The sequence below is a fragment of the Pseudooceanicola spongiae genome (assembly GCF_014899185.1).
GTDB lineage: Bacteria > Pseudomonadota > Alphaproteobacteria > Rhodobacterales > Rhodobacteraceae > Pseudooceanicola > Pseudooceanicola spongiae.
On sequence record NZ_CP045201.1, the window covers coordinates 3,336,903 to 3,393,421 of the forward strand.

At 63.6% G+C, this 56,519-nt stretch carries 52 protein-coding genes and 1 riboswitch (1 of these 53 only partly in view); of the genes, 31 read left to right on the plus strand and 21 right to left on the minus strand.

What is annotated here, in order from left to right; translation table 11 throughout:
• The 6 genes from F3W81_RS15685 to queG form a co-directional block, all read left to right on the plus strand.
• Positions 1 to 1,139, plus strand: the 3' portion of a protein-coding gene (locus tag F3W81_RS15685) for an NAD(P)-dependent oxidoreductase (protein ID WP_193080101.1). The gene continues 331 nt to the left of window position 1, outside the view; only the last 1,139 of its 1,470 coding nucleotides appear in the window; the start codon falls outside the window, past its left edge; the stop codon is at positions 1,137 to 1,139.
• Positions 1,140 to 1,311: 172 nt separating this feature from the next.
• Positions 1,312 to 1,767 carry a GFA family protein gene (locus F3W81_RS15690; RefSeq protein WP_193080103.1) on the plus strand — a complete coding sequence of 152 codons (456 nt, stop codon included), beginning with the start codon at positions 1,312 to 1,314 and terminating at the stop codon, positions 1,765 to 1,767.
• Between the two features lie 15 nt (positions 1,768 to 1,782).
• Positions 1,783 to 6,321: a glutamate synthase large subunit gene (gltB, locus tag F3W81_RS15695; RefSeq protein WP_193080104.1), complete on the plus strand. Its 4,539-nt coding sequence runs from the start codon at positions 1,783 to 1,785 to the stop codon at positions 6,319 to 6,321.
• A gap of 338 nt (positions 6,322 to 6,659) precedes the next feature.
• On the plus strand, positions 6,660 to 7,385 hold the full coding sequence (gene mtgA / locus F3W81_RS15700) for a monofunctional biosynthetic peptidoglycan transglycosylase (protein WP_193080106.1): 726 nt from the start codon (positions 6,660 to 6,662) through the stop codon (positions 7,383 to 7,385).
• A gap of 49 nt (positions 7,386 to 7,434) precedes the next feature.
• Positions 7,435 to 8,106, plus strand: a complete 672-nt coding sequence (gene fzlA, locus F3W81_RS15705; RefSeq protein WP_193080107.1) for an FtsZ-binding protein FzlA — start codon at positions 7,435 to 7,437, stop codon at positions 8,104 to 8,106.
• Between the two features lie 90 nt (positions 8,107 to 8,196).
• Positions 8,197 to 9,237 (plus strand): tRNA epoxyqueuosine(34) reductase QueG, encoded by a 1,041-nt coding sequence (gene queG, locus F3W81_RS15710; protein WP_193080109.1) that lies wholly within the window; start codon positions 8,197 to 8,199, stop codon positions 9,235 to 9,237.
• A gap of 62 nt (positions 9,238 to 9,299) precedes the next feature.
• Here the strand turns inward: queG and F3W81_RS15715 are convergent, their stop codons facing one another.
• Positions 9,300 to 10,133 carry a hypothetical protein gene (locus F3W81_RS15715; protein WP_193080110.1) on the minus strand — a complete coding sequence of 278 codons (834 nt, stop codon included), beginning with the start codon at positions 10,131 to 10,133 and terminating at the stop codon, positions 9,300 to 9,302.
• 419 nt (positions 10,134 to 10,552) lie between these two features.
• Here F3W81_RS15715 and msrB point away from each other — a divergent pair, with 419 nt between their 5' ends.
• Together msrB and msrA are read left to right on the plus strand one after the other, a co-directional pair.
• Positions 10,553 to 11,002: a peptide-methionine (R)-S-oxide reductase MsrB gene (gene msrB, locus F3W81_RS15720; protein WP_193080112.1), complete on the plus strand. Its 450-nt coding sequence runs from the start codon at positions 10,553 to 10,555 to the stop codon at positions 11,000 to 11,002.
• On the plus strand, positions 10,999 to 11,523 hold the full coding sequence (gene msrA, locus F3W81_RS15725) for a peptide-methionine (S)-S-oxide reductase MsrA (RefSeq protein ID WP_193080114.1): 525 nt from the start codon (positions 10,999 to 11,001) through the stop codon (positions 11,521 to 11,523). Before msrB ends, msrA begins: the two co-directional genes overlap by 4 nt.
• A 31-nt stretch (positions 11,524 to 11,554) precedes the next feature.
• On the opposite strand, the gene F3W81_RS15730 is transcribed toward msrA, so the two are convergent.
• From F3W81_RS15730 to F3W81_RS15740, 3 genes are all read right to left on the minus strand, one after another.
• Entirely contained in the window at positions 11,555 to 12,109 is a 555-nt protein-coding gene (locus F3W81_RS15730) for a hypothetical protein (protein ID WP_193080115.1), read from the minus strand.
• Positions 12,110 to 12,150: 41 nt separating this feature from the next.
• Entirely contained in the window at positions 12,151 to 12,741 is a 591-nt protein-coding gene (locus F3W81_RS15735; RefSeq protein ID WP_193080117.1) for a HupE/UreJ family protein, read from the minus strand.
• Between the two features lie 94 nt (positions 12,742 to 12,835).
• A complete protein-coding gene (locus F3W81_RS15740) occupies positions 12,836 to 14,347 on the minus strand; it encodes a malonate--CoA ligase (RefSeq protein WP_193080119.1) in 1,512 nt (503 codons plus the stop codon).
• Between the two features lie 192 nt (positions 14,348 to 14,539).
• Between F3W81_RS15740 and F3W81_RS15745 the strand changes: the two genes are divergently transcribed.
• Positions 14,540 to 15,463: a DMT family transporter gene (locus F3W81_RS15745; protein WP_193080120.1), complete on the plus strand. Its 924-nt coding sequence runs from the start codon at positions 14,540 to 14,542 to the stop codon at positions 15,461 to 15,463.
• Between the two features lie 117 nt (positions 15,464 to 15,580).
• On the opposite strand, the gene F3W81_RS15750 is transcribed toward F3W81_RS15745, so the two are convergent.
• The 5 genes from F3W81_RS15750 to F3W81_RS15770 form a co-directional block, all read right to left on the minus strand.
• On the minus strand, positions 15,581 to 16,930 hold the full coding sequence (locus F3W81_RS15750) for an NAD(P)/FAD-dependent oxidoreductase (protein WP_193080122.1): 1,350 nt from the start codon (positions 16,928 to 16,930) through the stop codon (positions 15,581 to 15,583).
• Positions 16,931 to 17,005: 75 nt separating this feature from the next.
• Entirely contained in the window at positions 17,006 to 17,827 is an 822-nt protein-coding gene (locus F3W81_RS15755) for an ABC transporter permease subunit (protein WP_193080124.1), read from the minus strand.
• Positions 17,824 to 18,714, minus strand: coding sequence for an ABC transporter permease subunit (locus tag F3W81_RS15760; protein WP_193080126.1), 891 nt, complete (start codon positions 18,712 to 18,714; stop codon positions 17,824 to 17,826). Before F3W81_RS15760 ends, F3W81_RS15755 begins: the two co-directional genes overlap by 4 nt.
• Before the next feature lie 166 nt (positions 18,715 to 18,880).
• Complete coding sequence (locus F3W81_RS15765; RefSeq protein ID WP_193080128.1) at positions 18,881 to 20,002, minus strand: ABC transporter ATP-binding protein; 1,122 nt, start codon at positions 20,000 to 20,002, stop codon at positions 18,881 to 18,883.
• Positions 20,003 to 20,104: 102 nt separating this feature from the next.
• Positions 20,105 to 21,190, minus strand: a complete 1,086-nt coding sequence (locus tag F3W81_RS15770) for a polyamine ABC transporter substrate-binding protein (RefSeq protein ID WP_193080129.1) — start codon at positions 21,188 to 21,190, stop codon at positions 20,105 to 20,107.
• Between the two features lie 153 nt (positions 21,191 to 21,343).
• On the opposite strand from F3W81_RS15770, the gene F3W81_RS15775 reads away from it, so the two are divergent.
• Both F3W81_RS15775 and F3W81_RS15780 read left to right on the plus strand, forming a co-directional pair.
• On the plus strand, positions 21,344 to 22,051 hold the full coding sequence (locus F3W81_RS15775) for a GntR family transcriptional regulator (protein WP_407692485.1): 708 nt from the start codon (positions 21,344 to 21,346) through the stop codon (positions 22,049 to 22,051).
• A gap of 110 nt (positions 22,052 to 22,161) precedes the next feature.
• On the plus strand, positions 22,162 to 23,547 hold the full coding sequence (locus tag F3W81_RS15780; RefSeq protein ID WP_193080131.1) for an aspartate aminotransferase family protein: 1,386 nt from the start codon (positions 22,162 to 22,164) through the stop codon (positions 23,545 to 23,547).
• A 147-nt stretch (positions 23,548 to 23,694) separates the two neighbouring features.
• Here the strand turns inward: F3W81_RS15780 and F3W81_RS15785 are convergent, their stop codons facing one another.
• The gene (locus F3W81_RS15785; protein ID WP_193080133.1) at positions 23,695 to 24,495 is read right to left on the minus strand and encodes a LytTR family DNA-binding domain-containing protein; all 801 of its coding nucleotides are present in this window, start codon (positions 24,493 to 24,495) and stop codon (positions 23,695 to 23,697) included.
• A gap of 117 nt (positions 24,496 to 24,612) precedes the next feature.
• Between F3W81_RS15785 and F3W81_RS15790 the strand changes: the two genes are divergently transcribed.
• Positions 24,613 to 25,134 (plus strand): DUF6622 family protein, encoded by a 522-nt coding sequence (locus F3W81_RS15790; RefSeq protein ID WP_193080134.1) that lies wholly within the window; start codon positions 24,613 to 24,615, stop codon positions 25,132 to 25,134.
• Positions 25,135 to 25,313: 179 nt separating this feature from the next.
• Here the strand turns inward: F3W81_RS15790 and F3W81_RS15795 are convergent, their stop codons facing one another.
• Entirely contained in the window at positions 25,314 to 26,873 is a 1,560-nt protein-coding gene (locus F3W81_RS15795; protein ID WP_193080135.1) for an alkaline phosphatase D family protein, read from the minus strand.
• 188 nt (positions 26,874 to 27,061) lie between these two features.
• The gene (locus tag F3W81_RS15800) at positions 27,062 to 27,928 is read right to left on the minus strand and encodes a branched-chain amino acid aminotransferase (RefSeq protein ID WP_193080136.1); all 867 of its coding nucleotides are present in this window, start codon (positions 27,926 to 27,928) and stop codon (positions 27,062 to 27,064) included.
• A 207-nt stretch (positions 27,929 to 28,135) separates the two neighbouring features.
• Between F3W81_RS15800 and F3W81_RS15805 the strand changes: the two genes are divergently transcribed.
• From F3W81_RS15805 to dxs, 5 genes are all read left to right on the plus strand, one after another.
• Positions 28,136 to 28,633: a MarR family winged helix-turn-helix transcriptional regulator gene (locus F3W81_RS15805; protein ID WP_193080137.1), complete on the plus strand. Its 498-nt coding sequence runs from the start codon at positions 28,136 to 28,138 to the stop codon at positions 28,631 to 28,633.
• On the plus strand, positions 28,630 to 29,343 hold the full coding sequence (locus F3W81_RS15810; protein WP_193080138.1) for a response regulator: 714 nt from the start codon (positions 28,630 to 28,632) through the stop codon (positions 29,341 to 29,343). Before F3W81_RS15805 ends, F3W81_RS15810 begins: the two co-directional genes overlap by 4 nt.
• A 212-nt stretch (positions 29,344 to 29,555) precedes the next feature.
• The gene (locus F3W81_RS15815) at positions 29,556 to 29,798 is read left to right on the plus strand and encodes an exodeoxyribonuclease VII small subunit (RefSeq protein WP_193080139.1); all 243 of its coding nucleotides are present in this window, start codon (positions 29,556 to 29,558) and stop codon (positions 29,796 to 29,798) included.
• A gap of 44 nt (positions 29,799 to 29,842) precedes the next feature.
• The gene (locus F3W81_RS15820) at positions 29,843 to 30,661 is read left to right on the plus strand and encodes a polyprenyl synthetase family protein (RefSeq protein WP_193083936.1); all 819 of its coding nucleotides are present in this window, start codon (positions 29,843 to 29,845) and stop codon (positions 30,659 to 30,661) included.
• A 51-nt stretch (positions 30,662 to 30,712) separates the two neighbouring features.
• Positions 30,713 to 32,638, plus strand: coding sequence for a 1-deoxy-D-xylulose-5-phosphate synthase (dxs, locus tag F3W81_RS15825; RefSeq protein WP_193080140.1), 1,926 nt, complete (start codon positions 30,713 to 30,715; stop codon positions 32,636 to 32,638).
• Here dxs and F3W81_RS15830 read toward each other — a convergent pair whose 3' ends face one another.
• On the minus strand, positions 32,639 to 33,274 hold the full coding sequence (locus F3W81_RS15830; RefSeq protein WP_193080141.1) for an exopolysaccharide biosynthesis protein: 636 nt from the start codon (positions 33,272 to 33,274) through the stop codon (positions 32,639 to 32,641).
• 30 nt (positions 33,275 to 33,304) lie between these two features.
• A complete protein-coding gene (locus tag F3W81_RS15835; protein ID WP_193080142.1) occupies positions 33,305 to 34,183 on the minus strand; it encodes an SDR family oxidoreductase in 879 nt (292 codons plus the stop codon).
• Between the two features lie 153 nt (positions 34,184 to 34,336).
• Here F3W81_RS15835 and F3W81_RS15840 point away from each other — a divergent pair, with 153 nt between their 5' ends.
• From F3W81_RS15840 to F3W81_RS15860, 5 genes are all read left to right on the plus strand, one after another.
• Positions 34,337 to 35,806, plus strand: coding sequence for an AMP nucleosidase (locus tag F3W81_RS15840; RefSeq protein ID WP_193080143.1), 1,470 nt, complete (start codon positions 34,337 to 34,339; stop codon positions 35,804 to 35,806).
• Between the two features lie 143 nt (positions 35,807 to 35,949).
• Positions 35,950 to 36,237, plus strand: a complete 288-nt coding sequence (locus F3W81_RS15845; protein ID WP_119399459.1) for an HU family DNA-binding protein — start codon at positions 35,950 to 35,952, stop codon at positions 36,235 to 36,237.
• 237 nt (positions 36,238 to 36,474) lie between these two features.
• A complete protein-coding gene (locus tag F3W81_RS15850; RefSeq protein WP_193080144.1) occupies positions 36,475 to 37,347 on the plus strand; it encodes a DMT family transporter in 873 nt (290 codons plus the stop codon).
• Positions 37,348 to 37,410: 63 nt separating this feature from the next.
• Positions 37,411 to 38,112 carry a cytochrome c biogenesis CcdA family protein gene (locus F3W81_RS15855; protein WP_193080146.1) on the plus strand — a complete coding sequence of 234 codons (702 nt, stop codon included), beginning with the start codon at positions 37,411 to 37,413 and terminating at the stop codon, positions 38,110 to 38,112.
• 12 nt (positions 38,113 to 38,124) lie between these two features.
• A complete protein-coding gene (locus tag F3W81_RS15860; RefSeq protein ID WP_319022266.1) occupies positions 38,125 to 38,556 on the plus strand; it encodes a thioredoxin family protein in 432 nt (143 codons plus the stop codon).
• Between the two features lie 12 nt (positions 38,557 to 38,568).
• Here F3W81_RS15860 and F3W81_RS15865 read toward each other — a convergent pair whose 3' ends face one another.
• The 3 genes from F3W81_RS15865 to aroC form a co-directional block, all read right to left on the minus strand.
• Positions 38,569 to 38,808 (minus strand): hypothetical protein, encoded by a 240-nt coding sequence (locus F3W81_RS15865; protein WP_193080147.1) that lies wholly within the window; start codon positions 38,806 to 38,808, stop codon positions 38,569 to 38,571.
• Between the two features lie 214 nt (positions 38,809 to 39,022).
• Positions 39,023 to 39,967: an AEC family transporter gene (locus F3W81_RS15870; protein WP_193080148.1), complete on the minus strand. Its 945-nt coding sequence runs from the start codon at positions 39,965 to 39,967 to the stop codon at positions 39,023 to 39,025.
• Positions 39,968 to 41,071, minus strand: coding sequence for a chorismate synthase (aroC, locus tag F3W81_RS15875; RefSeq protein WP_193080149.1), 1,104 nt, complete (start codon positions 41,069 to 41,071; stop codon positions 39,968 to 39,970).
• 162 nt (positions 41,072 to 41,233) lie between these two features.
• A riboswitch (TPP riboswitch) is annotated at positions 41,234 to 41,334 on the plus strand.
• Positions 41,335 to 41,376: 42 nt separating this feature from the next.
• Here aroC and thiB point away from each other — a divergent pair.
• From thiB to F3W81_RS15905, 6 genes are all read left to right on the plus strand, one after another.
• Positions 41,377 to 42,354 (plus strand): thiamine ABC transporter substrate binding subunit, encoded by a 978-nt coding sequence (gene thiB, locus F3W81_RS15880; protein WP_193080150.1) that lies wholly within the window; start codon positions 41,377 to 41,379, stop codon positions 42,352 to 42,354.
• Positions 42,330 to 43,871, plus strand: a complete 1,542-nt coding sequence (locus tag F3W81_RS15885; RefSeq protein WP_193080151.1) for a thiamine/thiamine pyrophosphate ABC transporter permease ThiP — start codon at positions 42,330 to 42,332, stop codon at positions 43,869 to 43,871. Before thiB ends, F3W81_RS15885 begins: the two co-directional genes overlap by 25 nt.
• Positions 43,864 to 44,556, plus strand: a complete 693-nt coding sequence (locus tag F3W81_RS15890) for a thiamine ABC transporter ATP-binding protein (RefSeq protein ID WP_193080152.1) — start codon at positions 43,864 to 43,866, stop codon at positions 44,554 to 44,556. Before F3W81_RS15885 ends, F3W81_RS15890 begins: the two co-directional genes overlap by 8 nt.
• Positions 44,557 to 44,598: 42 nt before the next feature.
• Positions 44,599 to 45,270, plus strand: coding sequence for a 2-dehydro-3-deoxygalactonokinase (locus F3W81_RS15895; protein WP_193080153.1), 672 nt, complete (start codon positions 44,599 to 44,601; stop codon positions 45,268 to 45,270).
• 123 nt (positions 45,271 to 45,393) lie between these two features.
• Positions 45,394 to 46,392: a deoxyribose-phosphate aldolase gene (gene deoC / locus F3W81_RS15900; protein WP_193080154.1), complete on the plus strand. Its 999-nt coding sequence runs from the start codon at positions 45,394 to 45,396 to the stop codon at positions 46,390 to 46,392.
• A gap of 54 nt (positions 46,393 to 46,446) precedes the next feature.
• Positions 46,447 to 48,786 carry an aldehyde dehydrogenase family protein gene (locus F3W81_RS15905; protein ID WP_193083939.1) on the plus strand — a complete coding sequence of 780 codons (2,340 nt, stop codon included), beginning with the start codon at positions 46,447 to 46,449 and terminating at the stop codon, positions 48,784 to 48,786.
• Positions 48,787 to 48,929: 143 nt separating this feature from the next.
• Here F3W81_RS15905 and F3W81_RS15910 read toward each other — a convergent pair whose 3' ends face one another.
• The 3 genes from F3W81_RS15910 to serB all read right to left on the minus strand — a co-directional run bounded on the left by F3W81_RS15910 (position 48,930) and on the right by serB (position 51,881).
• On the minus strand, positions 48,930 to 49,832 hold the full coding sequence (locus F3W81_RS15910; protein WP_193080155.1) for an NAD-dependent epimerase/dehydratase family protein: 903 nt from the start codon (positions 49,830 to 49,832) through the stop codon (positions 48,930 to 48,932).
• A gap of 144 nt (positions 49,833 to 49,976) precedes the next feature.
• Positions 49,977 to 50,849: an aldose 1-epimerase family protein gene (locus tag F3W81_RS15915; RefSeq protein WP_193080156.1), complete on the minus strand. Its 873-nt coding sequence runs from the start codon at positions 50,847 to 50,849 to the stop codon at positions 49,977 to 49,979.
• Positions 50,850 to 51,005: 156 nt separating this feature from the next.
• Positions 51,006 to 51,881, minus strand: coding sequence for a phosphoserine phosphatase SerB (gene serB / locus F3W81_RS15920; RefSeq protein ID WP_193080158.1), 876 nt, complete (start codon positions 51,879 to 51,881; stop codon positions 51,006 to 51,008).
• A gap of 166 nt (positions 51,882 to 52,047) precedes the next feature.
• Between serB and F3W81_RS15925 the strand changes: the two genes are divergently transcribed.
• The 3 genes from F3W81_RS15925 (at position 52,048) to serA (ending at position 55,947) form a co-directional block, all read left to right on the plus strand.
• A complete protein-coding gene (locus F3W81_RS15925; protein WP_193080159.1) occupies positions 52,048 to 52,734 on the plus strand; it encodes a D-lyxose/D-mannose family sugar isomerase in 687 nt (228 codons plus the stop codon).
• Positions 52,735 to 53,085: 351 nt separating this feature from the next.
• Positions 53,086 to 54,240 carry a phosphoserine transaminase gene (locus tag F3W81_RS15930; protein WP_193080161.1) on the plus strand — a complete coding sequence of 385 codons (1,155 nt, stop codon included), beginning with the start codon at positions 53,086 to 53,088 and terminating at the stop codon, positions 54,238 to 54,240.
• Positions 54,241 to 54,351: 111 nt separating this feature from the next.
• Positions 54,352 to 55,947, plus strand: a complete 1,596-nt coding sequence (gene serA / locus F3W81_RS15935) for a phosphoglycerate dehydrogenase (protein ID WP_193080163.1) — start codon at positions 54,352 to 54,354, stop codon at positions 55,945 to 55,947.
• A gap of 59 nt (positions 55,948 to 56,006) precedes the next feature.
• On the opposite strand, the gene F3W81_RS15940 is transcribed toward serA, so the two are convergent.
• Entirely contained in the window at positions 56,007 to 56,384 is a 378-nt protein-coding gene (locus F3W81_RS15940) for a hypothetical protein (RefSeq protein WP_193080164.1), read from the minus strand.
• Positions 56,385 to 56,519 lie beyond the last annotated feature (135 nt).

The following is a 56,519-nucleotide window of genomic DNA, read 5'->3' on the forward strand; positions in this document are numbered from 1 at the left end:
TCGAACAGTCCGGCCACGGCACTGTGACCATCGGCGCTGTCGAGAAATACATCACCGATACCGCCTGGGAGAAGGGCTGGGTCAAACCCGTCCGCCCGGAGATCGAGCGCGAGGAAAGCGTTGGAATCATTGGCGCAGGCCCCGGTGGTCTGGCCGCTGCCGACATGCTGCGTCAGGCCGGGATTCAGGTGACGGTCTATGACCGCTATGACCGCGCCGGCGGGCTGATGACCTATGGCATCCCCAGCTTCAAGCTGGAGAAAGACATCGTCATGCGTCGCATCGACCAGCTGGAACAGGGCGGCGTCGAGTTCGTGCTGAACTGCAATGTCGGCGAAGACCTCAGCTTTGACGCCATTCGTGGCAAGCATGACGCGGTGCTGATCGCGACGGGCGTCTACAAGACGCGCGAACTGTCGGGCGAGAACGCAGGTGCCGAAGGCATCGTGCGCGCGATTGATTACCTGACCGCCTCGAACAAGGTCAGCTTTGGCGATTATGTCGAAGAATTCGCAACCGGAGAGCTGAACGCGGCGGGCAAGAAAGTCGTCGTCATCGGTGGTGGCGATACGGCCATGGACTGCGTGCGCACCGCCATCCGTCAGGGTGCCGAGAGCGTCAAATGCCTCTATCGTCGTGACCGGGCCAACATGCCGGGCTCGCAGCGCGAAGTTGCCAATGCCGAAGAAGAAGGCGTTGAATTCGTTTGGCTTTCCGCCCCCGTCGGATTCACCACCGGGGTCATCGAACCCGAGGGTGCAGGCGCGGCCTCCGGCATCGTCCGGGGCGCCACGGTCCAGCGGATGCGCCTCGGCGCGCCCGACACCAGCGGCCGCCAGAGCCCCGAAGTGATCGACGGCAGCGACTATACCGAGGACGCGGATCTGGTGATCAAGGCGCTTGGCTTTGAACCCGAAGATCTTCCGAAACTGTGGAACACCGAAGGTCTGGACGTGACCCGCTGGGGCACCGTGCGGGCCGAGTTCGGCTCGGGTCGGACCAGCCTCGACGGGGTTTATGCGGTGGGCGATATCGTGCGCGGCGCAAGCCTTGTCGTCTGGGCCATTCGTGACGGGCGCGACTGCGCTGCGGCGATCCTGGAAGACCTGCAAACCGCCGATGCGATTGCGGCTGAGTGACACTGCGGCTGAGGGATGGGGCAACCCGTTTCTTAACACACTGAAATGACAGATTTCCGATGTCGGTATCCTGTCGGTATCCCATCAGTATCGGGGCGGTGCACATCACCGGCCCGGTCGACGCGGGAAAAGGTTAAAAGTAAGCATTGCTGACCTGAAATTGGGGCGTGAGATGACACAAGCAGAGGCGAACAGGATCGACGGGCAGTGCCTGTGCGGTGCTGTGCATCTGCAGCTGTCCGATCACCGCCCCGAGATCGGCATCTGCCATTGCATGATGTGCCGGCGCTGGTCCGGTGGCGCTTACGTCTTTTTTACGGCCCCCGCCGATTCGGTTCGGATCAGCGGCGCGGTCACGACCTATCGCTCGTCGCCATTTTCGCAGCGGGCGTTTTGCCCGACCTGCGGCAGCGGCATCTACCTGCGCGATGACGAGTCGGATGAATACGAGCTTTGCGCGGGATTGTTTGACCACGCGCGGAAATTTGCGGCGATCAGCGAAGCCTATGTTGATCAACGTCTGGAGGCCCTGACGCTTCAGGGTGACCACAAGCGGGTGACCGCAGCAGAATATGAAGAGAAATTTCCTTTCGTCCCTTCGGCAGACCTGCCGGACGGACGCGCCTGATGCAGGGAGACAGCCATGACGACCTATGATGATAACTGGGCCGCAGCCGAGCAAGCCAAACGCACCTTCATGGAGGAGAATTCTCTGTTCCGCGAAGAGCACGAGCATGCCTCCTGTGGTGTCGGCCTTGTGGTGTCCATCGACGGCAAGCCATCGCGCAAGGTGGTCGAATCGGGGATCATGGCGCTGAAGGCGATCTGGCACCGTGGTGCGGTCGATGCCGATGGCAAGACGGGCGACGGCGCGGGCATTCACGTCCAGATCCCGGTGCCCTTCTTCTACGACCAGATCCGCCGCACTGGCCACGAGCCGCGCACGGATGAGCTGATGGCTGTTGGTCAGGTGTTTCTGCCGCGCACCGATTTCAACGCGCAGGAAACCTGCCGGACCATCGTTGAATCCGAAGTGCTGCGGATGGGTTATTACATCTACGGCTGGCGCCATGTGCCGGTGGATATCGAATGCCTTGGCGAAAAGGCCAACTCGACCCGCCCCGAGATCGAACAGATCCTGATCTCCAACACCAAGGGTGTGGACGAGGAGACGTTCGAGCGTGAGCTCTACGTCATCCGCCGCCGGATCGAGAAAGCCTCGCAGGCGCGCGGCATCAACGGGCTGTATATCGCGTCGCTGTCCTGCCGGTCGATCATCTACAAGGGCATGATGCTGGCCGAACAGGTCGCAGTCTTCTACCCCGACCTGATGGATTCGCGGTTTGAAAGCGCCTTTGCGCTTTATCACCAGCGCTATTCCACCAACACTTTCCCGCAGTGGTGGCTGGCGCAGCCGTTCCGCATGTTGGCCCACAACGGCGAGATCAACACGCTCAAGGGCAACGTCAACTGGATGAAAAGCCACGAGATCCGCATGGCCTCGGGGACGTTTGGCGATCTGGCTGAGGATATCAAGCCGATCATCCCGCAGGGCGCGTCCGACTCGGCCGCTCTGGATGCGGTGTTCGAGGTGCTGGTGCGCGCGGGTCGTTCGGCCCCGATGGCCAAGACGATGCTGGTGCCCGAGAGCTGGTCCAAGCAGGCGATCGAGCTGCCGCAGGCCTGGCGCGACATGTATTCCTATTGCAACGGTGTGATGGAGCCCTGGGATGGCCCTGCCGCGCTGGCGATGACCGATGGCCGCTGGGCCTGCGTCGGCACCGACCGCAACGGGCTGCGTCCGATGCGCTATGTGGTGACGGGCGATGGTCTGCTGATCGCGGGCTCCGAGGCCGGTATGGTGCCGACGGACGAAGCGACGGTGCGCGAAAAAGGCGCGCTTGGGCCGGGGCAGTTGCTGGCCGTCGATACCAAGGAAGGCAAGCTCTACCACGACGTTGAGATCAAGGACCGTCTGGCCGCCAGCCAGCCCTTCGGTGAATGGGTCGGCAAGATCAACGAGCTGGACGAATCGCTGGAAGCGGTGATCGAAGAGCCGATGTTCGAGGGCGCCGAGCTGCGCAAACGCCAGATCGCCGCGGGCTATACCATCGAGGAGCTGGAAAGCGTTCTGGCGCCGATGGCCGAGGATTCGAAAGAGAACATCGTCTCGATGGGCGATGACACGCCCTCTGCCGTGCTGTCGAACAAGTACCGTCCGCTGAGCCACTTCTTCCGCCAGAACTTCAGCCAGGTGACCAACCCGCCGATCGACAGCTTGCGCGAATTCCGCGTGATGAGCCTGAAGACGCGGTTCGGGAACCTCAAGAATGTGCTGGACGAGTCGAGCGCGCAGACCGAAATCCTCGTGCTCGACAGCCCCTTCGTGGCCAACGCGCAGTTCGAGGAGCTCAAGACCCACTTCAATGCCGAGATGGTCGAGATCGACTGTACCTTCCCGGTGGGCGGTGATCACGACGCGCTGCTGCACGGGCTGGCGCGGATCCGTGCCGAGGCCGAAGAGGCCGTGCGCTCGGGTGGTGGGCACATCGTGCTGACAGACCACATGCAGAACGCGGATCGCGTCGCGATGCCGATGATTCTGGCGACCAGCGCGGTGCACAGCTGGCTGACGCGCAAGGGTCTGCGGACGTTCTGCAGCCTCGGTGTGCGCTCGGCTGAGTGTATCGATCCGCATTACTTTGCGGTGCTGATCGGCTGCGGCGCGACCATCGTCAACGCCTACCTCGCCGAGGATTCGCTGGCCGACCGCATCAAGCGCGGGCTGCTGGACGGCACCCTGACCGAGAACATGCGCAACTACCGCGAAGCCATCGACCAGGGTCTGCTGAAGATCATGGCGAAGATGGGGATTTCGGTCGTGTCCTCCTATCGCGGCGGTCTGAATTTTGAAGCCGTGGGTCTGAGCCGCGCCATGGTCGCGGAATATTTCCCCGGCATGCTGAGCCGTATTTCCGGCATCGGCGTCAGCGGTGTGCAGAAAAAGGTCGAGGAAGTTCATGCGCTTGGCTGGCTGAAAGGCCAGGACGTGCTGCCCATCGGCGGTTTTTACAAATCCCGCAAGTCGGGCGAGACGCACGCCTGGGAAGCGCAGACGATGCATATGCTGCAGGCGGCGTGCAACCGGGGCTCCTATGAGATCTGGAAGCAGTTCAGCGCCCGGATGCAGGCAAACCCGCCGATCCACCTGCGCGACCTGCTGGCGATCAAGCCCATCGGCAACGCGATCCCGATCGAGGAAGTCGAGAGCATCACCTCGATCCGCAAACGCTTTGTGACGCCTGGCATGTCGCTTGGCGCGCTCGGGCCGGAGGCGCACAAGACGCTGAACGTCGCGATGAACCGCATCGGCGCGAAATCGGACAGCGGCGAGGGCGGCGAGGATCCGGCACACTTCGTGCCGGAGGCCAACGGCGACAACCCGTCCGCGAAGATCAAGCAGGTGGCCTCGGGGCGTTTCGGCGTTACGGCGGAATATCTGAACCAGTGCGAAGAGCTTGAGATCAAGGTTGCGCAGGGTGCCAAACCCGGCGAGGGCGGCCAGCTGCCGGGGATGAAAGTCACCGAGCTGATCGCGCGTCTGCGTCACTCGACCAAGGGCGTCACGCTGATTTCGCCGCCGCCGCACCACGATATCTATTCGATCGAGGATCTGGCGCAGCTGATCTATGACCTCAAGCAGATCAACCCGACGGTGAAGGTGACGGTCAAGCTCGTCAGCTCCTCCGGTGTCGGCACGATTGCGGCGGGTGTGGCCAAGGCCAAGGCGGACATCATCCTGATCTCGGGCCACAACGGCGGCACGGGCGCTTCGCCTGCGACCAGCATCAAGTTCGCTGGCCTGCCGTGGGAAATGGGTCTGACCGAGGCGCATCAGGTTCTGGCGATGAACAAGCTGCGCGACCGCGTGACGCTGCGCACCGATGGTGGGCTGCGCACGGGGCGTGACATCGTCATGGCCGCGATGATGGGCGCCGAGGAATACGGTATCGGCACCGCCGCGCTGATCGCCATGGGCTGCATCATGGTGCGTCAGTGCCAGTCCAACACCTGCCCCGTGGGCGTGTGTACGCAGGACGAATCCCTGCGTGCCAAGTTCACCGGGACGGCGGACAAGGTCGTGAACCTGATCACCTTCTATGCGCAGGAAGTGCGGGAAATCCTCGCCTCCATCGGTGCGCGGAGCCTTGATGACGTGATCGGCCGCGCCGATCTGCTGCATCAGGTCAGCCGTGGCGCCGAGCATCTGGATGACCTCGATCTCAACCCGCTGCTGATCACGGTCGATGGCGCGAAAGACATCGTCTACAACCGCCTGAAGCCGCGCAACCCGGTGCCCGACACGCTGGACGTGGAAATCGTGCGCGACGCCGCACGCTTCCTGAAGGACGGCGAGAAGATGCAGCTGTCCTACGCGGTGCAGAACACGCACCGCTCGGTCGGCACCCGCACGTCGAGCCATATCGTGCAGAAGTTCGGGATGCGGAACGCGCTGCAGCCCGACCACCTGACGGTGAAGCTGACAGGTTCTGCCGGTCAGTCGCTGGGGGCGTTCGGCGCGCCGGGCCTCAAGATCGAGGTCTCGGGCGAGGCGAACGACTATGTTGGCAAGGGGCTGTCCGGGGCAACCATCGTGGTGCGTCCCGCCATGGCCAGCCCGCTGGTCGCCAGCCAGAACACCATCATCGGCAATACGGTGCTGTATGGTGCGACGGATGGGTTCCTGTTCGCCTCGGGTCGTGCGGGCGAACGCTTTGCCGTGCGCAACTCCGGCGCCCGCGTGGTGATCGAGGGCTGTGGCTCCAACGGCTGTGAGTACATGACCGGCGGTGTTGCGGTGATCCTCGGCTCGATCGGGCCGAACTTCGGCGCGGGCATGACCGGCGGGATGGCGTACCTCTATGATCCCGAAGGCCGTGCGGCGGACATGATGAACATGGAGACGCTGGTGACCTGCCCGGTCACGGTGCCGCATTGGGTCGGCCAGCTGGAAGACCTGATCAAGCGCCACCTGGCCGAGACCGGCAGCCGCAAGGCGCAGGAGATCCTGCAGCATTGGGACATGGAGCTGGGCAATTTCGTTCAGGTCTGCCCGAAAGAGATGCTGAAGGTCATCCCCTATCCGCTGGTCGAAGAAGAACAGGCGATGCCCGCAGAGTGATCTGACGGCACAGCAAAGCACAGAGGGCGGCCCCAATGGGGTCGCCCTTTTCGTTTGCCGGATCCACTAGGTATAGATCGCCGTTTGGATATTTATCCACAGTTAGTCGTGACCCCGAGATATGCCGTCAATTACCCCTCGGACGCCGGCATAAACATGTGGATAAAGGTGAGGGTCATTTTGAACCTCATTATGGGGGGCAAAGGCTCTACCTCCCAATATATAGGGGTTTTGCATAGTTTTTGCCCCGTGATGGGCAGCGAAAGGCGCACCTTCAGCCTGTGAATGTCTTTTCTTTCCTGCTTTGCTGTCGGTCCTCTCTGGCCTATAGGTGTGCCGTGGCAAAACAGGCAAAACCCAAGAGAAAATCGCGCGCGAAAGCGTCTCGGCCTTCGGTCCGCAAGCTGGCGCTGCGGTGGGGGGTGCGGGGCGTGCTTGGCCTTGCGGCGGTGATGGTCGTGGTGATCGCGCTGCATTCCATCGTGCGGCCCTGGGCGGGCAGCTATATGGCCAGCGAACGCCACCGGCTCGGCAAGATCGACCGGACCTGGGTCCCCATGCGCGAGATTGCCCCTGTGATGGCGCGCTCGGCCGTCGCGGCGGAGGACAGCAATTTCTGCCTGCACTGGGGGTTCGACATGAATGCGATCCGTCATGCCATCGACGGCGGGGCGCGGCGCGGCGGCTCGACCATCAGTCAGCAGGTGGTCAAGAACGTCTATCTCTGGCACGGTCGCAACTATGTGCGCAAAGCGCTGGAGACGATGATCACGCCGGTGGTCGAACTGCTGTGGAGCAAGCGGCGCATCCTTGAGGTCTACCTGAACGTCGCCGAGTTCGACGAGGGCGTCTTTGGCATCGAGGCCGCGGCCTGGCATTACTTTGGTGTCGCGCCGAAGGATCTGAGCCCGGATCAGTCGGCCCGCCTCGCGGCGATCCTGCCGGCGCCGCAGGACCGGTCGGCCTCCAGACCCAGCGATTTTGTGCTGAGGCGGGCGGCGGCAATCCGCGACGGGGCGGCCACGATCCGCAAGGATGGCCGCGCCGCCTGTTTCGAGGATTGAAGTCTGCGCCCCTTGGGCGCATTCATCTGACAGTTTACGGAAGGTGATGATGATTACAGCTGAGCTCTACCATGTCCCCCTCTCGCCCTTCTGCCGCAAGGTGCGGTTGTCGCTCGCCGAAAAGAAGATCGAGTGCAAACTGATCGAAGAGCGCTATTGGGAGAAGGACACCGACTTTCTGCGCCGCAATCCGGCTGGCAAGGTGCCGGTGCTGAAGCTGAACGGCAAGGTTCTGGCAGAAAGTGCGGCGATCTGTGAATACCTCGAAGAGATCTATCCCGAGCCGTCGCTGATGCCCTCTGATCCGATGGAGCGCCACGAGGTGCGCCGTCTGGTGTTCTGGTTCGATGACAAGTTCCAGCACGAGGTGACCTCGAAACTGCTCTATGAGCGGGTCAACAAGAAGGTCACGGGGCAGGGTTTTCCCGACAGCAAGAACGTGCGCGCGGGGCTGAGTGCGATCAAGTTCCACCTCGATTACATGGCCTGGCTGCTGGAGCATCGCCGCTGGCTGGCCGGCGATCGCATGACGCTGGCGGATTTCGCCGCTGCCGCGCATCTGAGCTCGCTCGATTATATCAGTGACGTGGACTGGAACCGCTCGGGTGCCGTCAAGGACTGGTATGCCAAGGTGAAATCGCGCCCGGCCTTCCGCAATATCCTGATGGATCAGGTGCCGGGCTTTCTGCCGCCCGAGCATTATGCCGATCTGGATTTCTGAGGCGGCGCGCGTGAGGGGGCTGTCTGCCCCCTCTTGAGCCTGCGGCTCAATTCACCCCCGAGAGTATTCAGGCAAGAAGAAGGCGGCGGGATGGATCTGAAGCAGAAACTGGTGGCGCAGGCCGGGGCCGAGGGGTTTTCCGCGGCGCGGGTCTGTGGGCCTGGCGATGTGCCCGAGGTGGCCGGTCGGCTGGCGGCGTTTCTGGCGGCTGGGTATCACGGGCAGATGGGTTGGATGGAGGAGCGCAGTCATTGGCGGGGCGATCCGTCGGTGCTCTGGCCTGAGGCGCGGTCCGTGCTGATGCTGGCGGAGAATTATGGGCCTGAGAATGATCCGCGCGATGTGCTGGCGCTGCGCGACCGGGCCGCGATCTCGGTTTATGCGCAGAACCGCGATTATCATGATGTGGTGAAAAAGCGGCTGAAGCGGGTGGCGCGCTGGCTGGTGGCCGAGGCGCCGGGGGCCGAGGTGAAGGTTTTTGTCGATACCGCGCCGGTGCCGGAGAAGGCGCTGGGGCAGGCGGCGGGTCTGGGCTGGCAGGGCAAGCATACCAATCTGGTGTCGCGGGGCCTTGGCAGCTGGTTCTTCCTCGGGGCGATTTTCACCACGCTGGAGTTGGAGCGGGATGCGCCTGAGGTCGATCATTGTGGGGGGTGTCGGCGGTGTCTGGATGCCTGTCCAACCGCGGCGTTTCCCGCGCCTTATCAACTGGATGCGCGGCGCTGCATTTCCTACCTGACGATCGAGCACAAGGGCCCGGTGGCGGAGGATCTGCGCGCGCTGATGGGCAATCGGATCTATGGCTGCGATGATTGTCTGGCCGTCTGCCCTTGGAACAAGTTCGCGCAGCGCGCATCGGAGGTGAAGTATCACGCCCGGGACGATCTGCGCGCGCCTGCGCTGGCCGAGCTGGCTGTGCTGGACGATGCCGGGTTTCGGGCGCGCTTCAGCGGCTCGCCGATCAAGCGGATCGGGCGGGATCGCTTTGTGCGCAACGTCCTCTACGCCATCGGCAACAGTGCGCGGCCGGATTTGCAGGAGGTGGCGCAGGGGCTGGTCGAGGATGCGGATGCCACTGTCGCCGATGCGGCCCGCTGGGCGGTGATGCGGCTGCGCGCGGCGCCGGTGTAACGATCAGCGCTGCGGCCCCCCGAACGGATCGGAGGGCTTGTTGGTGATTTGGGGCAGAGGCCTCAGCGGCGGTCGTCGACCAGAAGCCAGTTGTCGCCATTGTTTTCGGAATAGACGCCGACCACGTCATTGGCTCTGTAGCCATCCCGGGCCAGGCGACGGATCAGCGGATCAACCTCGGCGATCTTGTCCTGAAGGGCGTTGATTTCGGCGCGGGCCTCGATCAGGCGACGATCCAGCGTGCCGGAGCGCAGTTTCCCCGAGCGTTGAAGCTGGCTGACGGTGATGTAGTCATAGGAGCTGAGCGTCACATAGCGCAGGTCAAAGGGCGTCGCCGCACTGGGGCGCATGTCCCTGCCGGTTGCGGCATTGGCGGTGCCGCTATTGCCGCTGGAGCTACCACCTGTGCCGCCACCGGAGCTACCACCTGTACTGCCGCCGGAACTGCCACCTGTGCCGCCGCCGGAACTGCCACCTGTACCGCCGCCGGAACTACCACCTGTACCGCCGCCGGAACTACCACCTGTACTGCCGCCGGAGCCGCCACCTGTACTGCCGCCCGTGCCGCCGCCGGAGCTGCCACCTGTGCCTCCGGAACTGCCGCCCGCGCTGCCGGAACTGCCGCCGATGCCGACATCTGCACTTGCGGAAATACCGCCTCCGCCGCCGCTGGAGCCGCCGCCGATCCCGACATCCGCGCCGACATTGGCGCCCGAACTGCCGCCCAGACTGACGTCGGCAGATACGCCGAGGCCTCTGTCACCGCCCAAGCCCACGTCGGCGGAAATGCCGAGCTGTGCCTGTGACGCCGATGGCACGAGAATGGCGAGGACAGCCAGCACGCTGAGAGTCTTGCGGGGGTGAGCTGGAGTCTGAGGTGTGTGAATGTGTTTCATTTTGGTTTCCTCCTCTTTCAATGCCACTCTTCCACGTCGTGCGGGTCGATCGGCCAGGTCCACGGACCTGCTGCAACGCCTTGGGCTGGGCACATGGTTTAGACACGTATGGGTTGATGAAAATGATCCATATCTTTTGAAAAAACATTTAATTATTTTGTCGGGAGACTGCTTAAGTTGGCGCAGTTATTTGTAAATGATATGAATCAAAGGAGAATATCTGCGCGAAACCGCGTGCCACGCCACCGGCAAAATCCGCCATTCTCGTTTCGACGCATACAATCTTTGCGGTATTAACCCAGCTAAATTCTCAGACGGATGAATCTCTGCTGGCGGTCCGTTGCCTCACCATTGCGCGACAGCTCTTTGCAAATGCGCGCACAAGGCCCACATTAAGCTCAAAGACACAGGAGGCGTTCATGTCCCAATATACCAAGAGTGAAGAGGCCATTGCCCGGCTGACTCCGGAGCAATTCCGCGTCACCCAGCAGAATGGCACCGAACGGCCCGGCACCGGGCCGCTGAACGGCAACAAGGCCAGCGGCATCTATGTTGATATCGTCTCGGGCGAGCCGCTGTTTGCCAGTGCCGCCAAATACGAGAGCGGCTGCGGCTGGCCCAGCTTCGTCAAGCCGATCGAGCCGGACAACGTGGTCGAGCTGCGCGATGACAGCCTCGGGATGACCCGGATCGAGGTCCGCTCCAAGCACGGCGACAGCCACCTTGGCCACGTCTTCCCGGATGGGCCGCGCGACAAGGGGGGCCTGCGCTATTGCATCAACTCGGCCTCGCTGCGCTTTGTTGCCAAAGAGGATATGGAGGCGGAAGGCTACGCTTCCTACATTGATCAGGTGGAGGAACTGGCATGACCGTTGCACAGGGCAATATCGAGCGCGCCGTCCTTGCGGGCGGCTGTTTCTGGGGCATGCAGGATCTGATCCGGCGCATGCCCGGCGTGCAGAGCACCCGCGTCGGCTATTCTGGCGGTGACGTGCCGAACGCGACCTATCGCAACCACGGCACCCATGCCGAGGCGATCGAGATCATGTTCGACCCCGAAACGCTCAGCTATCGCAAGATCCTGGAGTTCTTCTTTCAGATCCACGATCCCAGCACGCTGAACCGTCAGGGCAATGACCGTGGCATGTCCTACCGCTCGGCGATCTACTACGTCGACGAGGCGCAAAAGGCCGTGGCGGAGGAGACGATTGCCGATGTGAACGCCAGTGGCATCTGGCCCGGTCCCGTCGTGACCGAGGTCGAGCCGGTGGGTGATTTCTGGGAAGCCGAGCCTGAGCATCAGGATTATCTGGAGCGGATTCCGAACGGCTACACCTGCCACTTCGCCCGCCCCGACTGGGTTCTGCCCCGTCGCGCCGCCGCTGAGTGAGCACGGTCGAATGAGCAAGGTCGAGTGACCCTCAGACGGGTCGCAGACTGAAGGCGATGACCAGCACAAGGATCGCGGTGAGCCAGCTTGCCGCGATCCTGACCGAAAGGGGCCGCCACGCCGCGCCGCCCCGCAGCAGCGCTCCGGCCAGCGCCGATGGTGCGACCACGGCCAGCAGCGCCGCCCCCATCACCCCCGCGACAAACCCGACCGGCAGGCTGTCAAAGCCCTGACCGTGCAGCAGGCTTGATATGGCGAAGGTGATTGTCAGCGCGGCAACAGGTTGCGCGCTTTGCGTGGGCAATCGGGGCCCGGCCAGCGCCACCCCCGCCGCGACCAGCGTGCCGCACATCAGCGACAGCATGGCCAGCGCTTCGGGGGCGAAGGGCGCCAGCAGCACACCCGCGCCGAGACCCGCGAGGATGGCCAAAGCGCTGCGCCTGACCCCGCCGCAAAACCCCAGCCAGAGGCCGAGCGCGAGCAGCGGCAGCAGCGTCTCCGGGTAGACCCCCAGCGCCAAGGCCCCGGAGGTCAGCGCCTGCACCGGCGTCTCCATCGCGCCAAAGCCATGCGCCTGTGCGGCCATCGGCGCACAGGCCAGCAGCAGCGTCAGGCGCAGCGCGCGGATCAGGCGATCCCGGCGAGGTAGGCCCCGCCCATGGCCGCGATCAGCGCGCCGATGGTGCGCACCGCGATGCGCCCGCCCCGGCTGGAGGTCAGGAAACCGAAGCCGATGCCGATCAGGTGCAGCATCCCCGTCGCCAGCACGAAGCCGATGCCATAGGCCAGCGGATTGGCAGCCGAGGGCAGCTCGGTGCCATGGGCATGGCCGTGGAACACCGCGAAGATCCCGACGATCAGCCCCGCCACCCAGAGCGGCGCGCGCACCGCGAAGGCCACCAACAGGCCCAGCACGACGCCCGACAGCGCGATGCCCGTCTCAACGGCGGGCAGTGGCACCCCGAGGATGCCGAGCGCGCCGCCAAAGGCCATGACCATCGGAAAGACGATGGGCAGCGCCCAGATCGCAGGTGCACCAAGGAACGCCCCCCAGAGGCCGACCGCCACCATGGCAATGACGTGATCCCAGCCAAGGATCGGATGGGTGAAGCCACTGACGAACCCGCCCTCCGCCAGCCCGGTATGGGCCTGAGCTGCAACAGCACTCAGCGCGAAGGTCAGGGACAAAAGCAGGGTCGGCAGGGTGCGGCGCATCATGGATCCTCAGGTTTGAATTTCGCGCCAAACTGCCGTCCCGCCGCAGCGAGGTCAATGCGATTATGCGCCTTGAAATCCCATATGTTGTGTGTCGTTACGAAAACATCCCATCATGTGTGTCTCTGAGCGCCTTTTTCTGCACCTTCCCCATGGTGTTTCTGGGCAGTTCCGGCGCGAAGATGATCTCCTTGGGCTGCTTGAACTTGGCGAGGTTTTTCTCCAGCGCCGCGCGGATCGCGGTTTCAGTGGCGACTGGATTTGCCGCGCCCTCGGGCACGACAACGGCGACCACGGCCTCACCAAAGTCGGGATGCGGCACGCCGATCACGGCGCTTTCCACGACGCCGGGCAGGTCGTCGATCAGGCCCTCGATCTCTTTCGGATAGACGTTGAAGCCGCCGGTGATGATCAGATCCTTGGCCCGCCCGACGATGGTGACATAGCCCTCGGCGTCGCGGGTGGCGAGGTCGCCTGTCAGGAACCAGCCATCGGCGCTCAGCTCCTCCGCGGTCTTCTCGGGCATCTGCCAGTAGCCCTGAAACACGTTGGCGCCGCGCACCTGAATGGTGCCGATCTCTCCGTCCGGCACCTCCGCGCCGGCGTCGTCGATGATGCGCAGCTCAACCCCGGGCAGGGGCAAGCCGACGGTGCCGGGGCGGCGTTCTCGCACGTAAGGGTTCGAGGTCGACATGTTGGTTTCGGTCATGCCGTAGCGTTCCAGCACGGTATGGCCGGTGCGTTCCTGCCACTGGCGGTGGGTCTCGACCAGCATCGGCGCGGAGCCTGAGATGAACAGGCGCATGTTGGCGGCAAGCTCGCGCGTCAGGTCGGCCTCTTGCAGCAGACGGGTGTAGAAGGTCGGCACGCCCATCAGCGCCGTGGCGCGTGGCATCGCCCGCAGGATCGCGCGCGGATCAAAGCGCGGCAAAAAGACGGTCGAGGCCCCGGCCAGCAGCGCCACGTTGGTCGCCACGAACAGCCCGTGGGTGTGAAAGATCGGCAGGGCGTGAATCAGCACATCGTCGCGGGTGAAGCGCCAGTAATCACGCAGCATTTCCGAGTTCGAGGCGAGGTTACCATGGCTCAGCATCGCCCCTTTCGAGCGGCCCGTGGTGCCAGAGGTATAAAGGATCGCGGCCAGATCATCCTCGCCCCGCGCCACGGCGTCAAAGCTGGCGGTCCCGGGCAGGGACTGCATCAGGCTGCCGGAGCCATCCTCGGCCAGCGTCAGGGTTTGCGCGGGCGACAGGGGCGCGATCTCGGCCTCGCGCGCTGGATCGCAGACCACGATGCGCGGGGTGGCGTCGCTCAGGAAATAGGCGACCTCGGGGGCGGTGTAGGCGGTGTTGAGCGGTAAAAAGATGCCCCCCGCCATGACGGTGCCGAGGTAGAGGGCAATGGCCTCGGTGCTCTTGTCGACCTGCACCGCGACTCGGTCGCCGGGGGTCAGGCCCGCGTCGGTCAGGGCCGCGGCGATGCGCTCGGCCAGCTGGAACAGGCCGCCATAGGTGACACCGGCGCGGCCGGGGCGTTCGGCGAACAGGTGGTCGGGGGTCAGGGCGGCGTGGCGCGCCAATCGGGTCAGCAGGTGGTTCTGGTCGTACATGAATCCTCCGGTCGCAGGGCGTGGCCGCACAAGGCCCCGGCAGGGGCGGGCTTTCCGGGGTGATGTTTGTGCGCCTGCGCCGCGATTGCAAGCACGCCTGTGCAATTGACCTTCACCTGTGCGCGCGGGACTGTTACCCGAACGCGCGCAGCGGGCCCGCTGCGCGTTTGCCCGAAAGAAGAAAGACTGCCCATGCAACCCGTCAAAGGTATCGCCATCAAGATGGTCGCTGTGGTCTGTTTCATCCTGATGAATGCGCTGATCAAGGCCGTCTCGCCGCATATTCCGCCGGGGCAGGCGGTGTTCTTTCGTGGCTTGTTTGCGCTGCCGATCATCATCGGCTGGCTGGCGATGCGCGGAGACCTTGCGACCGGGCTGAAGGTGAAGGCACCGATGGCGCATGTCTGGCGCGGCTTCATCGGGACGACCGCGATGGGCTGCATGTTCGCCGGGCTGGCATTCCTGCCGCTGCCGGAGGTGACGGTTCTGGGCTATGCACAGCCGCTGCTGGTGGTGGTCTTTGCCGCGATGTTTCTGGACGAGAAGGTCGGCGTGTTCCGGCTGGCGGCGGTGGCGCTGGGGATGCTGGGCGTGATGATCGTGCTGGCCCCAAGGGTGACGGCGCTGAATGGCGGCACGGTGCAGGTGAGCGAGGCTGTCGGGGCGATGATCGTGCTGTTCGGAGCGACCTGTGGGGCGCTGGCGCAGGTGCATATCCGCAACATGGTGCGGGTCGAGCAGACCTCGGCCATCGTGTTCTGGTTTTCGGTCACCTCGACCGTGCTGGCGCTGGCGACGATCCCCTTCGGCTGGGTGATGCCGAGCGGTCGCGAGGTGGTCTACCTTGTGGCGGCGGGGCTGCTGGGGGGGACGGGACAGATCTTTCTGACCTCGTGCTACCGGTTTGCCGATGCCAGCGTGGTGGCACCGTTCGATTATGCCTCGATCCTGTTCGCGCTGGTGATCGGGTATTTCATCTTTGCCGAGGTGCCGAGCGGGCAGATGCTGCTCGGGGCGCTGATCATCGTCACCGCCGGGGTGATCATCATCCTGCGTGAGCGGCATCTGGGGCTGGAGCGCGCCAAGGCGCGGGCGTCGTGGACGCCTGAGGGGTAGGGGGCGCTTATAGGCGGCGCTGCCGCAAAAACAGGAAGAGGGGGCTCTGCCCCCGCCGCTCCTGTGGAGCGTCTCCCCCGAAGTATTTCGGGCAAGATGACAGGGAGGCGGTGGCGCTTAACGCTCCAGCAGGCGGGCCATCGTGTATTCGCTGGCGAGGATGGTGCGGCGGAAACGGCCCAGCGGGAAGCGGGGCGGTGGGGCGGCAAAGGCCTTTGGCAGCTCGTATCTTGGGGCTTGGTCCTGGGCGAGGTCGGCGAGGATCGTGCCGGTGTAGCTGGCCATGGCGACGCCGTTGCCGTGGTAGCCGAAGCCGGCAAAGGCGCCCTCCAGCCCCGGGATCGGGCCGCAGTAGGGGGTGAGCGAGGCCGTCAGGCAGACCATTCCGGACCAGTGGAACGGGGTTTCGACGTGTTTCCAGGCGGGGAAGGCGGCGTCGAAATCAGCGCGGACCTTGGCGGAGACGCGGGCTTCGTTCTGGGGCGAGGAGAGCAGGCCGCCACGCTGGCCGAAGACCATGCGGCCCTCGGGTGTCAGGTGGAAATAGTGCAGCAGGCGGCGGTCCTCATAGCTCATCTGGCGGGAGGTGAAGCCCTGGGCGGCCAGTTCATCCTCGCTCATCGGTCTGGTGGCGAGGACGGAGCTTTGGGCGGGCAGCACGCGGCCCTTGAGCCAGGGGATCAGGTTCTCCGCAGTGTAGCCATTGGTGGCGAAGATGACGCGATCCGCCTCGATCGTGGCGGTTGGCGTGGTGAGCGTGAAGGTCTGCCCGGACTTTTCGACCGAGAGCACCGGGCTTTGGCCGTGGATGCGTGCGCCTGCCGCTGTGGCGGCGCGCACGAGGCCAGCGAGGTATTTGCGCGGGTGCAGGGCGAAGCCGAGCGGGGTTTGCAGCGCGCCGTGCCATGTCGGGCCAGAGAGGCCATGGGTGGCGAGGTCGGCCTTTTCGATCAGGGTCGCGTCGGCGCCATAGTCTCGGGCGAAATCGGGGGCCTTTTTACGCAGGGCCTCCATCGCGCGCCGGGAATGGGCGAGGATCACCTCGCCTGAAGAGTGGCGGTCGACGTCGATGGCGTGGCGGGTCAGCAGGGCGTCGACATGGGCAATCGCGGCGGCCTCGGCGCGGCGGACCTGCGCCGGGCTGTCCGCGCCGAAGCGGCGCAGCATCAGATCCGTGGCGCGGTGCGAGCCGAGGCAGCAGAAGCCGCCGTTGCGCCCCGAAGCGCCGAAGCCCGGGAATTCAGCGTCGAGAAGGGTGACATCGACGCCCGCCTCGGCCAGCGCCAGCGTGGCGTTGAGGCCGGTGTAGCCCGCGCCGATCACCGCGACGCGGGTGCGCGAGGCACCGGAGGCGGGGGCATGTTCCAGCGCTTCGGCGGGGACGGCATCGGCCCAGTAGCAGGCCGCGATCACGTCGCGGGAATAGGTGTAGTCGGGGTAGAGGCGGCGGAGCTTGGGGGTATTCACGTCACAGGACTTTCGTCAGAATGCAGCGGCGCGCCCGGGATAGGGCGCGCCGCAGGACCTTAAGGAGGGCGTCTTTCAGGTGCGCCCGTCGACCGCGTCGCGTTCCTCTTGCAGTTTGAGGGCGGTGTTGCGCTTCGACATGATCGAAAAGATCACCACGCCGAAGGCGACGATGCCGATCATCAGCGTCGAGAGGGCGTTGATCTCAGGGCTGACGCCGAGGCGCACGGCCGAGAAGATCTTCATCGGCAGCGTGGTCGAGGAGGGGCCAGCGGTGAACGACGCGATCACCAGATCATCCAGCGACAGAGTGAAGGCCAGCAGCCAGCCCGAGATCACCGCAGGGGCGATGATCGGCAGGGTGACGAGGCGAAACGCGCTCCACGGGGTGCAGCCGAGGTCGAGGGCGGCTTCCTCCAGCGAGGTGTCGAAGCTGGAGAGCCGCGAGGACACGACGACCGAGACGTAGCACATCGCGAAGGTGGTATGGGCCAGCACGATGGTGGTGATGCCGCGGTCCATGTTGATGCCGATGAACAGCAGCAGCAGCGACAGGCCGGTGATCACGTCGGGCATCACCAGCGGTGCGTAGATCATGCCCGAAAACAGCGTGCGCCCGGAGAACCGCCCCAGCCGCACCAGCAGAAAGGCGGCCATGGTGCCAAGCACCGTCGCCAGCGTCGAGGAGATGGCCCCGACCTTCAGCGTGACAAGGGCGGCATCGAGGAAGGCCTCGTTGTGCAGCAGCTCGCCGTACCATTTGGTCGAGAAACCCGCCCAGACCGTCACCAGTTTCGACGAGTTGAACGAATAGATCACCAGGATCAGCATCGGCAGGTAGAGGAAGGCCAGACCGAAGGTCAGCGAAACGACATTGAAGCCGGACATGCGTCTCATTGGCTGGCCTCGCGGTTTTTCTGCTCGTTACGCTGGAACAGGATGATCGGGATAATGAGGATCACCAGCAGCACCACGGCCACGGCCGAGGCGACGGGCCAGTCGCGGTTGGAGAAGAACTCCTCATAGAGCACCTTGCCGATCATCAGGGTTTGCGAGCCCCCGAGCAGCGAGGGGATGACGAATTCGCCGATTGCCGGGATGAAGACCAGAAAGCAGCCCGCGATGATGCCGGATTTCGACAGCGGGACCGTGACCAGCCAGAAGGCGGAGGTGCGCGAGCAGCCGAGGTCTTCGGCGGCTTCGAGCAGCGAGCCGTCAAGCTTTTCGAGGTTGGCGTAGATCGGCAGGATCATGAAGGGCAGGTAGGTGTAGACGATGCCGATATAGACCGCGATTTCCGTGTTCAGGATCGTCAGCGGTTCGTTGATCACCCCGAGCCAGAGCAGGAAGGTGTTGAGCAGCCCCCCCTGACTGAGGATGCCGATCCAAGAATAGACCCGGATCAGGAAGGAGGTCCAGAACGGCAGGATCACCAGCATCATCAGCGTGGCGCGCCATTCGGGGCGGGCCGAGGCCATGCCATAGGCGATGGGGTAGCCGATCAGCAGCGTCAGGATGGTCGAGATGCCGGCGATTTTCAGCGAGGAGAGATAGGCCTTCCAGTAGAGATCATCAGTGGTGAGGAAGGTGAAATTCTCGAAGTCGAGCTCAGAGAAGAACGCCTTGATGCCGGTGAAACCTTCGGTGAGGTCGAGCTGGGGAAAATAGGGCGGGCGCGCCAGAGCGACATCGGACAGCGAGATCTTGATAACGATCACGAAGGGGATGAGGAAGAGGGCGATCAGCCAGAGATAGGGAATGAGGATCAGGGCGAGGCGACGCATTCAGTGGCCCTTCCTGTTGCGGGCGGGGAGCAGTGAAGAGGGAGAGGGGGGCGAAGAGGGGGCGCTGCCCCCATCGGCTGCGCCGATTCCCCCGAAGTATTTCGGGCAAGATGACAGGGCGCGGGAGGAGGGGATGCGGGGCAGGCGTGTGCGGGGGGACTGCATCCTAACGCTCCAGCAGGATGGCGGCGGTGTCGGACCAGCTGAGCCAGACCTTGTCCTCCCAAGTGAAGGAGCGGCGGGCGATGCGGCGGGTGTTGGCGCTCTGGGCCTTGATGATATGGCCGCTGGGGAGTTTGACGTGGTAGGTCGAGATATTGCCCAGATAGCCGATGTCGAGGATTTCGCCTTCGATGACATTGGCGGCCTCGGGGCGCTCGGCGGAGATGGCGATCTTTTCCGGGCGGATCGCGAGGTAGCAGGTCTGGTCCTTTTGCAGCATGGCGGTGGTGGTGGCGATCAGGGGCGACTGGCCCTCTGCCCAGTTCACCAGCACCTTGTCGCCGGTCTGGTTCGCCTTGCCTTCGATGATGTTCACTGCACCGATGAAGTCGGCGACATAGACCGAGGTCGGGGCCTCGTAGATCTGGTCGGGGGTGGAGACCTGCACCAGCTTGCCCTCGTCCATCACGGCGACACGGGAGGCGACGGTCATCGCCTCTTCCTGGTCGTGGGTGACGATGACGAAGGTGGTGCCGGTCTTTTCCTGGATGTCCATCAGCTCGAACTGGGTCTCTTCGCGCAGCTTGCGGTCGAGCGCGCCCAAGGGTTCGTCGAGCAGCAGCAGTTTCGGCGCCTTGGCGAGGGAGCGGGCGAGGGCGACGCGCTGACGCTGTCCGCCGGAGAGCTGGTGCGGCTTGCGGCGGGCGAATTTCTCCAGCCGGGTCAGGCGGATCATGTCGGCGACGCGGGTCTCGATCTCGCCCTTGTCGCGCCCTTCGCGGCGCAGGCCGAAGGCGACGTTTTCCCAGACCGAAAGGTGCGGGAACAGAGCATAGCTCTGGAACATCATGTTGACGGGGCGTTTGTTGGGCGGCACGGCGGCAATGTCTTCGCCGCCCAGCAGGATCTTGCCCGAGGTCGGCATCTCAAACCCTGCGAGCATCCGCATCAGCGTGGTCTTGCCGCAGCCCGAGGGGCCAAGCAGGGCAAAGAATTCGCGCGCGTAGATGTCGAGGTCGAGATTGGCGATCGCGGTGAAGTCGCCGAATTTCTTGGTCACATTCCTGAACTGGATCAGGGGTTTTTCGTCGGGGTCTTGCCACGGCGCGAAAACGGTTTGTTGCATCCGGCATTATCCGCAAATTCTGAGGGATATTCCCCGCGCCACGGATGAGGCGCGGGGTGTCTGTCTGGCCGCGCGAGGCGGGTCAGGCGGTCAGGGGCGGGCTCAGGTGCCCGATTTGATCTTGGTCCAGAGGCGCGTCAGGGTGCGCTGGTCCTTCGGGCCCCAGGGCGTGACGGTATAGAGCTTTTCAAGCGTCTCGGCGCTGGGGTAGATCGCCGGATCGCCGATCACGTCCTCGTTCAGGTATGCCTGCGAGGCCTTGTTGCCGTTGGCGTAATAGACATAGTTCGACGCCGCCGCCATGTTTTCGGGGTCCATGATGAAGTTCAGGAACTTGTGCGCAGCATCGGGGTTGGGCGCATCCACCGGGATCGCCATCATGTCGAACCACATCAGCGCGCCTTCCTTGGGCGCATTGTAGGCGATCTCGACGCCGTTGTCGGCCTCGGCGGCACGGTCGCGCGATTGCAGGATGTCACCGGACCAGCCGAAGGCGACGCAGATGTCACCATTCGCCAGCGCGTTGATGTATTCCGAGCTGTGGAACTTCTGGATATAGGGGCGCACGGCCAGCAGGACTTCCTCAGCCTTGGCGAGGGATTCTTCGTCCTTGCTGTCGGGATCAAGGCCGGCATAGGTCAGTGCCGCCGGGATCATCTCGGTCGGAGCGTCGAGGAAATGCACGCCGCAGGACGACAGCTTTTCCATGATCGCGGGATCGAACACCATCGACAGGCTGTCGATCGGGGCGTCGTCGCCCAGCACTTCCTTGATCTTGGGCAGGTTCACCCCGATGCCGGTGGTGCCCCACATGTAGTTGATCGAATACTCGCCGCCCGGATCATAGGCATCGGTGCGCTTTTCGATCACGTCCCACATGTTGGCGAGGTTCGGCAGCTTGGACTTGTCCAGCTTCTGGAAGGCCCCGGCCTGGATCTGGCGCTGCAGGAAGGTGCCCGTCGGCACCACCACATCATAGCCCGACCCACCGGCCAGCATCTTGGTTTCCAGCAATTCGTTGGAATCGAACACGTCGTAGACCAGATCGATGCCGGTCTCTTCCTTGAATTTGCTCAGCAGCGATTCATCGATGTAGTCGGACCAGTTGTAGACGTGGACCTCTTCGGCCTGCACCGCGGCGGCGGTCAGGGCGAGGGTGGCAGTCAGCGTAAGCAGAGGAATCTTCATCGTTATCTCCCGTTGAATGGCAGGGTCTCACGTGCCCCTTGATCCGGAATTTGATCAAACGTCGCGCAGAAAAGCAACAAGCAGATGTTTTCATGTGCTGCCCTGCCGTGCAAGATAAAGGCCAGAGCCGGATATCGGAGGTCGATGATGAATTTGCAGGCAGCCCATGAGGGCACCGGCGGGGCGCGGCCTACCGCCATGCCGGACGCCGCCACTCCCGCCGGTCTGCCAGCCGGTCTGCCCGCGCATGAGCTGGTCTACCGCGAGCTGCGCGCCCGTGTGCTGCATGGCGTGTTCGAGCCGGGGCAGGCCGTCACCATTCAGGGCCTGACCCGCGACCTTGCCGTCGGCATGACCCCCGTGCGTGAGGCGCTGCGCCGTCTGATGGCCGAAGGCGCGCTGGAATTTCGTGGAAACCGGCGTATTTCGGTGCCCGTTCTGGCCGAGTCTGACGTTGAACAGCTGCGTCACGCCCGGATTGCGCTGGAACCGGATCTGGCCCGGCGCGCCTGCCGCACCGCCACGGCGCACGATATCGCGGAGCTGCAGGCGATCGATTCCAAGCTCGACGAGGCGATCCGGCGGGGCAATGTGCATGGCTATCTGGTCGAGAACCACCGCTTTCACGCCCGCCTCAACGCCGTTGCCGAGGCGCCTATTCTCACCGGTCTGGTGGAAGGTCTCTGGCTGCGGTTCGGCCCCTCTCTGCGGGTTGTCTGCGGTCAATTCGGCACGCGTAACCTGCCGGACATGCACAAGGATCTCGTGAGTGCCTTAAAATTAGGCGATTGCGAGGCCGCCGCGGTGGCCATGGCAGGCGATGTCGAACAGGGCATGGAGATGATCGCGCAGGCGCTGTGACGCCCCCGGCCGTGGGGCGTGATTCGATTGACAGTGAATAATTTGATCATATTCTTAGGCTATCCGGTTCATACCGCCCATTCCTGCCGCCCGTCAGAAAGGTCCTCCTCATGTCCACGATCTCCAACCACATGCCCACCGCCGAACTTCAGGCGCTCGACGTGGCGCACCACATCCACCCGTTCTCGACTCAGGAAGACCTGCAGAAGAAAGGCGCCCGCGTCATCACCAGCGCCAAGGGCGTCTGGCTGAAGGACAGCGAAGGCGAAGATGTGCTGGATGCGATGGCAGGCCTCTGGTGCGTCAACATCGGCTATGGCCGCGAGGAACTGGCCGAAGCCGCCTTCCGTCAGATGAAGGAGCTGCCCTACTACAACACCTTCTTCATGACGACCCACGTGCCGGTCATCGCGCTGGCCGCGAAACTGGCCGAGATGGCGCCCGGTGACCTCAACCACGTCTTCTTCGCCTCTTCAGGCTCCGAGGCGAACGACACCAACATCCGCCTCGTGCGCACCTACTGGCAGGAAAAGGGCAAGCCTGAGAAGAAGGTGATCATCTCGCGCTGGAACGCCTATCACGGCTCCTCCGTCGCCTCCTCCTCGCTCGGCGGCATGAAGGGTATGCACGCCCAGAGCGGCTATATCCCCGACATGCACCACATAGACCAGCCGAACTGGTGGTCCGAGGGTGGTGAATCCACCCCCGAAGACTTCGGGCTGGAGCGCGCACAGCAGCTCGAACAGGCGATCCTCGAGATCGGCGAAGACAAGGTCGCGGCCTTCATCGCTGAACCGGTGCAGGGTGCCGGCGGCGTCATCATCCCGCCCAGCACCTACTGGCCGGAAATCCAGCGCATCTGCGACAAATACGAAATCCTGCTGATCGCGGACGAAGTGATCTGTGGCTTCGGGCGCACCGGCAACTGGTTCGGCTCCCAGACCATGGGCATCAAGCCCGACATCATGACCATCGCCAAGGGCCTGTCCTCGGGCTACCAGCCCATCGGCGGCTCGATCGTCAGTGACGAGGTGGCGGCGGTGATCGGCGCGACCGAATTCAACCACGGCTACACCTACTCCGGCCACCCGGTCGCCTGCGCCGTGGCGCTGGAAAATCTGCGCATCCTGGAGGAGGAAAAGATCGTCGACACCCTGCGCGACGACACTGGCCCCTACCTGCAGGAGAAATTCCGCAGCCTGGCAGAGCACCCGATGGTCGGTGAAGCCCAGATCATCGGCGCCATGGGCTCGCTCGCCCTGACCCCGAACAAGGCCACCCGCGCGCCCTTCAAGGCCGAAACAGGCACCGTCGGCTACATGGTCCGCGAACGCTGCTTCGCCAACAATCTGGTGATGCGCCACGTCGGCGACCGCATGATCATCTCGCCGCCGCTGGTGATCACGAAAGCCGAGATCGACATCCTGATCGAGCGCGCCTGGAAATCCCTCGATGAGGGCATGGCCAACGTCAAAGCCGCCGGCCTTTTCGAATAACGGCCCTTTTCGAATAACCGGCCCGAAAACCCCCGGCATGTTTCCCTGTTGAAAATATCCCGGGGGAGTCCGCCAGCGGCGGACGGGGGCAGCGCCCCCTCCTGACCCTTGCCAACCGCCCGGCCTCCCCCGCCGGGCGGCGCCAGTTCACTCCGCCCGCTCCAGCGGCAACCCGGTCGCGCGCATCTCGCTTTGCTGAGACCGGCTCACCGGCAGGCGCGTGCCATCCTCCAGCTCGACCATCATCGCGCGTTCCTGCCGCAGCAGCCGCCGGATCGCCCCCGCCGCCACCCAGTGCGAGCGGTGGATGCGATGCCCCGGACAGCCCTCCAGTTCCTCCAGCGCATCGGCGAAACGCATCAGCAGCAGCGTCGTGCCTGCGCTGGTCTGCACCTCGACATAATGATCCAACGCCGAGACCCGGATCAGCGCGCGCCCCAGATCCACCGGCAGACGCTTCAGAAACGTGACACCGGGCTGCGGCGCCTCCGTCTCAACCACAGCCACAGCCACAGGACGCCGCGCCACGAACACCCCGATGACCAGCGCAATGCCCGTCACCGTCAGAACCACGTTCAGCGCCACCGCCATCAGATCGCCCGATTGCCACAGCACCTCGCTGCTGACCGCCTCGATCCCCAGCACCACCGCGAACACCGGCACCGAGGCGACGAGCCCCGACAGGCAATGTCGCAGCACCACCGGCACCCGGCTGTCGCGCATCGCCCGCACCCCAAACAGGATCACCAGACTCGCCACGGCCGAGGATAACGCCGACGTCGCGACCTGCTTGGCCAGGATCCGCAGCATCACCGGCAGGCCTGCACCCTGCGGCACCAGGTAGAAGGTGCCCAGCAGACTGACCACCGCGACAATGGTCACGAAAGGCGCCGAGGTCAGCACCCCGTACCATTTGCGAAGCGCCAGCTGTACCTCTGTCCCACTCACGATTGGCCCGGGTCCTTCCACGAAATCAGCATTCTCCTGCCCTTTTGCCTGCGCCAGACAAAGGTCAGCGCCCCACCGGGGTCTGCCCAAGTGTTGCCAAAAAAGGAGCCCTCCGCAATGCCTACCCCCTCCCTGTTGTCCCTTCCCGTCGCCATTCTTCAACACACCCCGCTCTGGGTCTGGCCCCTGCTGATCTATCTGGTGGTGATGGGGCTGCGCGCGGCTCAGGATCGCTCCGTCGCCGTGATGCGGCCACTGATCCTGCCCGCCGTCTTCCTGATGATCAGCCTCTCGTCCGGCGCAATGCTGACGCACACCGCGACGGCGCTGTTCTGGCTGGTCGGTCTGGTCTGTGGCGGAGGTATCGGCGTGGCCGTCGCCCGTCGCACCGATCTGCAGGTGCTGCCCGACGGCAGGCTGCACCTGCCCGGCGAATGGCTGACGCTCTGCCTGACGCTGACGATCTTCACCGCCCGCTTTGCCTCTGGCGTGATCGGATCAATGGCCCCCGCGGCCATGGCATCGGTGGCTGTCGGCGGCACCCTGTCGCTGATCGTCGGGATCTGCAGCGGCCTGTTCCTCGGGCGCGGCATCGGCCTCGTCCTGCGCGCCCTGCGCCAGAGCGCCCAACCCGCCTGAGGCCCCGCGTTAACCCTCCCCCCGAGGCTGTCACAGGCACCGTTCGGATACCGTTCAGATACCGACGCAATACCGACATGCCAAATCGCCGGTTTTCTCCGTTAACCAATCCCTCAAAACGCAAAAGAGGGGGAGCGGCCTTGCAGCCCCTCCCCCCCGGTTTCGCACCTTGGCTGACGTCAGATCGACGCGCCCTTGGGGTCCAGCGTGATCGACCACAGCTCGGTATTGCCGCGATCCATCAGACGCACTTTCATCTGCTGGGTCGCGCCGTCGATATCGACCAGACCGAAGAACTGCATCCCATCCGAGGGCGGCAGGTTGACCTGACCCGGTGCCGGCGCCTTGACGAAACGCTCCTCCGGACCGAACGTCGGGTCGAGGTCGTTGGGCCCGAAAGCACCGGCGTGCAGCGGCCCCGAGACGAACTCCCAGAACGGCTCAAACTCTTGAAACTGCGCCTTTTCCGGGCTGTAGTGGTGGGCGGCGGTATAGTGCACATCGGCGGTCAGCCAGACGGTGTTCTTGACCTGAGCGTCGCGGATAAAGCGCAGCAGATCCGCGATCTCCAGCTCGCGCCCTTTCGGGGCACCGCCATCGGCGTTGGCAACCGCTTCGAACTTTTCGCCGTCCTTGACCACCAGCCCCAGCGGCATATCCGAGGCGATGACCTTCCACGTCGCCTTGGAGGCAGCCAGCTCAGCCTGCAGCCATTCGATCTGGTCCCGGCCCAGATAGGTCGAGTTGCCGTTGATTTCGCTCTCTAAATTGTCGCCATTCGGCCCCCGGTAGGAGCGCATGTCGAGGAAAAAGATGTCCAGCATCGGCCCGTAGGCGATCTTGCGATAGACCCGGCCCGGCTCGGCAGGGGTATAGCTGATCGGGGTCATCTCATGGAATGCCCGCGCCGCCCGCGCCGCCAGCACATGGATCGATTTTTCCGAATAGCGGTCATCCGCGCTCAGATCTTTCGAGGCCGACCAGTTGTTGATGACCTCGTGGTCGTCCCACTGGAAGAAGGTCGGCACCTGCGCATTCAGCGCCAGCAGGTGTTCGTCCATCAGGTTGTATTTCCACTGACCGCGATATTCGTCCAGCGTTTCCGCGACCTTGGACTTTTCGGGCGTGACGATCAGGTTCTTCCACTGGGTGCCGTCGCCCGCCGTGATTTCGTCCTGCAGCGCGCCATCGGCATAGATGGTGTCGCCGGAATGCAGGAAGAAATCGGGCTCGTGCTGGGCCATCGTCGCATAGGTGCGCATACCAGCTTCATCAATGCCATAGCCCTGACCGGCGGTATCGCCCGACCAGGCAAACCGCACCGAACGGCGCGAGGCAGGGGCGGTGCGGAAATGCCCTGTGATCGGCTCGGACACGGCGTTGATGTCGCTCAGATCGGCGGCAGTGAAGCGGTAGAAGATGTCCTGATCGGCGGGCAGCCCTTCGATCATCCGCTTGACCGTCAGATCGCTGGCCGGGTTGGTGTCGAGCGGCGCGAGGCGGCGCGCATCGTTAAAGCTATCTGAAGTCGCGATCTCCATCATCACCTTCGCGGGACGGTCGGTGCGCGTCCAGATCATGCCGGAGGAGGTCGACACATCACCCGACTGCACGCCATGGGTGAACATCGGGCGCGACGCGGCGCGCGAAATCGACGGCATGGCGAGGGTTGCAGTGGCAGCGGCAGTGCCGATCAACATGCTGCGGCGGGTCAGCCGGGACTGGAAAAGCTTGGCCATGAGGCTTCCTTCAATGTCAGGAGTGAGACGATGCGCCGGACATGAAGGGTGAATGCAACAGAGCGCTGACGCTTGGGCGACAGCACGGCGAAAGATTTGTAACCGGGGCGTAACGGGCTGAGATAAAACGAAAAACGGCGCACCGGATAGGCGCGCCGTTTTGTGTCTGTGCGAAAGAGGTGGGCGGCTTACGCGCGCACCATCTTCTCATAGCTCTCCGCGATATCCCGGGTCAGGGCGCCAACCTCAAAGGTATAGTCGCCGATCTGGCCAACGGGTGTCACTTCGGCGGCGGTGCCGGTCAGCCAGCATTGCTCAAAGCCTTCCAGCTCTTCCGGCATGATGTGGCGCTCATGCACGGCGATGCCTTTTTCCTTCAGCATCTCGATCACCGTGCGGCGCGTGATGCCGTTCAGGAACGAATCCGCGAGCGGCGTATGCACTTCGCCGTCCTTGACGAAGAAGATATTGGCGCCGGTGCATTCGGCCACGTAGCCGCGGTAGTCCATGAACAGCGCGTCCGAGCACCCCTTGGCTTCGGCCGCATGTTTCGACATCGTGCAGATCATGTAGAGGCCCGCGGCCTTGGCATGTACCGGGATCGTCTCGGGGCTGGGACGCTTCCACTTGGAGATGTCCAGCTTGGCGCCCTTGAGCTTGGCGTCGCCGTAGTAGTTGCCCCACTCCCAGCCGGCAATCGCCAGACGGACGGGGTTGCGCGCCGCCGAGACACCCATGTCTTCGCCAGCACCGCGCCAGGCGATCGCCCGCACATAGGCGTCGGTCCAGCCGTTCGCCTCAAGCATGGCGTATTTCGCCGCTTCGATCTCTTCGACCGAATAGGGGATCTCGAAGTCGAGCATATTGGCCGAGGCGCGCAGGCGCTTGGAATGCTCGACACCCTTGAAGATCTTGCCGTTATAGCAGCGCTCGCCCTCAAATACCGAGGAGGCATAGTGAAGCGCGTGGGTCAGCAGGTGTACGTTGGCATCACGCCATTCCACCAGTTTGCCATCCATCCAGATCTTGCCGTCGCGGTCATCGTATGCGCTCATCGCGAACCTCCTGAAGTACCGTGATTATTCCATAAGTTGCGCTTTAACCCTGTCCGAGTAACATAAAGTTTCGTCGCAATGGGGTCTAGCTAGCGTTTGATTCTTGGAAAGTCAACAAGCCTGACGTATTCTTGGCCAAAGCAGAAGGACTTTGCTAAGGTCTCTGCAACGCGTATCGTGACAGGCGCAGATCAGCCAGGAGGGCCAATGTCGGACATTCAACTCGGTGATAATCTTCTCTTCCTGACGGACGAACAATTGCGTCAGGGCATCGAGGCGATGTTCTTCGCCTATCGCGGCTTTACCGCGGCCCCGGACCAGATTCTGGAAGGCATGGCCTATGGCCGCGCCCATCACCGCGCGCTGCATTTTATCTCGCGCGGGCAGGGGATGAAGGTGAACCGGCTGCTGACCATTCTCGGTGTTACCAAGCAGAGCCTCAACCGCGTGTTGCGCGCGCTGATCGCCGACGGTCTGGTGGAAAGCCGCATCGGGCGCACCGACAAGCGTGAACGCCACCTCTACCTGACGGAAAAGGGCGCAGCGCTTGAGGCACGCCTGTCCGAGGGGCAGCGCAAATGGGTGCGCGACGCCTATCGCAAGGCCGGCCCTGACGCGGTTGCCGGCTTCCGTCTTGTGCTGGAATCGATGATGGACGGCGAGATGCGCAAAAGCTACGCCTCTCTCAGGGATGGTGGCCAATGAGCGATCCTGACCCGCATCTGCTGATCGTCGATGATGATGAGCGTATCCGCGAACTGCTGGCCAAGTTCCTGAAACGCCACGGTTTCCTGATCTCCATGGCGCGCGACGCCGCCCACGCTCGCCGCCTGCTGACGGGGCTGGAGTTCGACCTGATCGTCCTCGACGTGATGATGCCCGGCGAAGACGGCATCTCGCTGACGGAAAGCCTGCGCGGCCAGCTGCTGACGCCGATCCTACTGCTGACGGCCCGGGGCGAGATCGAGGATCGAATTCGCGGGCTGGAAGCGGGCGCTGACGACTACCTCGTCAAACCCTTCGAGCCGCGCGAATTGTTGTTGCGCATCAACGCCATCCTGCGCCGCGTGCCCGAAGCTCCGGTGGCCAGCACGATCCCCAAAGTGCTGCACCTTGGCGCCGTGCGCTACGATATCGACCGCGCCGAGCTCTGGCACGGCGACGCTCCGGTGCGCCTGACAGCCACTGAGGTTCAGCTGATGCGGGTCTTCTCGGCCCATCCCGGCGAACCCCTGTCGCGCCTTCAGCTGGTCGAGGAGCTGGGCCGCGCCGGATCGCACGAACAACCCGGGGCGCAGGAACGCGCCGTTGACGTGCAGATCACCCGCCTGCGCCGCAAGATCGAAACCGACCCCAAGCAACCCCGCTATCTGCAGACGGTGCGGGGCGCGGGCTATATGCTCGCCCCTGACTGAGCGATGTGCGCGGCGTCCCCTGTCATCTTGCCCGAAATACTTCCGCCGGAGGCTCCCACCCGCACAAAGACCACTGCCGCCGCCACATTGGCACCGCCATGGCGGCAGTCCGGCTCAGCTGCCCGGGATACCAAGACGCCCGATTGAACCCTGCCCCAGCCGGGGATAAGGTGCGCTGAACCTGCCCCCAGACCCACGCCGAGGAAGTCCCGATGAGCGATACCCCCCTTTCCGAGATGTCCTTCGAGGCCGCCATGAAAGAGCTGGAGGCCGTCGTGACTCAGCTTGAACGCGGCGATGTCGAACTCGAAGCGTCGATTAAACTCTATGAGCGCGGTGCCGAGCTGAAGAAACATTGCGAAAAGAAACTGGCCGAGGCCGAGGAAAAAGTCGCGGCCATCACGCTGGACGGCGATGGCAACCCGACTGGGGTGAAGCCGGTCGAGGGCCTCTGACAGTGTTCGACGCAGTGCTGAGCGATGCGGCCAAGGCCGTGTCGATGCATCTCGCGCAGACACTGGCCCCCTATGAGGGCTCTCTTGGGGATGCGATGCGCTATGCCTGCCATGGCGGCAAGCGGCTGCGGGCCTTTCTGGTGCTGGAGGGCGCGCGGTTGCACGCGGTTCCGACCGCCCCCGCACTGGATGCAGCTGCGGCGATCGAGGCGATTCATGCCTACAGCCTGGTACACGATGACCTGCCGAGCATGGATGACGACGACCTGCGCCGTGGCCTGCCGACCGTGCATGTGAAATGGGACGAGGCCACCGGCATTCTGGTGGGTGACGCGCTGCAGAGCCACGCCTTCGCCCTTCTGGCGGGCATGGAACTGAGCGAGGCCCGCAGGCTGTCGCTGATTTCAGGCATGGCACAGGCTGCGGGCGGGGATGGCATGGTGCTGGGCCAGGCGTTGGACATCGCCGCCGAAACCGCCGAGGCGCCTCTGACGCTGGATCAGATCAAACGCCTTCAGGCCAAGAAAACCGGTGCTCTGTTTGAGTGGTCTGCCACCGCCGGTGCGGTGATGGCGGGCGCTGATCCTGCGCCTCTGGCCAGCTACGCCCACGCCCTCGGCCTTGCTTTTCAGATCGCCGACGACATTTTGGATGTCGAGGGTGACGAGGCGCAGACCGGCAAACGCGTGCAGAAGGACGTTGAGGCGGGCAAGGCGACCTTCGTGTCCCTCATGGGCCTTGAGGCTGCGCGGAGTGCTGCGCAAAGCCTCGTCAAGGAGGCCTGTGACGCTTTGCGCCCCTACGGCGCGGACGCGGAGAACTTGCGGCAGGCCGCGCGCTTCGTTATCTCGCGGCAAGGCTGAGCCGGGCCCGCCCGTCGGGGTGGCACGGCAGCAGTGGATTTGGAGGCGGATATGACCCAGACAACGCAGACCCCGCTTCTTGATAAAGTGGTGACGCCGGCCGACATGAAGGGCCTGTCGGATCCTGAGCTGCGCCAGCTGGCCAATGAATTGCGCACCGAAACGATTGCCGCCGTCTCTGAGACCGGTGGCCACCTTGGTGCCGGGCTGGGTGTGGTAGAGCTGACCGTCGCCCTGCATGCCGTGTTCGAGGCCCCGCGCGACAAGATCATCTGGGACGTCAGCCACCAGAGCTATCCGCACAAGATCCTGACCGGGCGGCGGGACCGCATCCGCACCCTGCGCCAGAAAGACGGGTTGTCCGGTTTCACCAAGCGCAGTGAAAGCCCGTTCGATCCTTTTGGCGCGGCGCATAGCTCTACCTCGATCTCCGCCGCGCTCGGCTTTTCCGTGGCGCGGGATCTGGGCGGTTCGGTGCCCGAAGGCCTCGGTGACGCGATTGCCGTGATCGGTGACGGCGCGATGAGCGCGGGCATGGCGTTTGAGGCGATGAACAACGCCGGCCACCTTAAAAAGCGCATGATCGTCATCCTGAACGATAACGAGATGTCGATTGCCCCCCCTGTCGGTGCGCTGTCCACCTATCTGACGCGGCTCTACACCGGTGATCCTTTCCACCAGTTCAAGGCTGCGGCCAAGGGCGCCGCCAGCTTTCTGCCGCCGCCTTTCAAGGAAGGCGCCAAGCGCGCGAAAGAGATCCTCAAGGGTATGGCCGTCGGTGGCACGCTGTTCGAGGAGCTGGGCTTTTCCTACATCGGGCCGCTGGATGGGCACGACATGGGCCAGCTTTTGCCGGTCCTGCGCACGGTCAAAGCCCGTGCGACGGGCCCCGTACTGATCCATATCGTCACCAAGAAGGGCAAGGGCTATGCCCCTGCCGAGCGCGCCTCCGACAAAGGCCATGCGACTGCGAAATTCGACGTGCCCTCGGGCAAGCAGGTCAAGGCGCCCTCCAACGCGCCGAGCTACACCAATGTTTTCGGGCAGGAACTGGTGCGTCTGGCGGCGGAAGACAGCCGCATATGCGCCGTCACGGCCGCGATGCCCGATGGCACCGGGCTGAACCTCATGGCCGAGCGTTACCCCTCGCGTCTGTTCGACGTCGGGATTGCCGAACAGCATGGTGTGACCTTTGCAGCAGCGCTGGCGGCAGGGGGGATGCGTCCCTTCTGCGCGATGTATTCGACCTTTCTGCAGCGCGGTTATGATCAGGTGGTGCATGATGTGGCGATCCAGCGCCTTCCGGTGCGCTTTGCCATCGACCGTGCCGGTCTGGTCGGCGCCGATGGTGCCACCCACGCCGGCAGCTACGACATCGCCTTCATGGCAAACCTGCCGGGCATGGTCGTCATGGCCGCCGCGGATGAGGCCGAGCTGAAGCACATGGTCGCCACCGCCGCCGCCCATGACGAGGGCCCCATCGCCTTCCGCTATCCGCGCGGCGAGGGTTCGGGCGTCGAGATGCCCGAGGTCGGAAAACCGTTGGAAATCGGCAAGGGTCGGATGATCCGCGAGGGTGGCCAGGTCGCTCTGCTCAGCTTCGGGACCCGTCTGTCGGAGGTTCTCAAGGCCTGCGAGGCGCTCGGCGCGCGTGGCATCCATCCGACCGTGGCCGACGCGCGTTTCGCCAAGCCGCTCGACCGCGAAATGATCCTGAAACTGGCCCGCGACCACGAAGCGCTGATCACGCTGGAAGAGGGCGCCGTGGGCGGTTTCGGCAGCCATGTCGCGCAATTGCTGGCCGAAGAAGGCGTCTTCGACACCGGCCTCAAGTACCGCTCGATGGTGCTGCCGGATATCTTCATCGATCAGGCCAGTCCGGCAGACATGTATGCCGTGGCCGGGCTGAGCGCTGCGGATATCGAGGCGAAAGTGCTGGATGTTCTGGGGGTTGAGCCGTTGGGCCAGCGCGCCTGATCAGCTGCCGAAGCCCCCGATTCCGGCGGAGATCATCCACCAGATCACAGCACAGCTGGCTACCGCCTGAATGTAGCCCAACAGGGTGAACAGCCCGTCGCGCGCCAGCAGCCCAATCGCCAGAAAAGAGATCGCCGCCGCGAAGATCGAGGTCACCATCGGCAGGATCTCCAGTACCGGAATGATCAGGCAGATCCCCATGATCAGCAGCAAGGTGAACATGTTCGCCGGGCGGCTGACCAGCACGGTCAGTCGCTTGTGGGTGTGGCGATCAACCCATCCTGTCGGTTTGCGCAGCCAGCCAATGGCCTTTTTCAGCCGCTCTTCCTTAACGCGACGGCGCTTGAGGATGGCAGGCATCCAGACCTGTGGACGTCCGAACAGCTTCTGAATGGTGATCAGAAAGATGAAGGTCGCGCCGATGGTGGGCAGGCCGATGATCCCCGAAAGCGGCGAAAACAGGATCAGAGCCGGAATCAGGATGATCGGAGCAAAACTGCGCACGCCGACCTCGTCCAGCACATCGCCTATGGAAATGCTGCCATCGCGAGTGGTTTTTTCCAGCACATCGAGGATGTCGCCGAGGCTGCGCAGCGCGTCAGGGTCGTCTTCTTGGGGGCGGGTTGCTGTTTGCATGAAGGCCAAACGCCTCAGTCGGGGCTTTGTTCACTGGCCGCGTGCGTTTTCCTCGGCCGTCTCAACGGCCAGCAGTGCGGCCAAACCTTCGCGATAGGTTGGGTAGATCAGCCTGATGCCCAGGTCCTGCTTGATGCGAACATTCCGCACGCGCTTGCTCTCGGCGTAAAAACTGCGGGCCATGGGGGTCATTTCGGCCTCGGCAAAGTCCTCTTCGGGGGGAATTGGCAGGCCCAGCAGTTCGGCCGCATGGCAGATGACGTCCTGGGGCGGGGCCGGATCGTCATCGCACAGGTTGTAGATCGCGCCGGGGTTCGGGCGGGCGATCGAGGCGGCAATGACCTGCGCGATGTCGTCGACGTGAATCCGGCTGAACACCTGACCGGGCTTGATGATACGCCGGGCCGTACCCGCGCGCACCTTGGCAAAGGGACCGCGACCGGGGCCGTAAATGCCAGCCAGCCGGAAGATATGCAGCGGAAGGTCGGGGATGGCGCGCCATGCCGCCTCAGCCTCGGCACGCCATATGCCGCGCCGGGTCGATGGGGTCAGAGGTGTGTCCTCATCCACCCAATTGCCCGCGTGATCCCCGTAAACCCCCGTTGTGGAGAGATATCCGACCCATTCCAGACGCGGCGCATGGGCCTTTATGACGTCGCCAAGCGCGCGCAGAACCGGATCGCCCTCTGCGTCGGGGCCAGCTGAAATCAGCAGGTGCGTCGCCTGAGCCATCAGAGGGGAGAGATCTTCGCCGGGAAACAGATGCGGGGTCACGCCACTGGCGCGGATCTGGTCCAGCCGCCCATCGCTCCGCGTCGTGCCGTGCATGGCCATCCCCGCAGGGATCAGCAATTTGGCGGCCGCGCGGGCGGAATAACCGTGCCCGAAGGAGATCATAAGTGTGTTCATGTCGCCAGTCTTGGTCGCAACCGTGCTGGCTTTCAAGAGGTGGAAGGGCCGAAGCGGGCAGAGATGGCCTTGCGTCAGATGCAACCCGGAAAGGCACATGTGCGCTTGCACCGGCAGCATCATCGCGACAGAAAGGGCAGAAAGGAGTCTTCAATGACTGAAAGCATCCTGAGCCCGGACGTTCCCGCCGCGGAATCCTTCGCCGATGCGACCGCCGCCGTTGATCGGCTGTGCGCGCTGTATGAACAGGCGACCAGCTTTCTGCGCGATCATTTCATCGCCGCGATGATGCAGGGTCAGCCGGAATGCCGTGTCCGCGCCTTTTATCCCGAAGTGCGCATCACCACGACCAGTTTCGCCAAGATCGACAGCCGTCTGAGCTTTGGCCACGTCTCTGCGCCGGGTACGCATGCCGCAACGATCACGCGGCCATCGCTGTTTCGCTACTATCTGGAGCAGCAGATCGGCCAGCTGATCAAGAATTATGGCGTCGAAGTGGTTGTCGGCGCATCCGACACCCCGATGCCGGTCCACTTTGCCGTTGCCGCCGATGACAGCGTGACCGTGCCGCACGAAGGCGCGGCCTCCTTCACGCTGCGCGATGTCTTCGATGTGCCCGACCTGACGACCACCAACGACGATATCGTCAACGGCACCAATGTCGTGGGTCCTGACGGGGTCGAGCCGCTTGCCCCCTTTACCGCACAGCGCGTAGACTATTCGCTGGCGCGACTCACCCACTACACCGCGACGGACCCGGCGCATTTCCAGAACCACGTCCTGTTCACCAACTACCAGTTCTACGTCAGTGAGTTTGAGGCCTATGCCCGGCGGATGCTGGGGGATCCCGAGAGCGGTTACACCAGCTTTGTCAGCACCGGGAACGTGGAAATCACCGATGCCGATGGCATTATCCCTGACACGACCAAGACTCCGCAGATGCCAGCCTATCACCTCAAGCGTCCGGGTGGGGCAGGGATCACCCTGGTGAATATCGGCGTTGGCCCATCGAACGCGAAAACCGCGACCGACCACATCGCAGTGCTGCGCCCGCATGCCTGGATCATGGTTGGCCATTGCGCCGGTCTGCGCAACAGCCAGACCCTTGGGGATTTTGTCCTCGCCCATGCCTATCTGCGCGAAGACAAGGTGCTGGATGACGACCTGCCGGTCTGGGTGCCGATCCCCGCGCTGGCTGAAATTCAGGTCGCTCTGGAAGAAGCCGTTGAAAACGTTACGGAACTTGAGGGGTATGACCTGAAGCGTATCATGCGCACCGGCACTGTCGCCAGCCTCGATAACCGGAACTGGGAGTTGCGCGATCAGCGTGGGCCCGTGCAGCGTCTGTCGCAATCGCGCGCGGTCGCGCTCGATATGGAAAGTGCAACGATCGCGGCGAACGGCTTTCGGTTTCGTGTTCCCTACGGCACCCTGCTCTGCATCTCCGACAAACCCCTGCATGGCGAGCTGAAACTGCCCGGAATGGCGAGCGATTTTTACAAAACGCAGGTTGCACGTCACCTGATGATCGGTATCCGTGCCATGGAGAGTCTGCGCGACATGCCGCTTGAACGCTTGCACAGCCGCAAGTTGAGAAGTTTCGACGAAACTGCCTTTTTATGACCTGCGGCGGAGCCTTGCCGGAATGACTGGCGAGGCCCAAAAAAGCCAAGAAAACATACGCTATTTGTTGTGTCTGTCCTCTACATCCGGTTATATGCCGCCCACGAGGCCCAAGACATCGGGCAGTAAAAGGAGACCATCAAATGGCAAAGCCGATGACCAAAACCCAGCTTGTCGCCGCACTGGCCGACGAAATGGGTGAAGATAAGAAAACCGCTTCTGCCGCTTTGGATGCCGTAGTCGCAATCATCACCAAAGAAGTGTCCGAAGGCGGCGCAGTGACCCTGCCCGGCGTTGGCAAAATCTACTGCCGTGAGCGCCCCGAGCGCATGGTCCGCAACCCCGCCACGGGCGAGCAGATCAAGAAAGAGGCCGACAAGGTGGTCAAGATGACTATCGCGAAAGCTCTCAAAGACAGCGTGAACGGCTAAGCTCTGCCTGTTCCGCAAATCCAATTTGCTATTTTGACATAAGAAAAGGCTGCTCTCGGGCGGCCTTTTCTATTTTTGATGGCGAGCGATAACTTCCTGATATTTGGGCCCGTGGTTCCTCCGGTGGCGCGCAGTATCGCACAATGCAGCGGGCGACCCTTCCTTCCATTGCGCAATTCTGGTTACCTCGCGACCGGAAAGCCCGGGCGCCTGCTCCCGGCCCAGACAGGAGTGCGCATGGACATCAAAGCCATCTTCATGGGCCTCGCCTTTGCTTTCATGTGGTCCAGCGCTTTCAGCTCGGCGCGGATCATTGTCGCCCATGCGCCGCCCATGACCTCGCTGGCGCTGCGGTTTCTGATTTCGGGGATGATTGCCATCGCGCTTGCCAGATCGATGGGCCAGAGCCTGACGCTCACTCGGTCACAATGGCGCGCGACGATCCTCTTCGGGGTCTGTCAGAATGCGCTCTACCTCGGGCTTTTCTTCATCGCGATGCAGTGGATCGAGGCGTCTCTGGCGTCCATTCTCGCATCGACCATGCCGCTGATGGTGGGCCTTTTTGGCTGGCTTGTGCTGGGAGACAGGCTCAAGCCTCTGGCAATATTGGGACTTTTACTTGGGGTTTTGGGGGCCGGTTTGATCATGGGCACGCGCATAAGCGCGGGCGCCGATCTGTTCGGTCTGGCGCTCTGCGTGATCGGTACTGCCGCGCTGAGCGTCGCAACGCTGAGTGCTCGTGGTGCTTCGGGCGGTGGCAACGTGATGATGGTTGTTGGCCTGCAGATGCTGGTCGGGTCTGTTTGCCTTGGCGTTGCAGCCATTGTCTTCGAAGATTGGCAGGTCAATTGGAGCCCCAGCCTGATTGCGGCCTTCGCGTATACGGTATTCGTGCCCGGGATTGCGGCCACTTGGGTCTGGTTCACGCTGGTGAACCGGATTGGCGCAGTCAAAGCGGCGACCTTCCACTTTCTGAACCCGTTTTTCGGGGTGCTTGTCGCGGCCCTTGTGCTGGGTGAAGCCATTGGTCCGCTGGATCTGGTGGGGGTGGCTATTGTCGCGGCAGGCATCCTGGCGGTGCAGCTTTCCAAACAACAGCCGATCACCTGAGGTCGGGCGCGCTACACGCATTCGTAAGATGACAGGGCGCAGCCGCTCGGGCACGGTTCCGGCATGGAGCTTGTCTTTGCCTATGTCGCGGGACTTTTGACGCTGATCAATCCCTGCGTTTTGCCGGTGCTGCCGGTCGTGATCGGGTCCGCCCTTCAGACCAGTCCGCGCGGACCACTCGCCCTCGCTGCGGGGTTGAGCCTGTCTTTCGTCGTCTTGGGTGTTTTCGTCACCAGTTTTGGCTTCCTTCTTGGTGTGACAGAGGAAAACATCTCGAAAATCGGCGCTGTGGTGATGATCGGGTTTGGTTTTATCATGCTGAGTCCGCAGTTGAGTTCGGCTTTTTCCACGGCGAGCGCAGGTGTTGCGATGCGGGCCGACGCGCATTTTGGTCGGTTGAAGCCAGAGGGGCTGTCAGGTCTGTTCCTTGGCGGCCTGCTTCTCGGCGCGGTCTGGAGCCCTTGCATCGGTCCGACACTCGGCGCGGCGATTTCCCTTGCCGCAATGGGGCAGGCGCTTGGGCGGGCCGCGGTCATCATGACGGCGTTTGCCTTTGGGGTGTCTACGTTGATCCTTGTGCTTGGGTTTGGCGCGCGGCGCGTCCTTCTGCGGTATCGCGGTTTGGCATATCGCGCGCGGCCTGTGCTGGGCGGGGTGTTCATTCTTGTCGGTCTGGCGATCCTGCTTCGGCTGCATCATAGTGTCGAAGCATGGGCCATTGATGTCCTGCCGCCCTGGCTGCTGGATCTTTCTGTGCGATTTTAAGTGGGAGCTAACATGATGATTCGCCGCACGTTCCTGTCCCTCTGTGCCAGTTTCGGAGCTATTGCCCCCTTCGGCTTGCTGGCCCAGACCAGCTCCGAGCCCTTGCTCTACAAGCCCGGAATTCTGGGGGATTACCTCGGGCGCGGCGCAACCGTTTTTCTGGATTTCAAGGCGAGCTGGTGCACGACCTGCGCGGCCCAGACCCGTGTGATGGACAAGCTGAAAGCAGAACGGCCAGCCTATGCGCAGAATATCATCTTTATCGACGTCGATTGGGACACGTACGGCCGTTCGCAATTTGCGACCCGCATGCGCATCCCGCGCCGATCAACCCTCGTCGTGCTGAAGGGCGATGATGAATTGGGCCGCATCGTTGCGGACACGCGTGAGGAAAAGATCCGCGATCTGATGGATGCGGCGCTTACGGCTGCAACTGCGCGCTGACAGCCTGCAAAGCTATGGAGAACGTGCGACCCGCTGTACCTCGGCCACGACATCTTTGCCGATCAGGCCCGCTTTTGATGTGGATATCGGCACGCCGAGGTCGATCTGGCTGCTCAGGCGATGAGGTGGGGCGCCGAACCATCCGGATGACAGGCCGAAACCGCCAGAAATGACCGCCACGACAAGCAGACTGATTCCCAGAAGCGCGCCCTGCGTGTCGGAGTGGGTCAGGCTCCGAGGCTGGATGGGCATGAGGCGGCTCATAGTGGGACGCTGATCATGCCTCGCGCCTGAAGTGAGCCGAAAAGGGTCCGATTTCGCTGGATATGCCAAATGATAACCTCCTGTGTGGGACCCGTCGGTGAGAAACAACCGGCGCGGCCTGCCGCCACCCAACCCAAGAGTTGGCGCAGGGAAGTTAACAAATGACGAACATGGGCAGTCTTAGACACGCGGCGCAGCCCGCTCAGACAAGAAAGGCCATGAGGAGGGTCAGGGTGAAAAACGCAGCCACGGTAGAGATCATAACGGCCAGAGCCGCCGCTCCCGAATGTTCGGTGTTCTGTGTCAGCAGGGGGAAAACTCCGAAAATCGGCATCGCTGTTGACAGGATCAGCGCGGTGGCCATGTCTCCGGTCGGCGCTGGCAGCGCGAATGCGGCCAGAACAGCGACCACGGCGAAGGCGACCATAGGGTGAATCACCAGCTTGAAGCCTGCGATGACGGCGGCGAGCCTGAGATTGCCCTGCATCGGCAGACCAACAAGCGATCCGCCGATGAAAAACAGTGCAATCGGAGAGGCCGCATAGCCGAGAAGTTCAAGTGGGCGATCAATGACATGGGGCAGTGGAATGCCCAGCAGAGACACGATCGCGCCAAGGATCAGGCCGGAGATCATCGGGCGCCGCAGAACGGACCAGGCGATGGCTGCGATGGTATGCACGGGGTGCCGGCGCTCGCGCGGGTTTGCGGCTTCGATCAGGGTCAACCCGATGGGATTAAGAAAGAAATTCTCGGCCAGCAGGCACATGGCAAGGATGGAGGGCGCGTATTCTGGATAGACCGTCTGCAGGATTGGAAACGACAGAAAGGCAGAGTTCGGTGTCGCGGTTCCCAGCACGCCGATTGCGCGGCGCACAGGGCCGAGCCCGCGCAGACGCAGGGTGATCCACATCAGCAGCTGGGTGCCAAGCCCGGCGCAGACCAGCGCCAGAAAGAAGCCGGGGTCGATCAGCTCGCGGAAGGGCTGGGTCGCCGTGGCGCGAAACAGCAGCGAGGGCAGGGCCAGAAACATCACGAACTTGCCAAGAGCAGCCATGTCGCGCAGGTCAAAGACCCTGAGCCTGGTCAGAACATATCCAAGGCCGACGATGGCAAAGACCGGAAATGTAATGGCAAGGATCGACAGCATTTAGCCGATTTTCCCGCCCGCATCCCCGATCTGGCCGCGATTCAGCAGCAGGTGGTCCAGAATCACGCAGGCCATCATCGCCTCGCCCACCGGCACGGCGCGAATGCCGACGCAGGGGTCGTGGCGGCCCTTGGTGATGATCTCGGTCGCCTCGCCGGACTTGGTGATGGTCTGGCGGGTCTTCAGGATCGACGACGTCGGCTTGACCGCGAAACGCACGACGATGTCCTGACCCGAGGAGATACCGCCCAGGATACCTCCGGCGTGGTTAGACGAAAACATCGGCTTGCCGTCGTTGCCGAGAAAGATCTCGTCCGCGTTGTCTTCGCCGGTCAGGCAGGCAGCGTTCATGCCCTCGCCGATCTCGACGCCTTTAACGGCGTTGATCGACATCATCGCCGCGGCGAGGTCAGTGTCGAGCTTGCCGTAGATCGGCGCGCCGAGGCCCGCAGGCACACCCTTGGCCACGACCTCGATCACCGCGCCGACTGAGTTGCCGGATTTACGCAGGTCGTCGAGGTAGGTCGCCCAGTTGCCAGCGGCGGTGGCATCGGGGCAGAAGAAGGGGTTTTCGCTGATCTGGGCGTCGTCGAACTGTTCTCGATCGATGCGATGCGGGCCGATCTGGGTCATGTAGCCGCGGATCTGCACGTCGGGCGCCAGGGCGGCCAAGGCCGCACGGGCCAGCCCGCCTGCCGCCACACGCGCGGCGGTTTCACGGGCCGAGGAGCGCCCGCCGCCGCGATAATCGCGGATGCCGTATTTCAGCCAATAGGTGATGTCGGCGTGACCGGGGCGGAATTTCTCGGCGATGTCGCCATAGTCCTTGGAGCGCTGGTCGGTGTTGCGGATCATCAGCTGAACGGGGGTGCCAGTGGTCTTGCCCTCGAACACGCCCGACAGGATCTCGACCTCGTCGGCCTCGCGTCGCTGTGTGGTGTATTTCGACTGGCCCGGTTTGCGCTGATCCATCCAGTGCTGCAGTAGCTCGGCATCGACGTCGATGCCGGGGGGGCAGCCGTCGACCGTTGCGCCAAGGGCAGGCCCGTGGCTCTCGCCCCAGGTCGTGACGCGGAACAGGTGACCGAAACTGTTGATCGACATGAGGCTCTCCGGGCGGCTTTGGTGCCCGGTTACCCCAATGCGCAAAGACACGCAATTCCGCGCGACGCCTGTGGGGGCGTCATTTCACCCGGCCCGCCGCAAAAGCACAGGCTTTGGCCGGGTTTGCCCCTCTTGCGCCCGATGCACCGTCCCCCTAGTCTCTGCCCCACCTCGGGGTGCCTGACAGGGCTGAGATGCAATGATGCGAACCCGTAGAACCTGATCCGGTTAAAACCGGCGGAGGGAAGGTCGGGCGGATGCGCTTCGCCAATCTTTCTCCGCCCGCAACTGTAAGGATGGATGCCATGAAGCATCTTGGATTTGTTGCGGGTTGTCTGATGGCCACACAAGCGGCGGCCCAGACTCCCGTGCTCAACGTCTATACATACGACAGCTTTGTGCCCGAGTGGGGCCCCGGCCCGGCGATTGAAAAAGCGTTTGAGATGGAGTGCGGCTGTGACGTTGTCTTCACAGCGGCCGGCGATGGTGCGGCGCTGTTGTCGCGACTGCGGCTGGAGGGCGCGCGCAGCGAGGCGGATGTGGTCGTCGGTCTCGACACCAGCCTGATGGCGCAGGCCAAGGCCACGGGGCTGTTCGCCGAAACGGACGTAAGTGCGAAATACGATCTGCCGGTTGACTGGATCGACACCACCTTCGTGCCCTATGACTGGGGCTATTTCGCCTTTGTCGGCAATGTCGGGGCCAAGCATCCGACGTCGTTCAAGGCGCTGGCCGAGAGCGACACCACCATCGTGATCGAGGATCCGCGCAGTTCGACCCCCGGTCTGGGGCTGCTGCTCTGGGTCAAGGAGGTCTACGGCGAAGAGGCCAGCGAGATCTGGAAAGGTCTGGCCAACAATATCGTCACCGTGACGCCCGGCTGGTCCGAAGCCTATGGCATGTTCCTGGATGGCGAGGCCGACATGGTGCTGAGCTATACCACCTCGCCCGCCTATCACATCATCGCCGAGGATGATTCCTCCAAGGAGGCCGTCGCTTTTGACGAGGGCAACTACATGCAGGTCGAAGTTGCCGCCAAGATGGCCAATACCGATCAGCCTGAGCTTGCGGACCGGTTCCTCGCGTTCCTGGTCAGCGATGCCGCGCAGGCGGTGCTGCCGACGACGAACTGGATGTACCCGGCTGTCATGCCCGTAGGCGGGCTGGCCGAAGGCTTCAAGCAGATCGTCGAGCCGGAAAAGGCGCTGCTGATGACCCCTGATCAGGCCGAGGCCGTACGGAGCGAGGCGCTCGAGGAATGGCGCAGCGCCCTGTCGCAATAGGCCGCAGATCCGGATATGTCGCGGCGGCGCTGATCCTGGCCTTGCTGGGGGTGCCGCTGCTGGCGATCTTTCTTCGGGCCGGGGGCGGCGTGCTGCCCGGCCCGTCCGATTGGGCTGCGCTACGCTTCACCCTGACGCAGGCGTCGCTGTCGGCGGTATTCTCCGTGGTTTTGGCGTTGCCGGTGGCACGGGCGTTGGCACGGAGGCGCTTTCCCGGGCGGCGGCTGATGGTGGCGCTGACTGGCGCGCCGTTCATCCTGCCGGTGGTGGTGGCTGTGATGGGCCTGCTGGCGATCTTCGGGGCACGCGGGCTGCTGAACGGAGTGGCCGCGCACTTTGGGCTCGGGCCGTGGCGGATCTACGGGCTGCATGGCGTCGTTCTGGCGCATGTCTTTTTCAACATGCCGCTGGCGGTGCGGATGATCCTGCAGGGCTGGCAGGCAATCCCGTCCGAGCGTTTTCGCCTTGCCGCGCAGCTGGATTTGCCGCCCCGACAGGTGTTTCGGCTGCTGGAGTGGCCCATGCTGCGGCAGGTGCTGCCGGGCGCCATGGCGGCGATCTTTGCCATTTGCCTTGCCAGTTTCGCAGTGGCGCTGATCCTTGGTGGTGGGCCGCGCGCGACGACGGTGGAGCTCGCTATTTATCAGGCCTTCCTGTTCGACTTCGATCTGGGGCGCGCCGCCGTGCTGGCGCTGATGCAGACCAGCCTTGTTGCCGTCGCCGCCATTCTGGCGCTGCTGGTGACGCGGATGGATGGCAGCGGCACCGGGCTGGACCGCGCCCTGCCGCGATGGGACAGCCCCGGCGGCTGGCGGCGGCTGGCGGACGGTGCTGGGCTGGCTCTGGCCGGGGTGTTCCTGATCGGGCCGCTGCTGGCTGTGGCTGTCGCGGGGCTGTCGGGCCTTGGCGATCTGCCCTCGGGGCTTTGGCCTGCGATCGGCAATTCGGTTGTCGTCTCGCTGCTCTCGGCGCTTAGCACGGTTGTGGTCGCGCTGGCGTTGTCCGCCGCGATGAGCCGGGTTGTGCAGGGCATCGGCTTGCTGCCTCTGGCGCTGTCGCCGCTGGTGCTGGGCACGGGCTATTTCCTGATCCTGAACCCGGTGATCGCGCCGGGCAGGCTGGCGCTGCCGGTGACAGTGCTGGTCAACACACTGATGGCGCTGCCGTTTTCCCTGCGTGTCCTCGCCCCGGCCTATCTGCGGGTCGAGGCGGACTTTGGGCGTCTTGCCGATACGCTGGCCCTGCGCGGGCTGTCGCGTCTGCGTTGGCTGCTGCTGCCGCGCCTGCGCGCGCCGCTCGGCTTTGCAGCCGGCTTGGCGGGGGCGTTGTCGATGGGGGATCTGGGTGTGATCACCCTGTTCGGCAGTGAGGACCGCCAGACCCTGCCGTTGTTGATGTATCGCCTGATGGGCGCCTATCGAAGCGAAGCGGCGGCCAGCTGCGGGCTGATCCTGATGGGCCTCAGTTTCGGCATTTTCTGGCTGTTTGATCGGGGGGGAGGCAAATCGCATGCTTGAACTGAAAAGGCTTGAGATCCGTCAGCAGAGCTTTCGCCTCAGTGCGGACTTTGCCGTCTCCGCCGGGCGCAGGGTCGCCGTGATCGGTCCCTCCGGGGCGGGCAAGTCGACGTTGCTGTCGGTGATTGCGGGGTTCTTTGCGCAGACCTCGGGGGAAGTGCTCTGGGACGGTCAGCTGCTGGATGGGGTCGGCCCCGGCAAGCGGCCGATTGCGATGTTGTTTCAGGATGGTAACCTGTTTCCGCACCTCGATATCGCGCGCAATGTGGGGCTCGGGATCTCGCCTGCGCTGCGACTGTCGGCGCAGGACCGGGCTAGGGTCGAGGACGCGCTGGCCCGCGTTGGCCTTGGCGGGATGGGGGCACGCCTGCCCTCTGCGCTGTCGGGGGGGCAGCAAAGCCGTGCGGCGCTGGCGCGCATCCTCGTACAGAACCGCCCTCTGCTGCTGCTGGACGAGCCCTTCGCCGCGCTCGGGCCTGCTCTGCGGGTGGAGATGCTGGACCTCGTTTCGGCTTTGGTGCGGGAAACCGGTGCCACCCTGCTGATGGTCAGTCATGATCCCGAAGATGCCCGGCGCATCGCCGAAGAGATCATTCTGGTTGATGACGGTGTCGCGCATCCGCCTGAGGATGCGGCCGCGATGCTGGCCAATCCGCCGGAGGCGCTGCGCCGCTACCTCGGCTAGGGATTGATTGACCGCAGCGCCCCGCGCGCCTATCCCGGACACATGGATTGGCTAGGCATAGACCGCATCGAAAATCGCTTCTGGAGCGCGGAGGGTGAAATCCCGCCGCAAGTCATTGCGACGGATCACAGGCTGATCGTCGGTGCGCCGGATCTGCCCATGCAGAGCATTCCCGGCAAACTCTGCCCGGAGGAGCTGCCACGGGGCGCTGAGGGGCTGTGTCTGCCCGGCCTTGGGCAGATGACCTCCGGCGACCGGCTGCGTCTTTTGGGATTTCAAACGCTTAACCCGCATTGGGATGGGCTGGCGCTGGTGGTTCAACCGGCGCGGACGCTCTGGGTGACGCTCAGCGCCGGTGAAGCGATCCACTTGCAGGCCAGTGCCACGGGACAGCTTGCAAGCGCGCTCGGCTGCGTGGGCGCTGTGCCGGAGGGGTTTGACGAAGCGATGTCGCGTGCCGAACGCCTGCCGTTTCAACTGGCGGAGGCGGAAACGCCGGGACAACAGCTTGCGGCGCTGCTGGGGGCCGAGATGGCAGCGGCCAAGCGCCTTTGGTTGGGCCAGCAGGCGGTGCTGATCGGGCGCGGGCCGCTGGCCAACGCCTACCTCGCGGCGCTGCGGGGCCTCTATGTGCCGGTGACCGAGACGAGCGAGGCCGCACTGGTGCGTGAAGGGTTCCGGGCGCTGGCCAAGGCGTTTCTGACAGCGGAGTGACGCGGCGCCAGTCGCTGTCCCGCTGACTTGCGCGATCCTGCGCGTCATGGGAAGGTCAGGTCCGACAGAGCCGCGCAGGGCGCGTGCGCTCAGACACTCAGGCCGAACGACGTGGAGGATTTCATGCAGACCGAACAGGCAAACCGCACAGCGGTGCCCTCGCAGCTTCCACAGGCGATCGAGCCGCGTAACCCCGGGATGCCGCTGGATATGGATTGGGTGCGTGGCGCGCAGGCGAACCGCTCGGCAATTGAGCGGCGCACGGCCAGCCTGCCCGGTCGGCGCAGCGTCAAGAAGGAGTTTCAGGCGGCATGGCTGTGCCGGGCGATCTCCTGCATCGATCTGACGACGCTGGCCGGCGATGACACCGAGGGCCGCGTGCGCCGTCTCTGCGCCAAGGCGAAACAGCCGGTGCGGCCCGATCTGCTGGAGGCGCTGGGGATGCAGGGCCTGACGACGGGGGCGATCTGTGTTTATCACGACATGGTGCCTGCGGCTGTAACTGCATTGAAAGGCTCGGGAATTCCGGTGGCTGCCGTATCGACGGGTTTTCCCGCCGGGCTGTCGCCGTTCCATCTGCGGCTGGCCGAGATTGGCGAGAGCGTGGCGGCGGGCGCGGCTGAGATCGACATCGTGATCTCGCGCCGGCATGTGCTGACGGGCAACTGGCAGGCACTTTATGACGAGATGAAGGCCTTTCGTGCCGCCTGTGGCGAAGCCCATGTGAAGGCGATTCTGGCGACCGGTGAGCTCGGCTCGCTGCGCAATGTCGCGCGGGCCAGTCTGGTGTGCATGATGGCGGGGGCGGATTTCATCAAGACCTCGACCGGCAAAGAGAGTGTCAATGCGACGCTGCCGGTGTCGCTGGTGATGATCCGTGCAATCCGTGACTACTATGAGCGGACGGGCATTCGGGTGGGCTATAAACCTGCCGGTGGGATTTCCAAGGCCAAGGATTCATTGGTGTATCTCAGCCTGATCAAGGAGGAACTGGGGGATCGCTGGTTGCGCCCTGATCTTTTCCGCTTTGGCGCGTCCTCGCTTCTGGGCGATATCGAGCGGCAGTTGGAGCACTATGTGACCGGCGCCTATTCGGCCAGCTGGCGGCACGCCGCCGGATAGGGCGGGATTTGGATATTTATAACAGGGAAACCTGGGTTGGGCGGAGCTAAGGGCATGGGCGTGAAAGAGATTTTCGAGACGATGGAGTATGGTCCTGCGCTGGAAACGGCCAGCGAAGCGATGGCTTGGATCGCGGCGCATGAGGGGCGGTTCGGACATTTCATCGATGGTCGGTTTACCAAGCCGGGGGCTGTTTTCGCGACGCGCAATCCGGCGACGGGGGAGGCTTTGGCCGAGATCTCGCAAGGGAGCCAGGCGGATGTGGATGCGGCTGTGGCGGCGGCGCGCAGTGCGCAGGGCAAGTGGGCGGGACTGGGGGGGCATGGCCGGGCTCGGGTGATCTATGCGCTGGCGCGGCTGGTGCAGAAGAACGCGCGTTTGTTTGCCGTGCTGGAAACGCTGGACAATGGCAAGCCGATCCGGGAGAGCCGGGACATCGATATCCCCTTGGTACATCGGCATTTTTACTATCACGCCGGGATGGCTCAGCTGATGGCGGCCGAGCTTCCGGGGCGTGAGGCGGTCGGTGTTTGCGGACAGGTGTTTCCGTGGAATTTCCCGCTGTTGATGCTGGCGTGGAAGGTCGCGCCGGCGCTGGCGATGGGGAATGCGGTGGTGCTGAAGCCGGCCGAGTATACCTCGCTGACCGCTTTGCTGTTTGCCGAGATCTGCGTGCAGGCCGGGGTGCCGAAGGGGGTCGTGAACATCGTCACCGGCGATGGCGCGGTGGGCGAGATGGTGGTGTCCCACGCCGGTGTGGACAAGGTGGCCTTTACCGGCTCGACCGAAGTGGGGCGGAAAATCCGTGTTGCAACAGCGGGTTCGGGGAAATCTCTGACGCTGGAGCTGGGCGGAAAGAGCCCCTACATCGTGTTTGAGGACGCCGACCTCGACAGCGCCGTCGAGGGGCTGGTCGATGCCATCTGGTTCAACGGCGGGCAGGTTTGTTGTGCCGGGTCACGCCTGTTGGTGCAGGAGGGGATTGCTGAGGCATTCTATGCCAAGCTGCGGGCGCGGATGGATAAATTGCGCGTGGGCAATCCGATGGACAAGGGCGTCGACGTCGGTGCGATTGTCGATCCGGTCCAGCTGGAGCGGATTCGCGGGATGGTCGCCGGCAGTGAGGGCGAGGTATATCAGCCCGAGTGTGATCTGCCGGAGGGATGCTATTACCCGCCGACGCTGATCACCGGGTTGGAGAGCGCCAACCCATTGATGCAGGAAGAGATTTTCGGGCCTGTTCTGGTCTCGACCACCTTCCGGACGCCGGAGGAGGCCGTCGCTGTCGCCAATGATACGCGCTATGGGCTGGCCGCGACGCTGTGGAGCGAGAACGTCAATCTGGCTCTGGATGTCGCGCCAAAGCTGGTTGCGGGGGTCGTCTGGATCAACGGCACCAATATGTTCGACGCCGCTGTCGGCTTTGGCGGTGTGCGTGAGAGCGGCTTTGGCCGTGAGGGCGGATGGGAGGGGCTGAGCGCCTATACCAAGCCCTCTGGCAAGCAGAAGGCCCTGAAACCGCAGGAGAAATTCAGTGGAGAGGCGGGCGTCGTCGAGGGGCTGGACCGCACTGCAAAGTTCTATGTCGGGGGCAAGCAGGCACGGCCTGATGGGGGCTATGTACGCCCGGTCTTTGGCAAGGGCGGCAAGGTGTTGGGGCAGGTCGGCATCGCCGGGCGCAAGGATTTGCGCAATGCAGTTGAGGCCGCGCGTGGGGCCAAGGGCTGGGCCGGGGCGAGCGGGCATCTGCGGGCACAGATCCTCTATTACATCGCTGAGAATCTTGAGGCGCGAAGCGCCGAATTTGCAAGCCGTATCAATGATTTGAATGGGGGTAAGGCGGGCGCTGACGAGGTCGCGGCGGCGGTGTCGCGGCTGTTCACCTATGCGGCCTGGGCTGACAAGTTCGGCGGCGATGTACGCTCGGTTCCGATCCGCGGCGTGGCGCTGGCGATGCGCGAACCCGTGGGCGTGATCGGCGCGCTTTGCCCGGACGAGGCGCCTCTGCTTGGCCTGATCTCGGTCATGGCGCCGGCGATCGCCATGGGCAACCGGGTGGTACTTGTGGCCAGTGAGCATGGCCCGCTGAGCGCGACGGATTTCTACCAAGTGCTTGATACATCTGATCTTCCGGGTGGTGTCGTCAATATCCTGACGGGCAGTCACGCTGAGCTGGCGCCGGTCATGGCGTCGCATATGGACATCGATGCGGTCTGGTCGTTCTCCTCCTCCGACGTCAGTGGCGTGATCGAGGCGCAGAGTGCGACGGACCTGAAACGGACCTGGGTCAATGATGGGCGGGCGCGGGACTGGTTTGCCGCCGAGGGCGAGGGGCGCGCCTTTCTGGAGGCCGCCACGGAGGTGAAATCGATCTGGGTGCCCTACGGCGAATAGGCCTCTGAAATCGTCGATTTCCGACGTCGGTATTGCGTCGGTATCTGAACGGTATCCGGGCGGTGCGTTTTCAGCCGCCGCCAAAAGAAAAAGCCCCGGCTCGATGCCGGGGCTTTTTCTGATCTGGCCGCAGGGAAAGGACCTCAGGCGGATTTCGGATCGTCGAGGACATCGCGCCAGGAATGCTTGGGCTGAAAGCCGACGAGGCTCTTGGCGCGGGCGTTGGAATAGAAGGTCTCGGTCTCGCCAATCTCGCCCTTGATCGGCACGTTGTCGTAGAACCGGGCGATCAGTTCGGACGAGGTGTCGGCGACGGAGTGATCGTCATTGGAGACGTTGAAGACCTGATAGCCGAGGCCATCCGTCTTGAGGCAGCAATCGACCATCTGACCCAGATCGCGCGCGTCGATATAGGCGAAGATGTTGCGCCGACGCTGCGCCGGGTTTGCGAAATAGGCGGGGAAATTTTTCTTGTACTCGTCCGGCTCGATCACGTTGTTGATGCGCAGCCCGTAGATGTCGAAGCCGCTGCGCTGCTGAAAGCCGAGCGCCGTCGCCTCGTTCACCACCTTGGACATGGCATAGCTGTCCTCGGGCTCGGTCGGGTGATCTTCGTCGATGGGCAGGTAGACGGGGCGACGCTCGCCATCAGCAAAGCAGATGCCATAGGTCGTCTCGGAGGAGGCGAAGATCACCTTGCGGATGCCGAACTTCACCGCCGCGTCGAGGATGTTGTAGGTGCCCAGCGTATTGACGCGGAAACATTCGTTGTCGGAGGTGATCATGACCCGCGGGACGGCGGCGAAATGCACCACCGCGTCGAAGGTCGGCATGCCTTCGCCCGACTCAAGCTCGTCCGGGGCGGCGTAGCTCATCATCACGTCATAGACCTGACCCGCGTCGGTGACGTCGATGATGCGGTTGTCGACGCCCTCCATGTGCAGAGGCGTCTTGTCGACGTTGAGCACCCGGTGCCCCTGCGCCACAAGATATGCGACGGCGTGGTGGCCCGCCTTGCCTGCGCCGCCAGTAAACAGGATCCGCATTATTCGTCCTCTCCGATCAATCAGTGCTTAAAAAGGGACGCGACGCCTCGGGGCTCAGGCCGAGACGGGAGGCGTCGCGTCATTCTCAACTCATTTAGATCTATAGTCAGAAGGGTCTAGGGCAAGGGCCCTGCGTGAGCGGGCTCAGACCACCCGCAGGCTGTATCCGAAGGTCGCAGTTGCGTGAGGATTGAGCAGCAGGCTGTCCGGGCGGTCGGCGATTTCGGGGCCTGCGCCGGCGCGGGCGGCCATGCCGTGCCAGGGTTCGATGCACAGGAAGGGCGCGCCGGGTTTCGTCCAGATCCCGAGGTTGGGGGTGTTGTGGAAGGCGAAGTGCAGCGCGGGGGCGGCGCTGCCAGGGGCCGAATAGATCAGCGCCTCCCCGGCGCCATCGGGGAAGATCAGCGCATCCCTGTCAAACAGGCCATGGTGCAGGGGCAGGATGCCGCCCGCGAAGGGCGAGGGCGCACGCTCGGGCATCAGATAGCCGTCCTGCAGGTGGGCGAGTGCGGGCTCTGCGCCATTGGCGAGGCGGATCTGGTGGCGGGCATCCCCCGCGCCGGGCAGTGGCCAGGCGAAGGCGGGGTGAAATCCGAGGCCGAAGGGCAGGACGCTGTCGCCGGTGTTCGTCACCTCGGCGCTGACGCTGAGGGTCGGGCCGCTGAGGCGATAGTGCAGCGTCAGGCGGAAGGCGCAGGGATAGGCGGCGCGGCTGTCGGCGCTGTCGCGGAGCACGTAGCTGCAGCTGTCCGGGGTGACCTCGGCGCGCTCAAACATGGCGTGCCGGGCAAAGCCATGCTGGCGCATCGGGGCCTCTTGCCCGTTGACGGCGATACGGTCATCGGGGCCGCGCCCGACGATGGGAAACAGGATCGGCGCCCGCCCGCCCCAGAAGGCCGTGTCGCCGTGCCAGAGCAGCTCGTCCCCGGTCGCGGTGGTGATGCTCTGCAGTTCGGCCCCGAGATCGGAGAGGGTGACGGTGAGCTCAGGGCTGGAGATCGTGGTGGCGACGGGCATGGCGCGGTCCTTGCTGCGAGGGGGTGTGCGCAGCGTTACGCAGGGCGCCGGGCAGGTGCAATGTGGCGCGGGCGCGCCTGGGGGGATTTCGGGCAGTTGGCGCTGCCCGAAGCCTCCGGCGGGGATATTTTCAACAGGGAAACGGGTCGGGCGTGCTCAGGCGGCGAAGTCGGCTTTGGCGTAGCCTTGCAGGTAGAGCAGGGCGGTGAGGTCGCCGAAGTTGATGCGCAGCTCGCACTCTGCCGCGACGGAGGGTTTGGCGTGCAGGGCGACGCCGGAGCCTGCGCGCGTCAGCATGCCGAGGTCGTTGGCGCCGTCGCCGACGGCGAGCACGTCTGCGTCGCTCAGGCCCAGTCTGGCGGTGATGTGCTCAAGCGCCTCGACCTTGGCCTGGCGGCCCAGGATCGGGAGAGCGACCTCGCCCGAGAGGGTATCGCCGCTTGTGAGCAGGGTATTGGCGCGGTTTTCGTCAAAGCCGAGGATCGCGGCGATCCGGGCGGTGAAGGCGGTGAAGCCGCCCGAGACCAGAGCGCAATAGGCACCGTTGGCCTTCATCGTGGCCAGCAGGGCGGGGCCGCCGGGCATCAGGGTGATCCGCGTGTCGAGAACGTGGTCAATGACAGAGACGGGCAGGCCCTTGAGCAGCCCGACGCGTTCGGTCAGGGCGCCGTTGAAGTCGAGCTCTCCGTTCATGGCGCGGGCGGTGATGTCCTTGACGCGGGGGCCGACGCCGGCCTCGTCTGCCAGCTCATCGATGCATTCCTGCTGGATCATGGTGCTGTCCATGTCCGCGAGGAGCATCTTCTTGCGGCGGCCCTCGGTCGGCTGGATGCAGAGGTCGATCTGCTGGGCTTGCAGGTCAGCCCAGACGTCGCGGAAGGTGTCCGGGAGGCTGGCGAGGGGGAATTCCGCAGCCTCGCCATCCGCGAGGACCCTGATCTCTCCACCGCCCCAGGCGTTGCGCAGGGCTGTGACCAGAGCTGTGTCGAGCGTTGGAGCAGTGGGGCTGGTGAACAGGGTGGCAGTGAACATCTCGATCTCTCCTTTGCGGGCCTTGGCTGCTTTTCTCATGCGGTGGGGCGAAGGGCCAGAGTCGAAAGTAGCGGGCTACCGGAGGTAGGGCACGGTGATTTCCCGGCTGGTCATGCAGGGCGCGTGCAGTTTAGGTTCGCGCAAATAATTTGAGCGGGACATCACCATGCTAAGATCTGACATCAACGAATTTATCCGCGAGGGCGATGCCTTCTTCCGCCAGCACGGCTTTATCCTGCCGCCCTTTGCCTATTGGACGCCGCAGGAGATGCGCGAGCGCAAGGCCGAGGCGGGCCTTATCCTTGAAGGCGGGCTAGGCTGGGACGTCACGGATTATGGTGATGGCCATTATGACACTCTGGGGCTGTTTCTGTTCACGCTGCGCAACGGCAACGCGGGCGATCTGGGCAAAGCCAGGGGCGGGCGGGTCTATGCGGAAAAGCTGCTGATTTCAGCGCAGGATCAGATTTCGCCCATGCACCGGCATATCGTGAAGACCGAGGATATCATCAACCGGGGGGGTGCTGTTCTGGTGCTGGAGCTGTTCAAGGCCGCGCCGGATGGCAGTATCGACCGTGAGGCGGGTTTCGAGGTGATGACCGACGGCATCTGGCGCAAGATGACAGCGGGCGGTTTGCTGGCGCTGCACCCGGGCGAAAGTGTGACGCTCACTCCGGATATCTGGCACGCCTTCTGGGGTGACGGCGGACGGGTCTGCATCGGTGAGGTTTCGACCGTGAATGACGATCGCACGGACAATATCTTTGAAGTCCAGATCGGGCGGTTTTCCAGCGTCGAGGAAGATGAAGCGCCGCTGCACCTGCTGGTGTCGGACTACGACACGAAACTCTAAGCCTCAGGGGGCTCTGCCCCCGCCGCGCGTGCCGCGCGCCTCCCCCGAAGTATTTCGGGCAAGATGACGGGGCGCCAAGGCTTCGCGTCTTTGCCCGCCCTGGCTCTTTCATCTTGCTGGAAATACTTCGGGGGAGCCGAAGGCGGGGGCAGAGCCCCCTTTCTAGAGCGGCAGCCTGGCAGGGCGGGAGTTTCCGATAGGCGTCGCGGGCCGATGAGATTGAGTAAAATGCGACATCGAGTGGTCTGTTTGCGTCTTTTGCTCGCTTGCGTGGGGGGCGAATCGTCCGTATATGCGTCGGCGGGACACCCTTCCCCAACGAAGGGCGCTTATCTGGAAGGATAGCTAGCAATGGCTACTAAACACCCGACGACAACGCCGGCAAACCCGCGTTTCTCCTCTGGCCCCTGTGCCAAAATCCCTACATTCACGCTCGACAAATTGTCTGATGCCGCACTGGGCCGCAGCCACCGTGCGGCTGTCGGCAAGGACAAACTGAAAGCCGCGATCGAAGAGACGCGCGCTATTCTGGGCGTGCCCGCTGATTACAAGATCGGGATTGTTCCGGCCTCCGATACCGGTGCCGTCGAGATGGCCATGTGGTCGATGCTGGGCGCACGTCCGGCGACGATGATTGCCTGGGAAAGCTTTGGGGCGGGCTGGGTGACGGATGTCGTCAAGCAGCTGAAGATCGATGCCGTGGTCAAGACCGCTGACTATGGTCAGATCGTCGATTTCGCTGAAGTCGATTTCAACACCGACGTCGTCTTCACCTGGAACGGCACCACATCTGGTGTGCGTCTGCCGAATGGCGACAAGATCCCGGCCGACCGCGAAGGTCTGACGATCTGTGACGCGACCAGCGCTGCCTTCGCGCAGGACCTGCCCTGGGACAAGCTGGATGTGACGACCTTCTCCTGGCAGAAGGTCATGGGCGGCGAAGCGGCGCATGGCATGCTGATCCTTAGCCCTCGCGCTGTCGAGCGGCTGGAAAGCTACACCCCCGCATGGCCGATGCCGAAGATCTTCCGCATGACCAAGGGCGGCAAGCTGATCGACGGTATCTTCAAGGGCGAGACGATCAACACGCCGTCGATGCTGGCGGTTGAGGATTATCTCGTTGCGCTGGAGTGGGGCAAATCCATCGGGGGTCTGCCCAAGCTGATGGCGCGCGCCGATACCAACGCCAAGGTGCTCTGGGACTTCTGTGATCGCAACGACTGGCTGAGCAACCTTGCGGAAGATCCAGCGACCCGCTCGAACACCAGCGTCTGTCTGAAGTTCACCGATGACCGCATCAAGGACGGCGCGGCCTTTGCCAAGGCTGTGGCCAAGAAACTTGAGACCTACCACGCGGCCTATGACATCGGTGCCTATCGCGATGCCCCTGCCGGTCTGCGCATCTGGTGTGGTGCGACGGTGGAATCCTCGGACATCGAAAAGCTGACGCTCTGGCTCAAGTGGGCCTTTGAGGTCTGCCTCGAAGAGCAGACCGCAGCGGCGTAACGGTCGACGTAGCGTGGCGGGGAGACCCCCGCCCTACGGACAGGCCCAAGGGTAGGGCGGGGGTTTCCCCGCCTGCCATCCCCCCGACAGATATATTCAAGGAGCCCCATGATGGCCCCCCGCGTACTCATTTCCGACCAACTCTCCGACGCTGCCGTTCAGATCTTCAAGGATCGCGGTATTGAGGTCGACTTTCAGCCGGACCTCGGCAAGGACAAGGACAAGCTGGCCGAAGTCATTGGCCAGTATGATGGCCTCGCCATCCGCTCTGCCACCAAGGTGACCGAGAAGATCCTCGAAAACGCCACCAACCTGAAGGTCATCGGCCGCGCCGGGATCGGTACGGACAACATCGACAAGGACGCCGCCTCCAAGAAGGGCGTGATCGTCATGAACACCCCCTTCGGCAACATGATCACGACGGCGGAACACGCCATCGCGCTGATGTTCGCCGTGGCGCGTCAGATCCCTGAGGCCTCTGCCTCGACCCACGCGGGCAAATGGGAAAAGAACGCCTTCATGGGTGTCGAGCTGACCGGCAAGACGCTGGGCGTGATCGGTGCCGGCAACATCGGTGGCATCGTCTGCAACCGTGCGCTTGGCCTGAAGATGAAGGTCGTGGCCTATGACCCCTTCCTTGGCGCGGAAAAAGCCAAGCAGATGGGTGTCGAGAAGGTCGAGCTGGAAGACCTGCTCAAGCGCGCCGACTTCATCACGCTGCACGTGCCGCTGACCGACACCACCAAGAACATTCTGGGCCGCGAGAATCTGGCCAAGACCAAGAAGGGCGTGCGGATCATCAACTGCGCCCGTGGCGGTCTGGTGGACGAAGAGGCTCTGGCCGAGCTGCTGAAATCGGGTCACGTTGCGGGCGCCGCCTTTGACGTCTTCGCGGTTGAGCCTGCCAAGGAAAACCCGCTGTTCGGTCTGCCGAACGTCGTCTGCACGCCGCACCTGGGTGCCGCGACCACCGAAGCGCAGGAAAACGTTGCCCTGCAGGTCGCCGAGCAGATGTCGAACTACCTGCTGGACGGCGCTGTCGAAAACGCGCTGAACATGCCGTCGATGACCGCCGAAGAAGCCAAGGTCATGGGCCCCTGGGTTGCCCTGTCGGGTCACCTCGGCAGCTTCATCGGCCAGCTGACGGACGAGCCGATCACCGCGATCAACATCCTCTATGATGGTGTCGTTGCCGAGATGAACCTGCCGGCGCTGAACTGCTCGGTCGTGGCCGGGATCATGAAGAAGGCCAACCCTGACGTGAACCTGGTGTCCGCGCCTGTTGTTGCCAAGGAACGTGGGATCAAGATCAGCACCACGAACCAGGCGAAATCGGGCACGTTTGACGGCTACGTCAAGGTCACCATCAAGACCCCGACGCGCGAACGGTCGATCGCGGGCACGGTGTTCAGCGATGGCAAGCCGCGCTTCATCCAGATCAAGGGCATCAACATCGATGCCGAGGTCGGGCCGCACATGCTCTACACCACCAACATCGACACCCCCGGCACCATCGGGACGCTCGGGTCGGTTCTGGGGGAAAAAGGCCAGAACATCGCCAACTTCACGCTGGGGCGCGCCTCGGCCAATGGTCAGGCGATTGCCGTTCTCTACCTCGACGAGAAGGCCAAGCCGGAAGCCGTTGACGCGCTGAAAGCCACCGGTCTGTTCGAGCAGGTCCGCCCGCTGGAATTCACCATGGCCTGATCTGTTGATCAGCTGACGCTAGAGAGAGGGCCGTCCCGGTGGGGCGGCCCTTTTCGCATTCAGGCGTGGGTGTCGCGGCCCTTGGTCAGCACGATGATCAGGAAGAGGATCATTGACAGGATCGACAGGACCGAGCCGATCTTGGCCAGTGCCTCTCCGGTCGCATTGATCGCCATGACGATGCCCGGAACGATGGTGACGACGCCGAGCAGCGCGAGGCCAAGGTGCACCTTCGGCAGCAGCCCGTAAGAGGCCTTTGGGTTGACGTGGTAGTAGATGCCGAAGATCGCCATGCTGACCCAGCCGATCAGGTTGAGGTGCGCATGGGCGGGGCTGAGCGTGTGGTCGCCACTGGCCGACATGTGAATGCCCCAGGCCATGCCGACGACGGCGCAGATCGTGGCCGCAACAAAAAAGAGGTAGGAAATGCCTTTCATGGGTGTCCCTCCCGGTGGGGCCTTTGTGGCCCGTTTGCACGCAACTGCCAGCTTTTGCCGCGATGCGTGCGGCGTTTCTACTGCCGGGACAGGGCCGTCACAAAGCACGAAATTTTGCGGGCTTTGTGCGGTGAT

Bases quoted from the DNA above. Each gene is read 5' to 3' on its own strand.
- F3W81_RS15715 (WP_193080110.1), bottom strand. From the start codon at position 10,133: ATGAAACACATTCACACACCTCAGACTCCAGCTCACCCCCGCAAGACT.
- queG (WP_193080109.1), top strand. From the start codon at position 8,197: ATGGATCTGAAGCAGAAACTGGTGGCGCAGGCCGGGGCCGAGGGGTTT.
- msrB (WP_193080112.1), top strand. From the start codon at position 10,553: ATGTCCCAATATACCAAGAGTGAAGAGGCCATTGCCCGGCTGACTCCG.
- deoC (WP_193080154.1), top strand. From the start codon at position 45,394: ATGCAGACCGAACAGGCAAACCGCACAGCGGTGCCCTCGCAGCTTCCA.
- F3W81_RS15800 (WP_193080136.1), bottom strand. From the start codon at position 27,928: ATGAGCGCATACGATGACCGCGACGGCAAGATCTGGATGGATGGCAAA.
- F3W81_RS15810 (WP_193080138.1), top strand. From the start codon at position 28,630: ATGAGCGATCCTGACCCGCATCTGCTGATCGTCGATGATGATGAGCGT.
- dxs (WP_193080140.1), top strand. From the start codon at position 30,713: ATGACCCAGACAACGCAGACCCCGCTTCTTGATAAAGTGGTGACGCCG.
- F3W81_RS15690 (WP_193080103.1), top strand. From the start codon at position 1,312: ATGACACAAGCAGAGGCGAACAGGATCGACGGGCAGTGCCTGTGCGGT.
- F3W81_RS15760 (WP_193080126.1), bottom strand. From the start codon at position 18,714: ATGCGTCGCCTCGCCCTGATCCTCATTCCCTATCTCTGGCTGATCGCC.
- F3W81_RS15765 (WP_193080128.1), bottom strand. From the start codon at position 20,002: ATGCAACAAACCGTTTTCGCGCCGTGGCAAGACCCCGACGAAAAACCC.
- F3W81_RS15910 (WP_193080155.1), bottom strand. From the start codon at position 49,832: ATGCGGATCCTGTTTACTGGCGGCGCAGGCAAGGCGGGCCACCACGCC.
- F3W81_RS15895 (WP_193080153.1), top strand. From the start codon at position 44,599: ATGGATTGGCTAGGCATAGACCGCATCGAAAATCGCTTCTGGAGCGCG.
- fzlA (WP_193080107.1), top strand. From the start codon at position 7,435: ATGATTACAGCTGAGCTCTACCATGTCCCCCTCTCGCCCTTCTGCCGC.
- F3W81_RS15855 (WP_193080146.1), top strand. From the start codon at position 37,411: ATGGAGCTTGTCTTTGCCTATGTCGCGGGACTTTTGACGCTGATCAAT.
- serA (WP_193080163.1), top strand. From the start codon at position 54,352: ATGGCCCCCCGCGTACTCATTTCCGACCAACTCTCCGACGCTGCCGTT.
- serB (WP_193080158.1), bottom strand. From the start codon at position 51,881: ATGTTCACTGCCACCCTGTTCACCAGCCCCACTGCTCCAACGCTCGAC.
- aroC (WP_193080149.1), bottom strand. From the start codon at position 41,071: ATGTCGATCAACAGTTTCGGTCACCTGTTCCGCGTCACGACCTGGGGC.
- F3W81_RS15865 (WP_193080147.1), bottom strand. From the start codon at position 38,808: ATGCCCATCCAGCCTCGGAGCCTGACCCACTCCGACACGCAGGGCGCG.
- F3W81_RS15845 (WP_119399459.1), top strand. From the start codon at position 35,950: ATGGCAAAGCCGATGACCAAAACCCAGCTTGTCGCCGCACTGGCCGAC.
- F3W81_RS15795 (WP_193080135.1), bottom strand. From the start codon at position 26,873: ATGGCCAAGCTTTTCCAGTCCCGGCTGACCCGCCGCAGCATGTTGATC.
- F3W81_RS15820 (WP_193083936.1), top strand. From the start codon at position 29,843: ATGCATCTCGCGCAGACACTGGCCCCCTATGAGGGCTCTCTTGGGGAT.
- F3W81_RS15740 (WP_193080119.1), bottom strand. From the start codon at position 14,347: ATGTACGACCAGAACCACCTGCTGACCCGATTGGCGCGCCACGCCGCC.
- F3W81_RS15805 (WP_193080137.1), top strand. From the start codon at position 28,136: ATGTCGGACATTCAACTCGGTGATAATCTTCTCTTCCTGACGGACGAA.
- F3W81_RS15830 (WP_193080141.1), bottom strand. From the start codon at position 33,274: ATGCAAACAGCAACCCGCCCCCAAGAAGACGACCCTGACGCGCTGCGC.
- F3W81_RS15860 (WP_319022266.1), top strand. From the start codon at position 38,125: ATGATGATTCGCCGCACGTTCCTGTCCCTCTGTGCCAGTTTCGGAGCT.
- F3W81_RS15930 (WP_193080161.1), top strand. From the start codon at position 53,086: ATGGCTACTAAACACCCGACGACAACGCCGGCAAACCCGCGTTTCTCC.
- F3W81_RS15770 (WP_193080129.1), bottom strand. From the start codon at position 21,190: ATGAAGATTCCTCTGCTTACGCTGACTGCCACCCTCGCCCTGACCGCC.
- F3W81_RS15835 (WP_193080142.1), bottom strand. From the start codon at position 34,183: ATGAACACACTTATGATCTCCTTCGGGCACGGTTATTCCGCCCGCGCG.
- F3W81_RS15885 (WP_193080151.1), top strand. From the start codon at position 42,330: ATGGCGCAGCGCCCTGTCGCAATAGGCCGCAGATCCGGATATGTCGCG.
- F3W81_RS15745 (WP_193080120.1), top strand. From the start codon at position 14,540: ATGCAACCCGTCAAAGGTATCGCCATCAAGATGGTCGCTGTGGTCTGT.
- F3W81_RS15870 (WP_193080148.1), bottom strand. From the start codon at position 39,967: ATGCTGTCGATCCTTGCCATTACATTTCCGGTCTTTGCCATCGTCGGC.
- F3W81_RS15940 (WP_193080164.1), bottom strand. From the start codon at position 56,384: ATGAAAGGCATTTCCTACCTCTTTTTTGTTGCGGCCACGATCTGCGCC.
- gltB (WP_193080104.1), top strand. From the start codon at position 1,783: ATGACGACCTATGATGATAACTGGGCCGCAGCCGAGCAAGCCAAACGC.
- thiB (WP_193080150.1), top strand. From the start codon at position 41,377: ATGAAGCATCTTGGATTTGTTGCGGGTTGTCTGATGGCCACACAAGCG.
- F3W81_RS15850 (WP_193080144.1), top strand. From the start codon at position 36,475: ATGGACATCAAAGCCATCTTCATGGGCCTCGCCTTTGCTTTCATGTGG.
- F3W81_RS15890 (WP_193080152.1), top strand. From the start codon at position 43,864: ATGCTTGAACTGAAAAGGCTTGAGATCCGTCAGCAGAGCTTTCGCCTC.
- F3W81_RS15925 (WP_193080159.1), top strand. From the start codon at position 52,048: ATGCTAAGATCTGACATCAACGAATTTATCCGCGAGGGCGATGCCTTC.
- F3W81_RS15730 (WP_193080115.1), bottom strand. From the start codon at position 12,109: ATGGCCGCACAGGCGCATGGCTTTGGCGCGATGGAGACGCCGGTGCAG.
- F3W81_RS15790 (WP_193080134.1), top strand. From the start codon at position 24,613: ATGCCTACCCCCTCCCTGTTGTCCCTTCCCGTCGCCATTCTTCAACAC.
- F3W81_RS15840 (WP_193080143.1), top strand. From the start codon at position 34,337: ATGACTGAAAGCATCCTGAGCCCGGACGTTCCCGCCGCGGAATCCTTC.
- F3W81_RS15755 (WP_193080124.1), bottom strand. From the start codon at position 17,827: ATGAGACGCATGTCCGGCTTCAATGTCGTTTCGCTGACCTTCGGTCTG.
- F3W81_RS15915 (WP_193080156.1), bottom strand. From the start codon at position 50,849: ATGCCCGTCGCCACCACGATCTCCAGCCCTGAGCTCACCGTCACCCTC.
- F3W81_RS15735 (WP_193080117.1), bottom strand. From the start codon at position 12,741: ATGATGCGCCGCACCCTGCCGACCCTGCTTTTGTCCCTGACCTTCGCG.
- msrA (WP_193080114.1), top strand. From the start codon at position 10,999: ATGACCGTTGCACAGGGCAATATCGAGCGCGCCGTCCTTGCGGGCGGC.
- F3W81_RS15780 (WP_193080131.1), top strand. From the start codon at position 22,162: ATGTCCACGATCTCCAACCACATGCCCACCGCCGAACTTCAGGCGCTC.
- F3W81_RS15815 (WP_193080139.1), top strand. From the start codon at position 29,556: ATGAGCGATACCCCCCTTTCCGAGATGTCCTTCGAGGCCGCCATGAAA.
- F3W81_RS15905 (WP_193083939.1), top strand. From the start codon at position 46,447: ATGGGCGTGAAAGAGATTTTCGAGACGATGGAGTATGGTCCTGCGCTG.